The sequence below is a fragment of the Paenibacillus sp. 1SOY10 genome (assembly GCF_056836745.1).
On sequence record NZ_JBXENK010000017.1, the window covers coordinates 1 to 57,671 of the forward strand.

58 protein-coding genes and 1 riboswitch (1 of these 59 running past the window's edge) are annotated in these 57,671 nt (G+C 50.2%); of the genes, 1 reads left to right on the top strand and 57 read right to left on the bottom strand.

From position 1 onward, the window contains the following. Positions 1–535 precede the first annotated feature (535 nt). The 48 genes from lysS to AC1VOR_RS22630 all read right to left on the bottom strand — a co-directional run bounded on the left by lysS (position 536) and on the right by AC1VOR_RS22630 (position 50,074). Entirely contained in the window at positions 536–2,041 is a 1,506-nt protein-coding gene (gene lysS / locus AC1VOR_RS22395) for a lysine--tRNA ligase (RefSeq protein WP_482621173.1), read from the bottom strand. 104 nt (positions 2,042–2,145) lie between these two features. Continuing rightward, a complete protein-coding gene (gene greA / locus AC1VOR_RS22400; protein ID WP_018753565.1) occupies positions 2,146–2,622 on the bottom strand; it encodes a transcription elongation factor GreA in 477 nt (158 codons plus the stop codon). 367 nt (positions 2,623–2,989) lie between these two features. After that, positions 2,990–3,991: a tRNA dihydrouridine synthase DusB gene (gene dusB / locus AC1VOR_RS22405; RefSeq protein WP_482621175.1), complete on the bottom strand. Its 1,002-nt coding sequence runs from the start codon at positions 3,989–3,991 to the stop codon at positions 2,990–2,992. 54 nt (positions 3,992–4,045) lie between these two features. After that, positions 4,046–4,249 (bottom strand): helix-turn-helix domain-containing protein, encoded by a 204-nt coding sequence (locus tag AC1VOR_RS22410; protein ID WP_482621177.1) that lies wholly within the window; start codon positions 4,247–4,249, stop codon positions 4,046–4,048. Then, positions 4,201–4,749 (bottom strand): 2-amino-4-hydroxy-6-hydroxymethyldihydropteridine diphosphokinase, encoded by a 549-nt coding sequence (gene folK, locus AC1VOR_RS22415; RefSeq protein WP_482621179.1) that lies wholly within the window; start codon positions 4,747–4,749, stop codon positions 4,201–4,203. Before folK ends, AC1VOR_RS22410 begins: the two co-directional genes overlap by 49 nt. A gap of 9 nt (positions 4,750–4,758) precedes the next feature. Further along, positions 4,759–5,121 carry a dihydroneopterin aldolase gene (gene folB / locus AC1VOR_RS22420; protein ID WP_482621181.1) on the bottom strand — a complete coding sequence of 121 codons (363 nt, stop codon included), beginning with the start codon at positions 5,119–5,121 and terminating at the stop codon, positions 4,759–4,761. A gap of 30 nt (positions 5,122–5,151) precedes the next feature. Then, positions 5,152–5,991: a dihydropteroate synthase gene (gene folP / locus AC1VOR_RS22425; RefSeq protein ID WP_482621183.1), complete on the bottom strand. Its 840-nt coding sequence runs from the start codon at positions 5,989–5,991 to the stop codon at positions 5,152–5,154. Beyond that, positions 5,978–6,937, bottom strand: coding sequence for an aminotransferase class IV (locus AC1VOR_RS22430; RefSeq protein ID WP_482621185.1), 960 nt, complete (start codon positions 6,935–6,937; stop codon positions 5,978–5,980). The genes folP and AC1VOR_RS22430 overlap by 14 nt, the downstream gene beginning before the upstream one ends. After that, positions 6,934–7,515, bottom strand: a complete 582-nt coding sequence (gene pabA / locus AC1VOR_RS22435; protein WP_482621187.1) for an aminodeoxychorismate/anthranilate synthase component II — start codon at positions 7,513–7,515, stop codon at positions 6,934–6,936. Before pabA ends, AC1VOR_RS22430 begins: the two co-directional genes overlap by 4 nt. A 6-nt stretch (positions 7,516–7,521) precedes the next feature. Then, on the bottom strand, positions 7,522–9,093 hold the full coding sequence (locus AC1VOR_RS22440; protein WP_482621188.1) for an anthranilate synthase component I family protein: 1,572 nt from the start codon (positions 9,091–9,093) through the stop codon (positions 7,522–7,524). A 187-nt stretch (positions 9,094–9,280) separates the two neighbouring features. Further along, complete coding sequence (gene cysK / locus AC1VOR_RS22445; protein ID WP_482621190.1) at positions 9,281–10,219, bottom strand: cysteine synthase A; 939 nt, start codon at positions 10,217–10,219, stop codon at positions 9,281–9,283. Positions 10,220–10,388: 169 nt separating this feature from the next. After that, positions 10,389–11,288, bottom strand: coding sequence for an Hsp33 family molecular chaperone HslO (gene hslO, locus AC1VOR_RS22450; protein WP_482621245.1), 900 nt, complete (start codon positions 11,286–11,288; stop codon positions 10,389–10,391). 42 nt (positions 11,289–11,330) lie between these two features. Further along, positions 11,331–12,095, bottom strand: a complete 765-nt coding sequence (locus tag AC1VOR_RS22455) for a type III pantothenate kinase (RefSeq protein ID WP_482621191.1) — start codon at positions 12,093–12,095, stop codon at positions 11,331–11,333. A gap of 7 nt (positions 12,096–12,102) precedes the next feature. After that, positions 12,103–12,969: a carboxylating nicotinate-nucleotide diphosphorylase gene (nadC, locus tag AC1VOR_RS22460; RefSeq protein ID WP_482621193.1), complete on the bottom strand. Its 867-nt coding sequence runs from the start codon at positions 12,967–12,969 to the stop codon at positions 12,103–12,105. Next, positions 12,959–14,575, bottom strand: a complete 1,617-nt coding sequence (nadB, locus tag AC1VOR_RS22465) for an L-aspartate oxidase (RefSeq protein WP_482621196.1) — start codon at positions 14,573–14,575, stop codon at positions 12,959–12,961. The genes nadC and nadB overlap by 11 nt, the downstream gene beginning before the upstream one ends. Before the next feature lie 36 nt (positions 14,576–14,611). After that, entirely contained in the window at positions 14,612–15,550 is a 939-nt protein-coding gene (gene nadA, locus AC1VOR_RS22470; RefSeq protein WP_482621198.1) for a quinolinate synthase NadA, read from the bottom strand. Positions 15,551–16,012: 462 nt separating this feature from the next. Further along, positions 16,013–18,094, bottom strand: a complete 2,082-nt coding sequence (ftsH, locus tag AC1VOR_RS22475) for an ATP-dependent zinc metalloprotease FtsH (protein WP_482621200.1) — start codon at positions 18,092–18,094, stop codon at positions 16,013–16,015. Between the two features lie 100 nt (positions 18,095–18,194). Beyond that, positions 18,195–18,734 (bottom strand): hypoxanthine phosphoribosyltransferase, encoded by a 540-nt coding sequence (gene hpt / locus AC1VOR_RS22480; protein WP_059048728.1) that lies wholly within the window; start codon positions 18,732–18,734, stop codon positions 18,195–18,197. 75 nt (positions 18,735–18,809) lie between these two features. Further along, positions 18,810–20,243 (bottom strand): tRNA lysidine(34) synthetase TilS, encoded by a 1,434-nt coding sequence (gene tilS, locus AC1VOR_RS22485; RefSeq protein WP_482621201.1) that lies wholly within the window; start codon positions 20,241–20,243, stop codon positions 18,810–18,812. A gap of 21 nt (positions 20,244–20,264) precedes the next feature. Continuing rightward, a complete protein-coding gene (locus tag AC1VOR_RS22490) occupies positions 20,265–21,221 on the bottom strand; it encodes a protein kinase domain-containing protein (RefSeq protein WP_482621247.1) in 957 nt (318 codons plus the stop codon). Then, complete coding sequence (locus tag AC1VOR_RS22495; protein ID WP_482621203.1) at positions 21,193–21,936, bottom strand: hypothetical protein; 744 nt, start codon at positions 21,934–21,936, stop codon at positions 21,193–21,195. Before AC1VOR_RS22495 ends, AC1VOR_RS22490 begins: the two co-directional genes overlap by 29 nt. A gap of 154 nt (positions 21,937–22,090) precedes the next feature. Continuing rightward, the gene (gene spoIIE, locus AC1VOR_RS22500) at positions 22,091–24,592 is read right to left on the bottom strand and encodes a stage II sporulation protein E (RefSeq protein WP_482621204.1); all 2,502 of its coding nucleotides are present in this window, start codon (positions 24,590–24,592) and stop codon (positions 22,091–22,093) included. Positions 24,593–24,991: 399 nt separating this feature from the next. After that, positions 24,992–25,471, bottom strand: coding sequence for a S1 domain-containing RNA-binding protein (locus tag AC1VOR_RS22505; protein WP_059048738.1), 480 nt, complete (start codon positions 25,469–25,471; stop codon positions 24,992–24,994). Between the two features lie 116 nt (positions 25,472–25,587). After that, a complete protein-coding gene (locus AC1VOR_RS22510) occupies positions 25,588–25,950 on the bottom strand; it encodes an FtsB family cell division protein (protein WP_482621205.1) in 363 nt (120 codons plus the stop codon). Positions 25,951–25,969: 19 nt separating this feature from the next. Beyond that, positions 25,970–26,557, bottom strand: coding sequence for a spore cortex biosynthesis protein YabQ (gene yabQ, locus AC1VOR_RS22515; protein WP_482621207.1), 588 nt, complete (start codon positions 26,555–26,557; stop codon positions 25,970–25,972). Beyond that, positions 26,554–26,835 carry a sporulation protein YabP gene (yabP, locus tag AC1VOR_RS22520; RefSeq protein WP_059048741.1) on the bottom strand — a complete coding sequence of 94 codons (282 nt, stop codon included), beginning with the start codon at positions 26,833–26,835 and terminating at the stop codon, positions 26,554–26,556. The genes yabQ and yabP overlap by 4 nt, the downstream gene beginning before the upstream one ends. 138 nt (positions 26,836–26,973) lie before the next feature. Further along, complete coding sequence (locus tag AC1VOR_RS22525) at positions 26,974–27,255, bottom strand: RNA-binding S4 domain-containing protein (RefSeq protein ID WP_018753533.1); 282 nt, start codon at positions 27,253–27,255, stop codon at positions 26,974–26,976. After that, positions 27,255–27,527, bottom strand: a complete 273-nt coding sequence (locus tag AC1VOR_RS22530; RefSeq protein ID WP_018753532.1) for an HU family DNA-binding protein — start codon at positions 27,525–27,527, stop codon at positions 27,255–27,257. The genes AC1VOR_RS22525 and AC1VOR_RS22530 overlap by 1 nt, the downstream gene beginning before the upstream one ends. 183 nt (positions 27,528–27,710) lie before the next feature. Then, positions 27,711–29,210 carry a bifunctional methyltransferase/pyrophosphohydrolase YabN gene (gene yabN / locus AC1VOR_RS22535; RefSeq protein WP_482621210.1) on the bottom strand — a complete coding sequence of 500 codons (1,500 nt, stop codon included), beginning with the start codon at positions 29,208–29,210 and terminating at the stop codon, positions 27,711–27,713. A 118-nt stretch (positions 29,211–29,328) separates the two neighbouring features. Then, the gene (locus AC1VOR_RS22540; protein ID WP_482621211.1) at positions 29,329–31,026 is read right to left on the bottom strand and encodes a putative polysaccharide biosynthesis protein; all 1,698 of its coding nucleotides are present in this window, start codon (positions 31,024–31,026) and stop codon (positions 29,329–29,331) included. Positions 31,027–31,186: 160 nt separating this feature from the next. Next, on the bottom strand, positions 31,187–31,729 hold the full coding sequence (gene spoVT, locus AC1VOR_RS22545; RefSeq protein WP_059048743.1) for a stage V sporulation protein T: 543 nt from the start codon (positions 31,727–31,729) through the stop codon (positions 31,187–31,189). 314 nt (positions 31,730–32,043) lie between these two features. Next, on the bottom strand, positions 32,044–33,141 hold the full coding sequence (locus tag AC1VOR_RS22550; protein WP_482621213.1) for a peptidylprolyl isomerase: 1,098 nt from the start codon (positions 33,139–33,141) through the stop codon (positions 32,044–32,046). After that, entirely contained in the window at positions 33,128–36,652 is a 3,525-nt protein-coding gene (gene mfd / locus AC1VOR_RS22555; protein WP_482621214.1) for a transcription-repair coupling factor, read from the bottom strand. The genes AC1VOR_RS22550 and mfd overlap by 14 nt, the downstream gene beginning before the upstream one ends. Positions 36,653–36,811: 159 nt before the next feature. Next, on the bottom strand, positions 36,812–37,042 hold the full coding sequence (gene fin / locus AC1VOR_RS22560; RefSeq protein ID WP_482621216.1) for an anti-sigma-F factor Fin: 231 nt from the start codon (positions 37,040–37,042) through the stop codon (positions 36,812–36,814). A 47-nt stretch (positions 37,043–37,089) separates the two neighbouring features. Further along, on the bottom strand, positions 37,090–37,650 hold the full coding sequence (pth, locus tag AC1VOR_RS22565) for an aminoacyl-tRNA hydrolase (RefSeq protein WP_482621218.1): 561 nt from the start codon (positions 37,648–37,650) through the stop codon (positions 37,090–37,092). 111 nt (positions 37,651–37,761) lie between these two features. Next, positions 37,762–38,715: a ribose-phosphate diphosphokinase gene (locus AC1VOR_RS22570; protein ID WP_059048748.1), complete on the bottom strand. Its 954-nt coding sequence runs from the start codon at positions 38,713–38,715 to the stop codon at positions 37,762–37,764. Between the two features lie 98 nt (positions 38,716–38,813). Next, positions 38,814–40,217: a bifunctional UDP-N-acetylglucosamine diphosphorylase/glucosamine-1-phosphate N-acetyltransferase GlmU gene (gene glmU, locus AC1VOR_RS22575; protein WP_482621219.1), complete on the bottom strand. Its 1,404-nt coding sequence runs from the start codon at positions 40,215–40,217 to the stop codon at positions 38,814–38,816. A 137-nt stretch (positions 40,218–40,354) separates the two neighbouring features. Then, positions 40,355–40,639 carry a septation regulator SpoVG gene (gene spoVG, locus AC1VOR_RS22580; RefSeq protein ID WP_009226349.1) on the bottom strand — a complete coding sequence of 95 codons (285 nt, stop codon included), beginning with the start codon at positions 40,637–40,639 and terminating at the stop codon, positions 40,355–40,357. A gap of 176 nt (positions 40,640–40,815) precedes the next feature. Then, positions 40,816–41,652 carry a pur operon repressor gene (gene purR, locus AC1VOR_RS22585; protein ID WP_059048750.1) on the bottom strand — a complete coding sequence of 279 codons (837 nt, stop codon included), beginning with the start codon at positions 41,650–41,652 and terminating at the stop codon, positions 40,816–40,818. Between the two features lie 127 nt (positions 41,653–41,779). After that, on the bottom strand, positions 41,780–42,634 hold the full coding sequence (gene ispE / locus AC1VOR_RS22590; RefSeq protein ID WP_482621220.1) for a 4-(cytidine 5'-diphospho)-2-C-methyl-D-erythritol kinase: 855 nt from the start codon (positions 42,632–42,634) through the stop codon (positions 41,780–41,782). Between the two features lie 157 nt (positions 42,635–42,791). Continuing rightward, entirely contained in the window at positions 42,792–42,968 is a 177-nt protein-coding gene (locus tag AC1VOR_RS22595; protein WP_059048752.1) for a small, acid-soluble spore protein, alpha/beta type, read from the bottom strand. A 176-nt stretch (positions 42,969–43,144) separates the two neighbouring features. After that, positions 43,145–43,420: a biofilm formation stimulator Veg gene (gene veg, locus AC1VOR_RS22600; protein ID WP_059048753.1), complete on the bottom strand. Its 276-nt coding sequence runs from the start codon at positions 43,418–43,420 to the stop codon at positions 43,145–43,147. Positions 43,421–43,633: 213 nt separating this feature from the next. Continuing rightward, positions 43,634–44,536: a sporulation peptidase YabG gene (yabG, locus tag AC1VOR_RS22605; RefSeq protein ID WP_482621222.1), complete on the bottom strand. Its 903-nt coding sequence runs from the start codon at positions 44,534–44,536 to the stop codon at positions 43,634–43,636. A 38-nt stretch (positions 44,537–44,574) separates the two neighbouring features. Then, the gene (rsmA, locus tag AC1VOR_RS22610) at positions 44,575–45,471 is read right to left on the bottom strand and encodes a 16S rRNA (adenine(1518)-N(6)/adenine(1519)-N(6))-dimethyltransferase RsmA (RefSeq protein WP_482621224.1); all 897 of its coding nucleotides are present in this window, start codon (positions 45,469–45,471) and stop codon (positions 44,575–44,577) included. After that, complete coding sequence (rnmV, locus tag AC1VOR_RS22615) at positions 45,462–46,022, bottom strand: ribonuclease M5 (RefSeq protein ID WP_482621226.1); 561 nt, start codon at positions 46,020–46,022, stop codon at positions 45,462–45,464. The genes rsmA and rnmV overlap by 10 nt, the downstream gene beginning before the upstream one ends. Before the next feature lie 144 nt (positions 46,023–46,166). Then, positions 46,167–47,303: a ubiquitin-like domain-containing protein gene (locus AC1VOR_RS22620; RefSeq protein WP_482621228.1), complete on the bottom strand. Its 1,137-nt coding sequence runs from the start codon at positions 47,301–47,303 to the stop codon at positions 46,167–46,169. A gap of 263 nt (positions 47,304–47,566) precedes the next feature. Next, positions 47,567–47,780: riboswitch (cyclic di-AMP (ydaO/yuaA leader) on the bottom strand. A gap of 214 nt (positions 47,781–47,994) precedes the next feature. After that, a complete protein-coding gene (locus AC1VOR_RS22625; protein WP_482621249.1) occupies positions 47,995–48,771 on the bottom strand; it encodes a TatD family hydrolase in 777 nt (258 codons plus the stop codon). Between the two features lie 13 nt (positions 48,772–48,784). Continuing rightward, positions 48,785–50,074, bottom strand: a complete 1,290-nt coding sequence (locus AC1VOR_RS22630; RefSeq protein ID WP_482621229.1) for an HD domain-containing protein — start codon at positions 50,072–50,074, stop codon at positions 48,785–48,787. 311 nt (positions 50,075–50,385) lie between these two features. Here AC1VOR_RS22630 and AC1VOR_RS22635 point away from each other — a divergent pair, with 311 nt between their 5' ends. Continuing rightward, positions 50,386–50,640, top strand: coding sequence for an AbrB/MazE/SpoVT family DNA-binding domain-containing protein (locus AC1VOR_RS22635; RefSeq protein WP_018753512.1), 255 nt, complete (start codon positions 50,386–50,388; stop codon positions 50,638–50,640). A 145-nt stretch (positions 50,641–50,785) separates the two neighbouring features. On the opposite strand, the gene rsmI is transcribed toward AC1VOR_RS22635, so the two are convergent. From rsmI to AC1VOR_RS22680, 9 genes are all read right to left on the bottom strand, one after another. Further along, the gene (gene rsmI, locus AC1VOR_RS22640; protein WP_482621232.1) at positions 50,786–51,685 is read right to left on the bottom strand and encodes a 16S rRNA (cytidine(1402)-2'-O)-methyltransferase; all 900 of its coding nucleotides are present in this window, start codon (positions 51,683–51,685) and stop codon (positions 50,786–50,788) included. Continuing rightward, positions 51,682–52,437 carry a tRNA1(Val) (adenine(37)-N6)-methyltransferase gene (locus AC1VOR_RS22645; RefSeq protein ID WP_482621233.1) on the bottom strand — a complete coding sequence of 252 codons (756 nt, stop codon included), beginning with the start codon at positions 52,435–52,437 and terminating at the stop codon, positions 51,682–51,684. The genes rsmI and AC1VOR_RS22645 overlap by 4 nt, the downstream gene beginning before the upstream one ends. Before the next feature lie 62 nt (positions 52,438–52,499). Beyond that, a complete protein-coding gene (locus tag AC1VOR_RS22650) occupies positions 52,500–52,871 on the bottom strand; it encodes an initiation-control protein YabA (RefSeq protein ID WP_482621234.1) in 372 nt (123 codons plus the stop codon). 49 nt (positions 52,872–52,920) lie between these two features. Continuing rightward, positions 52,921–53,721, bottom strand: a complete 801-nt coding sequence (locus AC1VOR_RS22655) for a PSP1 domain-containing protein (protein WP_059048763.1) — start codon at positions 53,719–53,721, stop codon at positions 52,921–52,923. 154 nt (positions 53,722–53,875) lie between these two features. Continuing rightward, on the bottom strand, positions 53,876–54,859 hold the full coding sequence (gene holB / locus AC1VOR_RS22660; protein WP_482621236.1) for a DNA polymerase III subunit delta': 984 nt from the start codon (positions 54,857–54,859) through the stop codon (positions 53,876–53,878). Between the two features lie 55 nt (positions 54,860–54,914). Next, a complete protein-coding gene (locus AC1VOR_RS22665; protein WP_059048765.1) occupies positions 54,915–55,358 on the bottom strand; it encodes a YaaR family protein in 444 nt (147 codons plus the stop codon). A 111-nt stretch (positions 55,359–55,469) separates the two neighbouring features. Further along, positions 55,470–55,799 carry a cyclic-di-AMP receptor gene (locus AC1VOR_RS22670; RefSeq protein ID WP_059048766.1) on the bottom strand — a complete coding sequence of 110 codons (330 nt, stop codon included), beginning with the start codon at positions 55,797–55,799 and terminating at the stop codon, positions 55,470–55,472. A gap of 55 nt (positions 55,800–55,854) precedes the next feature. Next, complete coding sequence (gene tmk, locus AC1VOR_RS22675; RefSeq protein ID WP_482621238.1) at positions 55,855–56,505, bottom strand: dTMP kinase; 651 nt, start codon at positions 56,503–56,505, stop codon at positions 55,855–55,857. Between the two features lie 45 nt (positions 56,506–56,550). Continuing rightward, a protein-coding gene (locus tag AC1VOR_RS22680; protein ID WP_482621240.1) for an aminotransferase class I/II-fold pyridoxal phosphate-dependent enzyme crosses the window boundary here: on the bottom strand, positions 56,551–57,671 show its 3' portion. 436 nt of this gene lie beyond the right edge of the window; 1,121 of the gene's 1,557 nt are visible here — the last part of the coding sequence; the start codon falls outside the window, past its right edge — the gene reads right to left on this strand; it ends in the stop codon at positions 56,551–56,553.

The window sequence follows — 57,671 nt, forward strand, 5'->3', positions numbered from 1 at the left end:
CTTGCTTTTTCTTCATCACCGCGTTTCAGCGGCAACTTTTATAATATATCATGTCCGACGTTATTTGGCAAGCATTATTTTTCATCGTAATTCTTAGCTGACTGCCATAATGCTGTCCGGTTAACGACCGGATTTATAATATACCATCTTTTATTAATGGGCGCAACCTATTTATTTAGCTTTTGAGTAAGCAGTATAAATTAGGCTTATGATGTATTAATCCCTTCATAGAATCTTTCCTATTGCGATTGAGTCTTGTGTTCCTCATCAAACATAAAAGCAGTGCAAGGATATCGCCTTGCACTGCCGTAAATTATATTCGTCCTCTTAGAGGATGTTCAAAAAGTCGTTTTCTCCGAAAACGTGTAGCTCCGCTACTGGCGTCCCTGATTTCATCGGGGCTCAAGCATTTTAAAAAGAGACGCACATTGAAAGCATAAGCTTTGATCCTGCTAACCCGACTTTAACAGGAGTTTTGAACTCGCACTTTTAGGACGGTGATATCCTTTAACTCTCTATAATATAGGAGGTTGTCCTATTGGCGCATATGCGGGAATAGTAAAACGTCGCGAATGGAAGCTGCATCTGTCAGAAGCATCACCAAACGGTCTACTCCGATACCTAACCCTCCGGTTGGCGGCATACCGTACTCCAGGGACCGGACAAAGTCCTCGTCCATCTCATGCGCTTCGTCATTGCCGTGTTCCCGTTCCAGCAATTGCGCTTCAAAGCGCTGGCGTTGATCGATAGGATCATTCAGTTCGGTAAAGGCATTAGCATGCTCCCGGGCCACAATAAACAGCTCAAAACGGTCCGTAAAGCGCGGATCAACTTCGTTTTTCTTAGCCAGCGGTGAGATTTCCACCGGATGCCCATATACAAATGTAGGCTGAATCAACGTCTCTTCTACAAATTGCTCGAAGAAAGCATTCAGGATATGGCCAAAGGTCATGTGCGAATCTACTGGAACCTTATGCTCTTTCGCCAAGCGATGCGCTTCCTCATTAGTCATTTGCACAGCAAAATCAACGCCTGTCACTTCTTTCACCGCATCTACCATTGAGACCCGGCGCCATTCAGGCTTCAATTTAACCTCATGACCTTGGTAATGGACGACTTGCGTACCCAGCACTTCTTGAGCAATGTGAGCAATCATATTTTCCGTCAAAGCCATGATATCCTTATAGTCCGCATAGGCCTCATAAAGTTCAATCATCGTAAATTCCGGATTATGGCGTGTGGAAATTCCCTCGTTACGGTAGACACGTCCAATCTCATAAACCTTCTCCAACCCACCGACAATCAGGCGCTTCAAATGAAGCTCGATCGCAATCCGCATGTACAACTGCATGTCCAGTGCATTGTGGTGCGTAATGAACGGACGGGCTGCCGCTCCTCCAGCGATATTATGAAGAGTAGGCGTTTCAACCTCCAAATAACCGAGCGAGTCCAGATAACGACGCATCGACTGGATAATGCGGGAGCGTTTGATGAAGGTCTGCTGTACTTCCGGATTTACAATCAAATCCACGTAACGCTGACGGTAACGCAATTCAACATCCTTCAGGCCATGATACTTGTCCGGCAACGGGTAGAGAGATTTCGACAACACTTCCAGATCCAGCACCTTGATGGTCGTTTCTCCGGTCTTGGTCTTGAATACTTCCCCCGTCACTCCAACGATATCCCCTAAATCTAAAATACCGAATGCTTCATATTTCACTTCAGGGATACTGTCTTTGCGGACATAGATTTGAATTTTACCCGACAAGTCCTGTACATGTGCGAAGCTCGCTTTACCCATGGTGCGCTTCGCCATAAGGCGTCCTGCGATGGATACCTTCACAGCCTTCTCTTCCAATTCCTCTTTGGTCAAGCTGTCGTACTTGGCAAGAATATCTCCCGCCATATCGGTACGCTCATACTTTTTACCAAAAGGATCAATACCCAGTCCACGCAACTCGTCCAATTTGGCACGGCGAATTTGCAGCAGCTCACTAATCTCGACGACTTCTTCGTTGTTGTTCATTTCCTCGCTCATAGCCTTACTCCACTCCTTATTACTACTTTATTGGGTCCCACAAACAAAAGAAACAGTGAAAGAAGCTTCCGCGGTGGAAGCTTCTTTCAGGCGCTAATTCCGGCTTACTTCTTAATGTCTACGATTTTATATTGAATCACGCCAGCGGGAACCGTTACATCCACTACAGCGCCTTTTTTCTTACCAAGAATCGCTTTGCCCACCGGGCTTTCATTGGAAATCTTATTTTGCATCGGATCGGATTCCGCTGTTCCGACAATTGCATATTCCATAGTGTCGCCGAACTCCAAATCCTCCACCGTCACAATAGAACCGATGCTTACCGTATCTGTGTCGATTTCGTCGTTGTTGATAATACGGGCATTACGCAGCATTTTTTCAAGTGTGATGATCCGTCCTTCTATGAAGGCCTGCTCGTTCTTGGCATCCTCGTATTCCGAGTTTTCACTGATATCCCCGTAGCCGATAGCTACTTTGATCCGTTCGGCAACCTCGCGGCGCTTCACAGATTTCAGATTTTCCAATTCTTCTTCCAGTCTCTTCAGACCGTCCTGGGTAAGGATAACTTCTTTATCACTCATCTCAACCGATTCTCCTGTCATGGAAAAAATTTTCGCACGGTGCGTGCGGCACCCGAAAACCTTCCTGGAAAATGAACTCTCCCTCAGGAATGTTCTTTTGTCTTCCACTGCCGCTTAGGTGCTTGGAAGCGCTCGCCTCCGGCAGCAATGGCCTTCTTGCAGATGGTTCATTGTATATATCATATGCGCTATGTTGTAACGGTCAGACCATCCCGAATAGGAAAGCCGACCACTGAGGCGAATTTATATTGTGAAATTATAGGTGAACGGGTCTCAAATGTCAATGACACCGAAAATTGCATATGTAAACGTTTTATGAAAAAGGGAGGACTCTTGGAAATACAAGAGCCCTCCTATTCAGTTCATGTCAGGCTGATACTTCGTCACGCGTCGTCTCCAGCACCAGATCATCGATAAAAGTCTCAAGAATCCGCACCATTTCATCACGCCGGGTCTCTTCCATGATTAAGTCCTTAATGCGCGCAGCGCCCTTCAGACCTTTCAAATACCAGGCAAGATGCTTGCGCATCTCCCGAACGGCGACATGCTCGCCCTTCAAGGCAGCCAATCGATCCATATGAAGGATGGCAATACGCATCTTCTCATCCGCAGATGGCTCAGGGAGCAGTTCCCCTGTCTTCAGATACTCTACAGTGCGGTACAGCATCCACGGGTTCCCCAGAGCCCCCCGCCCAATCATCACACCATCGCAGCCAGTCTCTTCCAGCATACGCTTGGCATCTTCGGGAGTAGACACATCGCCATTACCGATGACTGGAATCGATACGGCTTCCTTCGCTTGACGAATGTAGCTCCAATCCGCCTTGCCTGTGTAAAGCTGCTCACGCGTACGGCCATGCACGCTAACCGCCTTCCCGCCCGCCTGCTCTACCGCCTTGGCGTTGTCGACGACGTAGATATGCTCAGCATCCCAGCCAATCCGCATCTTGACGGTAACTGGCTTACTGACCGCATCCACGACAGCCGATACCATTTCGTAAATCTTACTCGGTTCCAACAACCAGCGTGCACCTGCATCGCATTTTGTCACTTTCGGCACCGGGCAACCCATATTAATGTCGATAATATCTGCGTTGGTCTCCTGGTCGACGACCTTGGCCGCCTCCACCAGCGATTTGCGGTCTCCACCAAAGATTTGCAAGCTTAGCGGCTTCTCACGTTCATCAACGAACAACATTTCCTGCGTACGTTTGTTGCCGTGAATAATCGCTTTGTCACTTACCATCTCGGCGCAGACCAGTCCTGTCCCGAACTCCTTGGCAATCAGGCGGAAAGCAGGGTTACAGACCCCCGCCATAGGAGCAAGTACGACCTGATTCTTCATTTCAATATCGCCAATCTTCAGCAAAATGGTTCCCTCCTCTGACTTTATAGTCAAGTTGTGCCTGTAGTGCAGGCGTTGCTATTTCGGCTTCAACTCCGTTAGGGGAACCCCCAAACAATCTGAAATTTTATTTAAAATTTGATCATCTGGGCGGCGGTTTCCCCGCTCAATGGCTCCCAAAACCGCAAGCGATATACCGGATGCCTCAGCCAACTGCTGCTGGGTGAAGCCTTTTAACTTTCGGAAAGCGCGGATGCGCTGTGCCAGTTGTATGTTTTCCAAAACCGGACGCCTTCCTTTCCGTCAATGGTGCCTAGCGCACGGCGTATATTCTCATAAAGCCCAGAAGGCTCTCCTTCCGGAACGATATCCGATAAGGGAATCAGCACGAAGGCCCGCTCCATCATGCGGGGATGCGGTAAGGTTAGCAAGGTGGTGTCCATTTCCCGTCCGGCAACCCATAGCAAATCCAGATCCACCGTTCGTGGCCCGAAACGAATCTTGCGCTCCCGGCCAAGTTGCTGTTCCACATCAAGCATGACCGATAGCAGTTCCTCGGGGGCAAGTGTCGTGCGAAGAGCAACCGCCATATTGACAAAGCAAGGCTGGTCCAGATAACCTACGGGATCAGTCTCGTATAGATGGGAGCCCCGCAGAACCTCAATTCCGGGATGCTCCTGCAAAGCTGAAATGGCCTTCATCAGGGTAGCCTCACGGTCTCCCAAATTGGCGCCCAAAGCAATATAAGCCTCTGAAAACTCAGAGGTAGAAGATGTGCTCATACAGAGTTCTCACTTTCTTGAACGGTGCAGCTTCACGGTCACACCCTCAAAGTAAATATCAAATGGAGGATGCGGCTTGGTCACCTGAACCGTTAAAGCATCTACCCTAGTATAAGTGTCCAAAACAGCAGATGCAATATGCTCAGCTAGCGCTTCGATCAATTTGAAGCTTTTTTTCTCGACGATTCCTTGAACCAATTCATGCACTTCGGCATAATTTACCGTCTGCGACAAATCATCGTTCACCCCTGCCGCGTGCAAATCCAGCTCTAGCTCCAGATCTACGTAGAACCGCTGTCCCAGCTTCCGCTCCTCTTCAAATACGCCGTGGTATCCGTAATATTCCATACGGCGCAGCATCATTTTATCCATAAATTCAACCCCTTTTCCAGCAATTCATAGCTAAGCATAAAGTATAGTATCGCACATACGTGCAGTTTCTTTCATTTCCTTCACGTCATGGACGCGTACAATCTGGCAGCCTTGGGCAATGCCCAGCGCTACGGTCGCCGCCGTTCCCATAACGACCTCATCTACTGGCAAATCCAGTGCGGTGCGAATAAATCTCTTGCGAGATGTGCCGAGCAGCAATGGAAAGCCAAGCGCGGCCAATTGGTCCAGGTTAGCCATTACCTTCAGATTCTCTTCATAGTCCTTAGCAAACCCGATACCTGGGTCCAAAATAATTCGTTCGTCGCTTACGCCCGCCTTCCTGGCTAATTCCACACTCTCGAGTAAATCCGCAGCAACATCACTCATCAAATCCTCATAAGCCCGATCTTGCCGATTATGCATGAGAATGACCGGGCATCCGAACTCCGCAGCCACCTGCGCTATGCGCGGCTCCGCCTTGAATCCCCACACATCATTAATGATATGGGCTCCAGCGCGCAGCGCTTCCTCAGCTACCTGTGCCTTATACGTATCCACAGATAAAGGGACCTGCGGCATCTCATGATGAAGCCTCTCCACGATAGGAATGACTCGCGCCAATTCTTCCTGCTCAGTCACGGGCTCATGTCCAGGACGCGTTGACTCGCCCCCGATATCTATGATATCCACTCCGGCCAGAAGCATTTCCCGGGCATGCTGTAGCGCATGTTCCACCTGGTTGTACCGTCCACCATCCGAGAAGGAGTCCGGGGTAACGTTGAGAATTCCCATGATTAAGGTACGCTCTCCCAGCTTGAGAGATGCTTCCCCCATCGAGAAGCTACGCTTATACCACTTAGGTTGCATCATGATCCCTCGCCTTCTCTCTATAATCTCCCAACAAGTGGCTTGTTATCGCACCAACCCGACCTTCGCCTACGGTACACGATTGGGACAATAATTCATTGGCCTGCGGTTCTGCATCACTTACCATCCAACGTAACTCGGTAATGGGCACCAGTTCCTGAATCGAGTTCGTCATAAATACTTCATCCGCAGTCAACAAGCGACTCCAGGCATAGCGACCTTCCTCTATAACCAGGCCTTGACGAGCGCCCAATTCCATGACCATTGCCCGGGTAATTCCGGGCAGGATGCCTGTTCCGACTTCCGGGGTATACAGTGTCTGGCCTTCTACAAAAAACAAGTTGCTAACGACGCCCTCGGCCAAAGAGCCATCGGTCGTCAATTGCAGACCCTCCGCCGGGACGAGTGAAGATCGTGCAACAGGAGCCGCCGATGACTGCCGGGTCGCTTCTAATTGGACTAACTCCCGCTTGGCAAGCATGCTGTTCATATAATGCAGCGATTTGAGGCGAATGTCGCCCTCCGGCGTATTCCGCCGGGTCGCTAGCCTCCATAAAGGCTTGCCCTTGGTATACAGCGCCGCTCCCGTCTCCGGGAGCGGCTTCACATAAATAATAATCCGCGGCTTGCCGTAATCTCCTGCCGGCAAACCTAGCGGCCCATCTCCTGCGGTTACGGTATACCTGATATACCCCTCGGCCAATCCGTTCAGCTTCAGCAGTCCGGCGATCTGGTCGGCGATCTCTTCCGGCTTGGCAGCATATTCTATGCCAAGCATGCGGCATCCCGCCTGAAGCCGCTGGATATGCCGCTCCAACAAGAATGGGCGGCCGCCATAAGTGCGGAACGTCTCGAACAAGCCGATCCCGTACATCAATCCGTGATCCATCACAGAGATCATGGCTTGATCTGCTGGGGTCGGAACTCCGTCCACCCCGATATAATTCATGCTCTCGCTTCCGCCTTCCGGCTTAGGAAATTACGCAGAATCTGATGCCCATGATCCGTAATAATGGATTCGGGATGGAACTGAACGCCCTCCACCGCATAGGTTTTATGGCGCAATCCCATAATTTCACCCTCGGCTGTTTCTGCGGTAATCTCCAAACAATCAGGTAAGCTCTCCCGCTCCACGATCAAGGAATGATACCGGGTCGCCGTAAAAGGAGATGGCAAACCAGCGAATACCGATTCGCCCTGATGAAGAATCGGAGAGGTCTTGCCATGCATCAGCCGTTCGGCGCGAATCACCCGACCTCCGAAGGCTTGGCCAATGGCCTGATGACCCAGGCATACACCAAAGATCGGGATAACTCCCTTGAATTGCTCAATCAGGTCCAGGGAAATTCCCGCCTCGCTTGGCGTACATGGACCCGGTGATATCAAAATATGATCAGGCCGCAAAGCCTCAATACCCGCAAGATCAATCTCATCATTGCGGTGGACAGTCACTTCCTCGCCTAGCTCGCCTAAATACTGTACCAGGTTATACGTAAAAGAATCATAATTGTCGATAACCAAAATCATCTCGTCTCATCTCCTGTCCTGGGCTTTGTCCGGCACGCCTTCGCTATGTCGAACCGCCAGAGCAATGGCTCTGGCCTTGTTATGGCATTCTCTGAATTCACGATAAGGCACAGAATCTATAACGATGCCGGCCCCTGCTTGTACGTATCCGGTGCCGTCCTTCGCCACCAGCGTACGTATAATAATATTTAATTCCATATTGCCGCTATAGTCAATCCATCCCATAGCACCCGTATAGGGTCCCCGAGTGACCGGCTCCAATTCCTCGATAATTTCCATTGTTCGCACCTTGGGAGCTCCTGTAATGGTACCCCCCGGAAATACGGCAGCAATGGCATCGTAGATGGTTTGGCCCTCCCGCAAGCGTCCTTCAACCTCGGAGACCAGATGCATGACATGGGAATAACGCTCAATCACATACAACTCGCTTGCCCGTACAGTGCCATAGGCGGCCACACGGCCGATATCATTGCGGAGCAAGTCAACCAGCATAATATGCTCGGCCAGTTCCTTCTCATTGTTCTTAAGTTCTTCCTCCATACGCTGGTCTTCCTCCCGGGTATGACCACGGCGGCGCGTACCGGCAATCGGCCGGGTACTGATTACCCCTTGCTCCACCTTCACCAGTAGTTCAGGCGAGGCCGATACCAACTGGAAGTCAGGGAAGCGAAGCAATCCCATGTAAGGGGACGGATTCATCCGGCGAAGCTGCTCATATACCTGTTCTGGAGTCGCAAGCAACGGGAAGGCTTGTCTGAGCGACAAGTTAACCTGAAACACATCGCCAGCACGGATATAGTCCTGTACTCGGCTTACAGCAGCTTCGAACGCCTGTTGGGACATGGACACCCCCAGACGATATTGTTCCAAAGCTTCATCGCTCATTAAGGAATCTAGCGAGGAGGAATCGTTAGATCGCTGAGGGGCCCCCAGCTCTTCACCACCACTCCCCTCGCTGATCCTCTGCCAGCGTTCCAGCATCTTGAGAGCGCGCTGCTCTGCTTGTATAAATGCTTTCCTCCAGCCCTCTATAGATGGTGAGACATCCACAGAACGGGCATAGACGATGCAATACAACGTGTTTAATTGTTGGTCAATCACCCAAAGCTCATCCATTCGCATCCATACGTAATCATCCAGACCGAGATCATCCTGAGCCCGAGTTGGCAAGCGTTCCAGGGAACGGGCAACATCATAACCCAGATAGCCTACCGCCCCACCGCTGAATTTAGGCAGTGCAGGAATCGCGGGCGATTGATAGGGCTTCATCCACTCTCGCAGCAGCTTCAGGGGTTCACCTTGCACATCCTCTTGCTTCCCTGACAACGGTTCATGGATGGTTGCTGCATTCCCCTTACCCCGAAGTACAGAGACCGGGTCCAAACCCAAGAACGTGTAGCGCCCCCCCTTGCCACTCTCTAATACAAAGGAATAAGGGCTAGCGTCCTGCCAGGCCACGCTCCAATTCACAGGCAACTCCGCTGAAGGCAAAGAGATGCTTACCGCGTACGGCAGCAGTGTCCATGTTCCTTCTTCTATCCATCTATTCCACTGCTCCCATGTCGTTATCTGTTCCATCAGCGGCTTAAACCCTCCAAGTCTGTAATTCTGATCGCTAGCTTCTATTGCTAGCTAGTATACTAGATGCCATCCCCGTTTGAAAACGAAAATAATTTAAAAATAAAACACCCCGTATCTATCTCCGGAATGTCTGGAGATAGATACGGGGCTTACCGGGTGTAACTCCCGGGGGTTCCTGACTAGTTTATGCCTCGAAATTATAAAGCGGCGTACTGAGGTAACGTTCGCCATTACTTGGAATGATGGCTACGACACGCTTGCCCTTACCCAGTTCCTTGGCTATCTTCAACGCAGCAAATACGGCAGCGCCGGACGAAATACCGGACAGAATGCCCTCTTCCTTCGCTACAGTCCGAGCTTGTTCAAAAGCCTGATCGTTCTCAACATGAACAATCTCATCGTAAATTTCCCGGTTCAAAATCTCCGGCACAAAGTTAGCTCCGAGTCCTTGAATTTTGTGAGGACCTGGTTTGCCGCCCGCCAAAATAGGCGAAGCCGCAGGCTCTACAGCATAAATCTTCACTTCAGGGAAGCGTTTCTTCAACACTTCACCGGCACCACTAATGGTACCGCCTGTACCGATTCCTGCCACAAACGCATCCAAACGTCCATCCAGCGATTCAATGGCCTCTACGATTTCAGGTCCTGTCGTCTCACGGTGAATCTTCACGTTGGCTTGTGTTCTGAACTGATCGGCCAAGAAATAATCCGGATTAGCAGCCAGCAATTCCTCCGCCTTCTTAACCGCCCCGTTCATCCCTTCCGATCCTGGTGTCAATACCAGTTCTGCCCCATAGGCGCGCAACAGGTTACGACGCTCCAAGCTCATCGTCTCAGGCATAACAATAACAGCCTTGTAGCCCTTGGCCGCTGCGACCATCGCCAGGCCAATCCCCGTGTTACCGCTGGTAGCCTCGATAATGGTGCCGCCTTCCTTCAGCTTACCCGCCTTCTCGGCCTCTTCAATAATGCTGATAGCAATCCGGTCCTTAACGCTGGAGCCTGGGTTTTGATATTCCAATTTGACGTAAATTTCCGCACTGTCCTCTGGAACGATCCGGTTCAAGCGAACCAACGGCGTGCTGCCGATCAAGTCCGTTACACTGTTTACGACTTTGGCCATATTAAATATCCTCCCTTATATATGGTGCTGTTGTTTATATCCGATCAATTAAGTTGGTATTCTGCTTATTATCTTAACAACACCTATCGGAGTTGTCAAGAAAAGTCATAAAAAAATACTTTGCAGCCAAGGGTTTCCTCACCCGCAAAGCCTATTTTTTGTCCTCATTTCACGCTTCCCTTTTTGGCTTTCCTACCTGCTCAATCAAGCTATCAATTTCCTCGGGACTAAATACGTAAGCCTCATTACAGAAGTCACATATCACTTCCGCTTCTTTGCCTTCTTCCCGCAATTCCGTTAATTCCTGCTTGCCCAAGCTAATTAGCGTGCTCTCCACTCTCTCCCGCGAACAGCTACAAGAGAAGATGATGTCCATTTCCTCCAATACCTGTACGTCCGGTAACATCCAGCTCAGCATTTCCTCAAGCTCCAAGCCTTGGTCCAGCAACGATGTTACTGGAGGAAGCCCGCCTACGGCACGCTCGATTTCACCAATCTCTTCATCCTTCAATCCTGGCAGCAACTGAATAATGAAGCCACCTGCCACAATAACGGAGTTGTCGACATCCACCAACACACCCAGACCTACCGCTGACGGGGTTTGCTCAGATACGGCAAAATAATAAGTGAAGTCTTCGCCCAGTTCGCCGGAAATTAAAGGAACGCTGCCGCGGTAAGGCTCCTTCAGGCCCAAATCCTTGGTAACATTGATAAAGCCCTCGGTGCCTACGGCTCCGCGCACATCCAGTTTCCCTTGGCTATTGCTCGGCAATTGAACATGGGGGTTCTTAACATAGCCGCGAACCTCCCCACGCGCATTAGCATCCACGATAATTTGCCCAACAGGTCCATCGCCTTTGACTTGTACCGTCAACTTCTCATCGCCTTTAAGCATGGCACCCATCATAGCACCGGCCGATAAAGTTCGGCCAAACGCTGCAGTTGTCGTGGGGTAAGTGTCATGACGGCGGCGTAATTCTTCCACCAATTCCGTAGTCCGTACAGCAAAAGCGCGAACTTTCCCTCCCATCGCAATTGCCCGGATCAACCGATCTTTCTTCTTATTTATGTTAGAGTCCATCGCTTGAGGACCTCCTTCCTGACTTCCTGTTTATTGATTACGTTCATAAATGAGACGAAGTCCCTCCAGCGTAAGCTGAGAATTGACCTCCTCAATCGTGCGAGTTTCGCTGGCAATCAGCTCAGCGAGGCCACCCGTAGCTACTACCTTCGGCTTGGCATTCATCTCGCGGGCAATCCGTTCCACGATCCCATCCACCTGACCAGCATAGCCGAAAATAATACCCGCTTGCATCGCGTGCACCGTGTTGCGGCCAATGACCTTCTTCGGCTTCTCCAATTCAATACGCGGCAACTTGGAGGCCCGCTGATAAAGCGCCTCGGTCGAAATTCCGATACCCGGTACAATAGCACCTCCCAAATAATTACCCTGGGCGTCGATGCAATCGAAGGTTGTAGCCGTTCCGAAATCGACAACCACCAGCGGTCCGCCATATTGCTCAATGGCAGCCACAGCGTTAACAATCCGGTCAGCGCCCACCTCCCGGGGATTCTCGTAACGTAGATTTAGCCCCGTTTTAATGCCAGGTCCTACAATTAGCGGCTTGCGGCGCAAGTATTTAACGCATAACTCCTCCAGCGCATGCATCAGTGGGGGAACTACGGAGGATATGATGACTCCCTCCATCTCACTTTCGCGGATTCGAGCCATATCAAATAAATTGTGAATCAGGACGCCGTATTCATCCACCGTCGCCTGGCGATTGGTGCTGATACGGAAATGATGGAGCAGCTCCTTGCCCCGATACACCCCTAATACGATATTGGTATTGCCTACATCGACCACAAGGAACATCGGCTGGTTAACCCTCCTTCTTGGCGTTCAAGTCCAGACTGATATCCAGACTTTCGAACGAATACGTTAGCCGTCCGACGGAAATGACATCCACGCCACTCTCGGCAATGCCCCGAATCGTCTCCAAAGATACGTTGCCGGAGGCTTCAACGATCACATGCGGTGCCGCTTGCTTGATTTGCTGAACCGCTTCCTTCATAAGCGCAGGTGCCATATTATCCAGCATAATAATGTCGGCCCCGGCCTGCAAGGCTTCATTCACCTGCTCCAGGTTCTCCGTCTCCACTTCGATCGTCATCGTATGTGGTATGGCAGCGCGGGCGCGGCTGACAGCCTGGGTAATGCCGCCAGCTCCTTTAATATGATTATCCTTGATCATGACCGCATCATAGAGCCCAAAACGGTGATTCGCCCCACCTCCGGTACGTACCGCATATTTCTCCAGCATCCGGTGTCCCGGAGTTGTCTTGCGCGTATCCACCAGCCGGGTTGGCAATCCACCCAACGCTTCTACAAAAGTACGGGTACGTGTAGCAATGCCCGACATCCGTTGCAGCAAGTTGAGGGCCAGCCGTTCTCCCGTCAAAATTCGATGCGTACTGCCCTCCACTTCGGCAATCACAGTACCTTTCTCCACCCGCTGGCCGTCCTGCACAAGCGGCGTGAAGCGAAGGCTTGGGTCCACAATTTCAAACACCATCCGGGCCACTGGCATCCCAGCAATCACCCCACCTTGCTTGGCATGAATGATTGCCTTCGATTCATGGCCTTGCGGAATCGTGACGGCCGTTGTAACGTCGCCTGAACCTACATCCTCCTGTAGCCAGCCCCGAATATAGCGGGTTATCTCTTCATTATATCCGTTAAACATCATCGCTAACTTCCTCCATCATTCCTTTTTCCCGTTGCCATAGAAGATGCTTGTGCCACTTCTCATCGCTACGCCCCGGGAAGTCCTCGCGATAATGGCCACCACGGCTCTCTTCTCGTACCAACGCCGACTGGGTTAATAGCAGCGCACATGTCAGCATGTTTGCATACTCCCAGTGCTCCCGTGTGTAAAGAGCTTGGCTGAAAATCGGGATCTGCCGTTCCAGTTCATGGATAGCCTTGGCAAGTTCTTCTCCCTTACGGCGCAATCCGACGCGGCGGACCATGACCTTTTGCAATTCAAGCCGCTTGGCAGTCAAGGAAGTGGGCGCTGTCTCCGCTCGCCCTCCCTGATAGGAGATCATTTCCCCTGTTTGAGTGAGCGGCGGTAGCTCACGAATTCGTTCAATGATGCGTCTGCCAAACACTATCGCCTCGGATAATGAGTTACTTGCCAGGCGGTTGGCGCCGTGAACGCCAGTAGACGAGACTTCTCCGCAGGCAAACAAGCGCTCCACACTTGTCTCCCCGTAATGGCCTGTCCGAACCCCACCCATCATATAATGCGCGGCTGGGGCAACTGGAATCCAATCATTGGTCATATCCAATCCATAGCTCATACAAGTTTCGTAAATGGTCGGGAAGCGGCGTCTTACCAAATCAGGATCTTCATGGGTAATATCCAGATAGGCCATGCTCGCACCCGTAGCCTCCATCTCGCTTACGATGGCCCTAGCCACAATGTCCCGTGGAGCAAGCTCCATCAGCTCATGGTATTTACTCATAAATCGCTCACCTTTAATATTGCGCAGCACTGCACCTTCGCCACGTACAGCCTCGGAGATCAAGAATCTCGGTGCGCCCGGATAGCAAAGGGCCGTTGGATGAAATTGAATAAATTCCATGTCGCGTACTACCGCACCTGCACGATAAGCTATCGCCACTCCATCCCCGGTCGCCACCTCCGGATTAGTTGTATACCGGTACAACTGTCCGGCGCCCCCGGAACATAGAACGGTCGCCTTGGCACGCAGGAACAGTTGCCCTCCGTCAGGTCGTTCTACCAATGCACCCAGGCATTCGTTATCCTCCGTGATTAAATCGATCACGTAATGATTATCCCACACCTCAATATGAGGATGCGAGGCAACCTGAGCAGATAAGGCTCGTACGATTTCATAGCCTGTTGCGTCGCCATTGGCATGCAGTATCCGGCGGTGGCTGTGCGCTCCCTCCCGCGTCAGCGCCAGTTCCCCATTCTCCAGATCAAATAAGGTGCCCATCGCCATTAATTCTCTGACACCCTCAGGCCCTTCATTTGCCAGAATATCAACCGCAGCAGAGGAACAAAGGCCCGCCCCCGCCAGCAGAGTATCTTGACGATGATAAGCGGGCGAGTCATCTTCAGAAATAACAGCAGCAATACCGCCTTGGGCATACCGGGTATTGCTATCCAGCAGCGATTTTTTGGTGATCATAATGACACGTTGATGTTCACTGGCCTTAATGGCCGTGAACAGGCCGGCAATACCTGAACCAATGACAATAACATCCGTATCAACTGTGGGCAGCTTACCAAGCTCAAAATCAGTTAAATATTGTGGAATCACGATCGTCACCTATCTTAGACAAGAGAGTAGCGCATGCTATTGAACTTGCAGCATGCGCTCTAAGGATAATCTGGCTTTATCGGCAACGACCGGCGGTACGTAAATCTGCGGTTGCATTGTCTCCAGACATTTGACCAGCTTCTTCAAATTGTTGACTTTCATATTAGGACACACCAAGAATTTAGTGGCAAAATGAAATTCTTTATCTGGGCTATCCAAACGGAGCTGATATCCGGTTCCATCCTCGGTGCCCACAATAAACTGCTTGGCAGACGAATTTTTACAATAGTTCAAAATGGCCGTGGTACTCCCTACGAAATCACCCATCTCCACCACTTCGGGGCGGCACTCTGGATGTACTACGAACTCGGCGTTTGGATATTTGGCCTTCATTTCAACCACATCTTTAACCGTTAGCATATCATGCGTGTTGCAGTAACCTTCCCAAATAATCAGCTTCTTGTCTGTATGCTGCTGTACATAGTGGCCCAGGTTCTTGTCCGGTACCCAGATAATTTCATCTGCGTCCACGGAATTTATCACTTGAACGGCGTTGGATGACGTACAGCAGATATCGGTCTCCGCCTTAACATCGGCCGAAGAGTTAATATAAGTCACGACCTTGGCATTGGGATGCTGGGCTTTCAGCTTGCGCAAGCCATCCACGTTGACCATATCCGCCATGGGACAACCCGCTCGTTCATCCGGGATGAGCACGGTCTTGCCCGGTGCCAGAATCTTGGCACTTTCTCCCATAAAATGCACACCACAGAAAACAATGGTCTCCGCATCTGTAGAAGCGGCCTTCTGAGCGAGTAAAAAAGAGTCGCCACGAAAGTCAGCTACCTCTTGAATTTCATCGCGCTGATAATAGTGCGCCAATATAATTGCATTACGTTCCTTCTTAAGCTGAACCAGCCTTTCACGCAGTTCACGGTTCATTTCCGCTTTCCGCTCTAGTGCTAAAGCCTCCACCTGAATTCCTCCCCCATAAGGTGCTTGACTTGTAGCAACGGTACGTCCGCTGCTTCCCGTCCCTCTTGCATCGGCTGGCTTCTATTCTCTATACGCCACTCTTCCGCATCATTTCACAAGAACGTATCAAATTTCACACGGTGTTTAAGAACTAATTTACACAAGGTCCAAGGCACTGTCAATGTACCAGAGAAGAGCGGATACAGCCGCTTTCCTTGATTTTTGGCAGGAAATCCGGCATTACCACGCAGATACGGGGATTGAGCATTTATCTAAAATTTTTAGGGTTCAACACCGAAACCAGTGCTTAACATATGTAAAATGAGGCCCTATCCCTACGGACCTCCGCTCTATTGATGTCTTTTGTCAAACACTGATTTAAATTGAGCCTAAAAAAACGCAAGATATTGGAATTTTCACCCTAATATCTTGCGCTTCTTAATGTTATATGGTTATAACCATTTATACCGTAGGCGTATTGCCCCCGTTATTTGAGCCTTTGTCGTCATCGCCCTCAGGCTTCGGTCCCTCAGAAGCTCCGCCGGCTGCACCTTCTGGTGCATCGTTTGGAATATCTCCCGCTGGAGCAGAAGGTGTCGCATCATCAGGTTTACCCTGAATACGAACGCGCACATCTCCCAGACTATCAACAGTTGGTTCACCCGATTCCGAAGAGTCGCTATCCCCATGCGGTACACTTTCGAAGCCTTCCAGTGAGCCGTTCTCAATCAGATACTTGATCTGATCCAGTTCCAACGTCTCCACTTCAAGCAACGTCTCCGCAATGAGATGAACTTCCCGAGCATGCTCGGTCAGCAGCGTTCTGCAGCGTTCGTACGATTCATTAATAAAGCGCTGCATCTCTTGATCAATATCATAGGCGATTTGATCGCTATAGTTCTGCTCATGCCCGATATCACGGCCCAAGAATACCTGGCCTTGGGATGTGCCGAACTGCATCGGTCCAAGCTTCTCACTCATCCCGTATTCAACGATCATGCTACGCACAATGCTGGTTGCTTGCTGGAAGTCGCTATATGCACCGGTACCAATTTCACCGATGTAGATTTCCTCGGATACGCGTCCGCCAAGCAGGCCGGTCACTCTATCCAGCAATTCGTTCTTCGTAGCAAGCATACGATCTTCCTTCGGCAGCATAATAACATACCCGCCAGCGCGTCCCCGCGGAATAATCGTAACCTTGTGTACCATATCGGCATGCTCCAGATAGTAACCAACAATAGTATGACCTGCTTCATGATAAGCGACAATACGTTTCTCGCGGTCACTGATCACCCGGCTACGCTTCTCTGTACCCACGATTACTCGGTCAATTGCTTCATCGACTTCCCGCATGGAGATATCTTTACGGTTCCGCCGCGCTGCAAGCAACGCCGCCTCATTCAACAGATTCTCCAGATCGGCACCGGTAAAACCGGTGGTCCGCTTCGCAATGACGTCCAGACGTACATCCTTGGTCAACGGCTTGTTGCGTGCATGAACCTTCAACACCGCTTCGCGTCCCTTGACATCCGGACGGTCTACTGTAATTTGACGGTCAAAACGTCCCGGACGCAGCAAGGCAGGGTCCAAAATATCTGCACGGTTTGTAGCGGCTATCATGATAATGCCTTCATTGCCACCGAAACCATCCATCTCTACAAGCAATTGGTTCAGCGTTTGTTCACGTTCATCGTGACCGCCGCCAAGACCAGCACCACGCTGACGACCAACCGCATCAATTTCATCGATGAAGATAATACATGGTGCATTCTTCTTCGCATTCTCGAACAAGTCACGAACACGCGATGCCCCGACCCCAACGAACATTTCGACGAAGTCAGAACCGGAAATACTGAAGAACGGAACCCCGGCTTCACCGGCTACGGCGCGAGCCAAGAGGGTTTTACCTGTCCCCGGAGGACCTACGAGCAGAACGCCTTTTGGAATTCTGGCGCCTACTGCGGAGAACTTCCGTGGATCTTTCAGAAACTCAACAACTTCCACCAATTCCTGCTTCTCTTCGTCAGCCCCGGCTACATCTTCAAAAGTTACCTTCTTCTTCTCTTCATTGTACAGACGTGCCCGGCTCTTGCCAAAGTTCATCACTTTGCCGCCGCCACCTTGCGCCTGGTTGAACAGGAAGAAGAACAAGATGAACATAATTGCAAGCGGTATGATCGATGTCAGGAAGGTCAACCAAATGCTTTCGCCCCGCATCTTTTCCCACGTGACCTGAAAATTGTTTTGTTCACTCAGGTCAGTGATTTCCTTCAACACATTCTCGTCAAAAGGAACATGTAGCGAGAACTTTTTCGTTTTCTCGTCCCCAACCTCTTGTTTATATTCACCGGTTACCAGATAGGCATAACCGTCGAATTTACCGGTTAGTTCACTCACATTGTCATCCTTCAACTGCTGACGCAGCTCCGTATAACTAGGGGTGACGGCCGCTTCTTGTCCGCCGTTGAGGAATTGGACGATGCCCACCACGACTAAGAAAAGTATCAAATAAAAACCAGAATTCCGGATGAACCGATTCATCCCCTACCTCCTCTCAAGACCTTAAGTTATTTTAACATAGCCACTCTCGCGATTTCAAAAATCCGGCGAGGGGGTTATTTGCCCTCACAGAGCACTGAGATTAATGGGTGTAAATTTCAGGTTTCAACACGCCAATAAAAGGAAGGTTGCGGTATTTCTCAGCATAGTCGAGACCGTATCCGACCACAAAAGCATCTGGCAGTACAAACCCCGACAGATCCGCTTCCAGCTTCACAGTGCGGCGAGCAGGCTTGTCGAACAGCGTTACGATTTTGACGGACTTCACCTTGCGCCGCTCCAGAACATCAACCAGATAGCTCAGCGTTAGCCCACTGTCGATGATATCCTCCACAATCAGCACATCGCGCCCTTCTACCGAGCTGTCCAGATCCTTAATGATCTTCACTTCTCCCGAGGAACGGGTCGAAGCGCCATAGCTGGAAACAGCCATGAAATCAAGCTCGATGGGTACGGTAATCTCTTTAACCAAATCAGCCATAAAAATAAAAGCGCCCTTCAGAATACAGATGACCAGCGGGTTCCGGCCCGCATATTCCGCGCTCAGTTGTTTGCCAAGCAACGCAACCTTCTCCTGTATCTGTTCCTTTGTGATCAGCACTTCTTGAATATCGTTTTGCAAAATAAGTAAACCCCCTACGTTATACTATGAATGCCGGTCTTTCGCTAATCCTGAACTGACTATGACTAGCTCTTACTACCCGAAAACCATGTGCACGACGGAAGTCGTGCCCCGATTGACCGCGGCAATCGCGGAACGCCGAACGCCAGGTATCCATAATATCCGGCCCGCAGCATCTGTCACGACGGGAATGCGGGAGCGAAGGGAAGGAGGTATTTTCGCATCGATGAAAATATCTTTTACCTTTTTGCTGCCGTTTAATCCCATGACTTTCATGACATCTCCCGGAAGGCGGGAACGTACTGTAAGCGGATAGACCAGCTCATCCGCATCAAATTTCGCCTCGTCATTACCATCTGCCGCCACTCTTGCCTCATCCCTGTCAACCATAAGCTGCGTTATACGCAAGCTTTGGTCCATGCCAGCAATCGGCACTTCTGCCGGAAGTTGCTCCACCAAATATGTATAGTGAGGAATCTGACTCTCCACAGCAGCGGAGACAAAACGGATTGTGCCATACTCACGTAAGCACTTTATGCCGCCGCCTAGATCAAGACTCCACGTCGAGGGTCGATGTTGAATCGTCCCTTGACGGATGGCTTCGATCTTGACAAAATCGCTTTCATCCGTCCTTAAAGGCAGATAATTTAATATTAGTTTAATCAACCGCCGTTGTAAAGCAACATGTAACTCGTTAAAAACAGGGATCTCAAACGTAGGGTACCCATTTTCTTGTCGAACGATTTCCTTATAAAGCCGGAGCGACTCCTGCTGTAAATAATCATCTTCGGCAGAAGCCAGTTCTGCCAGCCGGTTCAGCGATTCCGGCAACTGACCATTATATTGCCCCAAAAATGGGAGCACATCCAACCGAATTGCATTCCGTGTAAAGTCTGTTTGTTGATTGCTGCTATCCTCCACAAAGGAAATGCCACATTCATGACACGCCCGGAGCAAATCCGTCTTGTATATACGAAGCAGGGGCCGGATTAGTTCCACATTTTTTTCCTGCCTTTTAAACCTCATTCCAGCTAGTCCAGATAGCCCGCTACCACGCAACAAACGCATCATCACAGTTTCGGCCTGATCATCCGCATGATGGGCGAGAGCGACGGAAGTCGCCTTATATTTCCGGGCCACCTCCCGCAAGAAAGCATATCGCACCTCCCGCGCCGCAAGCTCCAAGCTCTTCCCTGATTCCTTCATATAAGCATATACATCGACATGCCCCAACTCAAAGGGAACATCCAGCTCACCCGCCAAGGCTTGAACAAACGCAGCATCCCGGTCCGCCTCTGTAGCGCGCAAGCCATGATGCAGATGCGCACAGACTAATTCAAGCCCAAGCTTCGGGTCCGCAGCCAATTCTTTCATTATATATAGCAACAGCGTCGAATCCACTCCACCGGACACAGCAACCACAATACGGTCTCCGGGATTCCACAGCCGCTCCTGTCTGGCCGTTCGACGAACGATCTCTACCAGACGATGCATCATTTGTTCCTTCATCCCGAGATTTCCTCCGTTCGTTCAGAAGCGCAAGGTCAAATATATGGCGCAAGCAAGCAGACCTAAGGAGACAACAAAAGCGCCCACCATCCAGTTCGGCGTAGCCCCCCGCTTGCGCCGCGGCCTAGTGGCGAACCGGTCCGCCACCTGCTCCCTCCATAAACGGCAAGCCTCCGCGGTATCGCGGAACTCCCCGCGCAGCGCCAGTTCCAGCCAAGCCTTATAGGGCCGAAGCGCCTCGTGATTATCAACAATCGTAAGCAGGTCCTGCCTGCTGCGCATCTGCGGCAGCTGCGTCGCCGCCTTCTTCAGCGGCTGCTCGGCGAGCATATGCAAGCAAACCACGGCAAACGAGAACAAGTCATAGGACGGATCTGCCGTCCGATTCCCTGCGTCCCAGAAACCACGGTCATACCATTCCGTGAATTGCTTGACGCTTCTCCCTATACTGGTGGCGCCGCCGTAATCGATCAGTTCCACTTCGCCATAGGGACCCACGAGCATATTCTCCGGCTTGAGGTCCCCGAACACCCAGCCCGATTCATGCAGACGCTTCAACTGCTGCAGCAATTGCAGTCCGGCCGCATCCAGCCAACGTGGTCCACGCCGGGCCAGGAACACTCGCAGCGGTTCACCCTGTACGTAGCGCATAACATAAAACGGAACCTCCCTGCCCTGGTAAGTATAATCGTCTACCTCCACCAGATAAGCGAGATCCCGTTCCGTCGGTCCGCGCCGCCGCCTTTGACGTTGCAGCGCCTTCAGCACATTGATCTCCGATTGGATATCCAGCGTATCAAAGCCTAGCTTCAGCGCATATAATTTGTTGTTCTTTTCCCGTTTTACCAGATATACAACGCCGTTTGCACCTTGTCCCAGCAAACGCTGGATGATGTACTTCCCGCCATGCCAGCGGCCGCGAATTCGCGTCCCCTGCGGCAGGCTGATTTTAAACGACGTAGCCACCGAGGATTCCATCTTGTCCATCCGTCTCCTCACGCCAAGACTTTCCATGTCCATTCAGTGTACCATATTGGATAAATTCCATCACCTTCAAGATGGCCGGGCCTGTAGGAGTAGCGCCCCTCATGGCAATGCGCTGGAATATAGAGCGTGCCGCTCCCAGATCATCTGTCCAGTCTACATCGAGCACCGCATCCTCACCGCTGTGGGAGCCCGGGAAATGAAATACGGCCAACTTGCTCTCTCCCGCTCTAGAGCTGAGACTCAGCATCATATCGCGAATGGCTTCCTCTACCGCCCGTAGCTTGGGCTTCATGCTGGCACTGGCATCAATCAGGAGTGCCACCTGCAACGGGCTACTCTCACTCAATTCATCGATGACCTCGACAACCTGCGACCGGGTCTCCGGAGGCAAATCACCCACCGATTGGTCACCCAGAATATGCCTGATCTCCTTATTAACCGCATGTTGTATTGTCTGTACCACCGTTTTGCGTGTAAGCATCTGCATCGTTTGAGCCAAGTTCTCCGTACCGGCAATTCGGCTCATGCCACCCCCCGCTTTGGCGATTTCACTGATCTCCAAGCTGCCCAGTTCCCCAATGGTACCGTAATCGACAATGCCAATCACGTTGACTGTAATCCCTTCCTGCCTAGCCAACGCCGCTGCCATAACCGGACTATCGCCCACGTTGGAACAACCATCCGTAATCAACATAATTTGTTTCATTCTACTTCCCGCCCTTCTCTGAATAAAAAATACCTACTCTCGTATCTAGCATTTCCAGAGTAGGTAGATTTCAAACGAGTCAGGTATCGTATATGTCAAATACGATCACAGGAGGCAAAAAAAGCTTGAGGTTTTTTCCACCCCAAGCTCTTGACTAACTGACCGTGCGCGGTCGCTCCAAACGGCTGATGCCCGGAATATGCAGCGTAGACCACTGTGGCCTGAAATGATCTACGGTCGCCACCACAACCGTCATATCATCATGAACTACATTCTTCTGATAGCGAATGACCGACTCAAGCAGACGATCGGCAATCTCCTGCGGTTCCTCGGCCCCGATCTCCTGAATCAGCCGTTTGATCCACAGCTCCTTGTTCACGGCCGGCCCCGGTGCATCATAGATGCCATCGGTCATCATAATCAGCGTATCACCCGGATACAACTGTACTGATACCAAATCCACCTCGATATCCTGAATAATCCCAATTGGCAGATTGCTTGCAGATATAGGAATGACCTCCTGGCCCCGCTTGATAAAACTCGGCGATGAGCCAATCTTCATAAATGTCGTCCGTGCGGTGTATTGGTCAATCAGCGCCATGTCCACCGTAGCGTAAAATTCATCTGGCGAGCGCAGCAGCAGCACAGAATTGACCGATTTGATTGCCAGCGTCTCCTCCATACCCGATTGTAGCAATTGCTCCAATATATTCAGCGCCGTGCTGCTCTCCAGTCTGGCCCGCTCGCCATTGCCCATCCCGTCACTTATCGCTACCGCAAAAGTACCGTTGCCCAGCTCCTTGGCACTAAAGCTGTCCCCGGAGAGAATGTCGCCCCCCTTGGCGGTGCCTGCTACGCCGGTCATAATCTCGAAGGTCTTGGCCGAGCCAAAAGTCACGGTGGCCAGTCCGTCCTTGCCCTTATGAAGCGTCTCGTTCATAACGGCAATATGCTCGCCCAGAATATCGGACAACAGCGGACCAATAATTTTCCGGCATTCATCATATCCGCGGGTATAGGCATGTACGATTTCAATTTCTACATTGCCATGATCCAGGTTGATAATATCAATACCATGTATGGATAGGCCCATCTGCTCCAGCGCCTCGCGAATCTGCGCCTCCTGACGGTACATGGCTTGTCCTTCGCGTTGAATCTCACGGGCCAGATCCTCCATCACTTGCGAGACGCCGGATAGCTGCTCGGCAACAAGTTGACGGCTATCGTATATTTGCCGTTTCCAGTGCATATCATGTTGGTAAAGGTTGTACTCATGCTTCATAATCTCCAGCACCTGGTCTGGTTTGACGCACAACTTGGTCCACCTTGCAGGAACCTCTGCAGCCGTGATATCCGGCTTTTCTTCGATTGCCGTCATCATGTCCGTCATCAGCTTGTAGGTTTGGTAGAACTTCCCGTCCCAGCAAGTATTCCGTCGGTAGCAGGTAGCGCAGGCCCCTTCTGTTACCGCATTCATAAAATGGTCCATCTCCTCGCCCCGCTTGGCGATTTCCCCTGAGCTGGACACTTGCCCGAAGCTCCGCGCCAACTGCTTGAACACTTGGGAGAATTGGGCCACACGTTCTGCCGTGATATCTCGTACCCGCTTGGCATACTCATGTTGCGTCTTGGCATGCTCCTGCGTACCGGGAACATACCCGGCAATGATTTGAATGGTTCTCTTTGGCGTTAGCAAGAAGAACAGCACGGCGGCACAGCTCTCCCAAGTGGAGGACATCACGTCAGTGGGACCAGCAATGTAGATGGACAGAATGGACGAACCGAGTAGCATCCCAAACCCAACCGCCCATTTGCGTCCTTCCTTCAGCATCCCGGCCAGCAGCCCTGAGAAGGCCAGCAGGCTCATCTGATACAATGCTCCCGTATCGGCCAAACTCAGGATAAGTCCGGTGATCACTCCGACCGAAGCCCCCAAAGGTGCTCCCCCCACAAAAGCAAACAATAGAATCAAATATCGCGACAGCACATGCTCTGCGGACAATCCGCTAATCTCCCAGCCTACCGTTCCGGTCATAACCGAGGCCAGCAGAATAACCAGGCATAAGATTTCTTCGCCGCGTAATTGATAGTGCTTCTTCCTATGCGTAAATACCGGGATTGCTTGAATGAACACCAGCGTCAGCACAAAGCTTAACAGCGCATCCATAACGGTCATCGTCAAGGCATACCACGTCAATGAAGGGCCAATGACGGCACTGAACAATCCAACGAAGAAGGTACTGGTGAATACCATAACCGGAGCATAAGAGATATCCGCCCGTTCAAACGACTCAAGCCCGCGGTGAATTAGATAAAAGATGAGTAGCTCAACGGAAATTTGCAGCATATGAGTAGGACCCCCGGGCGCGAACGCTGCTCCAGCCAGCATGGCCACTCCTGTGATCCAAGCGATATCCCGCCGCATAAATAGCATAACCGCGAAGAAAGCGACGGCAAAGGGAGCGAGCTCGTCCAAAATTGTGGCTTTCCCTAACAGGAAACTCATCATGATTAGCAACCCGTTCCATTTGTTAGCAGCCAGCATATGCTCAGCCCTCTGTACGGCAGGTAGTTCCGCAACGGCTTTTCGCCACGCGCCTTGGTCCCACATTTTTCTCATCCCCATAAACAGGGTGATATTCCACTTGTTCAACATCCCGGCACCACCTTTTCCTGAGTTAGTAAGGTATGTCCCATTATAGGAGCCCGCAAGTGGAAAGTTTGTCAGATACCGGAACCTGTACCAAAGAAATTTCCGACAAATTGAGAGCGAAGGGCGACAACAGCGCGAATGCACGCGCCCCTAAAGGTTGAATGAGCTGAGGGGTGCTTATGTTCGTATAAAAACAGGCCATGTCTGTAGGGAAACCTCGTTTCTCTGCGCGCAGTCCTCGTAAAAACCCGTAACAACCTGTCGGCAAAAGTGGAGAGGCGACAAAAGCTGCTTCGTTTATAAATAAAAAAATAAAGCGACTCTTCAAAAAAAGTCGCCAAGCATACAAAAAACCGCAGGCTAATCACGCTGCCTGCGGTGGGTCTAATATTGGATTAGGGATTACATTCGTTTGGCTCCGCGTCCTCCACGCTTCCCTTCCGTATTCTTCTTTAACGAAGAAATACGCTCCTCACTGTCCTTGAGGAACCTGGAAACCTTATCCTCAAAGGTAGCTTTGCCAGCCGGAGGCTTGAAAGAACGTCCTCCACGATCCCGGTTAAATCCGCCGCCTGGACGGTCTCCGTCTCTTCCGCTAGGCCGATCTGTTCTCGGTGCACGAGGCGGTCTGGCAGCCTCTACCGGTTTGTCAACAGCCTGCTTGATGGAAAGTCCGATCTTGCCGTCCTTATCGACATTGATTACCTTCACGGTAACTGTGTCGCCGATCTTCAGATGATCGTTGACGTCCTTGACATAGTTGTCGGCGATCTCCGAGATGTGAACGAGACCCGTGACACCTCCTGACAGATCCACAAATGCTCCGAAGTGTGTAATGCCTGTCACTTTTCCTTCTAACTTGGTGCCCACTTCAATTGCCATAAAATAAAATGATCCTCCCTTAAAAATATACAGCCAGGCCTCGAAATCATGACTGCGGTGATTTGATTATACCGAATGACTGAAACAAGGTCAACAGACGTCTACCCCGCACGGGGTCAGTCATTTTCGGCTTCAGACTCGGATACCCGAACCGGAATTTCGCCGGGCTTGTACAGACCGTATTTCTTCATGGCAATTTGTCCAATATATTCGGGGTCATTCAGACGGTTAATTTCATATTTGAGTTGGTTCAAACTCTGCTCATTGGCATCCCTGGAAGCCTGCCGCTGTGCAAGTTGTTCAGATTTGGCGTTGATCTCCCCGGATTGGGAGACATAGGTGTAGCCGGCCCAGCCGAGAAATAGCACCATTAACGTCATCCAGAGCCGTAGACGCCGCCTGGCTGACACCGATCCATTCTTGGTAGAAGACTTGGAGTTGTTTGAAATTTTCGAATTTGTCGGCACAGCACGCCGCATCAGGGCACCCCCAAACATGTTATTCTTTATTAAACCAACGTAACAAACGCAAACAACGATCCCGCCACATGGCCGCCCAATGCTGAACCTTGGTCCACCCTTCCGGAATTCTCAGCTTCCTCCAAATAGGCCTAAACGCCCAGCGGATTAATTTCCACACCGGCAACAATGTTATCCGAAGCAGGAATAATAACCCAATCCATAGGAAACCAAGCATAAGCCGGATCAAATTGACCAGCCATTTCAGCGGAGCGATCAATAAAATCTCAATCGTTCGTACAATCATGCGATAAATTTTGTTAGATATCCTCATTAACATTAACACAAAACGCTCTGTTATAACACTTAGGAACAAAAAATAAATCCAAATGCCTATAAACAATCCCAAGAAAACATAAAATCGCAATTCTCCCTGGTTGCTATGATACAACACCCGAAATACGAACAAAGCTGCCGCTACCCAATACAATAAATCGAGGACATGAATGCTCCACCGGGGAAAATGAAGTTGTCCAGATACAACCCGGTAGCTGTCGAAGGCTACCCCCAAGATGCCTCCCGATGCGAGCATCCAGAGCAAAGTCATCCATTGTGTCTCCAGATTCATCGGAACAGCTTGCCGAGCAAGCCTTTCCCGGATGACTGGGAACCCGGCTCCAGATAGGACAGCGTATGGACCAAACCTTCAATGCTGACCAATCCTTGCTCCAAATTGAGATTTTTGATATGTAAATTCTGCCCTCGAATCGTCAAATGCCCAAGCTCGGTCTGAAGCAGGAACTCCTCACTGTCAAAGCTCTCCACATTGAGTACCCCGGAAATCTCCAGCAGCTTGCGATTCATCAAGTGCAGCTCCTGATGCTTCCCCTTGTTAAGCTCGACCATAGCATGTACCCCTCCTTCTTATCCCTAGCTTATGGGGGTGGGAGAGGGTTTAGAACTCCAGAAGAACACTATGCTCGCGTGGTTAAAAAATAGAAAGCCCCGCACATGATGTGCGGGGCTTTCTATTAGCTTCTCGCCTTACATCCAGTCAAGACCGGATTCCTTGGCGATTGGCTCTTCCTTGACCAAGGTATACATGGTGGCAGCTTCGTCCTTACGAGTAGTCTCAACCAAGCGTTCGACACGAACGGTCACCAGCTTTTGGCCGAATTGAACCGTGATTTCATCGCCAATCTTGACGTTACTGCTCGGTTTGGACTCGCGTCCGTTGATCAGGACTCTGCCTTGCTCGGAGACATCCTTGGCCACCGTACGCCGCTTAATCAACCGCGACACCTTCAGGAATTTATCAAGACGCATTATTTTACAGCTTCTTTAAGCTTGTTGCCCGCTTTGAATGCCGGAACATTGGAAGCCGGGATCTCAATAGTTTTGCCGGTTTGCGGGTTGCGGCCCGTACGACCGGAGCGTTTACGAGTTTCGAACGTACCGAAGCCGATCAATTGTACTTTGTCTCCGCCAGCGAGCGCTTCGGTAATTTCACCGAGGAAGCCGTTCAATACGGATTCAACGTCTTTTTTAGTCAAACCGCTTTTGCTGGAAATGTTGTTGATCAGATCTGTTTTGTTCATTAATAATGCCTCCCAATAATAAAAGAAATAGGTGATACCTTGGTACTACAGGCATAAATGCCTGATCTAGGCCCGTCGATATCTTTGTATGAGTATTCTTGCTTGAGATGAAAAATCCTGCACCATTTGGAACTTTTTTTTGTTTTTTTCGCAAAAAAACCGATATTTAGGCCTTTTATCCCATTATTCCCGTTCTTTCGACTTAGCTTCATCCCACAGCTTATCCATCTCCGCTAAAATGCTGTCGCTCATGGATTTTCCCTGTTCGCTCAATCGCTGCTCCACATAGTGAAACCGCCGGGTGAATTTGCGGATTGTTTGCGTAAGCGCCTGCTCCGGATCGGCCTTGATATGACGAGCGGCATTGACGACGGAGAATAATACATCGCCAAGCTCCAGCTCCTGTAATTCCGGCTCCAACCCTTCGGCTACCGCTGCTCTTAATTCAGCAACTTCCTCCTCCAGCTTGGCCCAGACACCATCCATTTCATCCCAGTCAAATCCGACCTTCGCTGCCTTCTTCTGCAACTTGTAGGCCTTCATGAGCGCTGGTAGATCGCGAGGTACTCCGTTCAGCGCAGATGGCTGCTCGTCGATGACGCCCTTGCGCTTCTTCTCCTCTGCCTTCATCGCTTCCCAGTTGTTCAATGCTGCCTCGGCATCCTCGGCACTTAATTGCCCGAATACATGCGGGTGCCGATAAATCAGCTTCTCGTTCAACTCCTGAATGACGTCATATACCGTAAAGACGCCTTCTTCCTCTTCCATCTGCGAATGGAGCATCACCTGGAGCAGCAAGTCCCCCAATTCTTCCCGCATATGATCGGGATCATCATCGTCAATGGTCTCCAGCACCTCGTAGGTTTCCTCAATGAGATTTTTGCGGATGGATGCATGGGTTTGCTCCCGGTCCCAAGGACAGCCGCCTGGACTCCGGAGGATTGATACGATCTCATGAAGCCGCTGAAAGCTGCGCATACGCAGCGCGTCGTCGTTACTGGCAGGGACATATACCAAGGATAAATTGCCGTAGCCCTGGATTCGGTCCAGTTCATACAACGGAATTCGTTCAATCTGCTCCTGCCCGTCTACGCCCAGCGCGTGTCCGACCACAATGGGATAATCATCCGGCAACAGCTCCATCAGTCCAAGCTTCACCTCAGAGGCGGTAAGCGCGTCGTACACCTGGCCAATCAACGTATGCTGACGCGGGTCAATCGCCCACCCACTGCCAAGTGCCGATGCATCCAGCAATTGAAAACCTTCAATAGGGTCAAATCCCAGCCGGAGAAACGCTTCGTCCAAGAAGCTCTCTCCCCCAATAATAGAAAGGGTGATGCCTCTCTCTTCGCAGCGCTCCCTCAACAGCTTCACCGTAGCCTCTGCCACCATGGGATGCCCGGGAACCGCATAAACAATCTCGGAGCCTGGAGAGCCAGCCTCAGCATAGCTCAGCAAACGGGTAGCAATCTCCTCATATACTTCGGAGAATTGATCCTTGGCTTCATATACCTCATCAAACGAAGTAAACTGGACCCCCGTCTCCTCCAGCCAGGAGACGACCGGATGATCCTTCGTTCTTATGTAACGCTCGCTGGCGCCCTGCAATCGCTTCAGGCTACCTAACGTGAGCCGGTCGGGATCACCGGAACCGAGACCAATGACCGTAATGGTTGCGCTCATGCTCTTCTCTTCACTCCCTGTCCGTTCATCATGTTTTTAACTATACCATTGCCGGAGCCGAATATAAAATCGGCGCAGGTCATGGACTCCGCAGGAGCAGGCGCTTAGGCTAGCCGCATCAGGATGGCGGCAGCAAGCGCAGCTTCCGAAGCAGCGCCAGCAGCTTCGGCCCCACCCGCGGCAGGGCGCCCAGCTCTGCCGCCGTGAGCAGCCGTGTGCGTAGTACGGCTGCGACAAACACGGCTGCGCCCAGCAGCACGCCGAGCAGGCTCTCAGCCGCAGCCAGGCTGCGGCCTGGAGGCAGCTCGGCGGCGGCGAGGCGCAGCAGCCCAAGGGCGGCGGCCATCGCCAGGGCGGCCGCCAGCGGGCGTAGCAGCGCGTCCCGCAGGCGCGGACGCTGCCCGGTGTAGCGTAGCAGCAGCGCAAGGTTCAGCGCAGCCGCTACGCCATAGGCGGCGATACCCGCGATCGCCGCCCCGGTAATGCCAAGCTGCGGCACCAGCAGCGCGTTCAGCGCGGTCTTCAGGATCGCCGCAGCAAGCAAGTGCCAAGCCGGGGCTCGTACATGCCCGAGCCCCTGCAGCAAAGCGCTCGTCACGGCGACCATAGCGCCCGGTGCCGCCGTCCAGGCAATCCAGGCCAACGTGCCAGTGCCTGTGGCATCCTCGTATAGCATCACATTGATCGGCTCCGCCAGCATGGATAAGCCCAGCGAAGCCGCAAGGCCGATCAGCCAGAACCAGCGCAGGGCTAATTGCACCTGCTTACGTATGGCCGAGTCGTTCCTTTTGATTTGCAATTCGGCCATAGCCGGAATAAATAACACCGACAAGGAACTGGCCAACATCGTTACTAGCTGCACCAGCGGAATTCCCCGATTATAGACCCCTACCTGAGCCATGATCTGCAATTCCCCGCCATGCCCAGGTAAGAGACGTGGCAAGGTAAATGTATCTACCAGACTCATCAGTGGTACAGCAAGCGCTGCAAGGCTGATAGGCAAGGCATACTTCCATAACGCCCCTAAGAGGGCCATTCTGGTCACAGAAGATGCGTCAAGAGACTTTTCTGCCCCATCTTTAATCTTCGCAACTGGCTCCGACACAGGGCGATCACCTGGAGCTACGGAGAGCTTTCCACCGAATTTGGACAACGCTGAACGTCTCCCATAGTTTTGCCAATAGATCAGCATCACCATCAGGCCTACCGCTGCTCCCGCAGCCGAGCCTACCAAAGCCCCTCCAGCGAGCACATGCTCCGGCATATGTAATCCACTGAGATAAAGCAATAACAGGATCATAACCGCCACGCGGGCAGCTTGCTCTGTTACTTGTGACAGAGCGGTAGGCACCATGTTCTGCAAGCCCTGAAAATAACCTCGCAGAGCCGCCGTCAGCGGGGCAAATAACAGCGCTGGAGCAGCGCCCTGCAAAGCCGGGATCAGCAAGCTGCTGCCAATGAGCCGAGATAGGAATGGCGCTCCAAAATAAAGCAGCGCAGCACAAACAGCTCCCAGCAAGGACATGCCAACAGCGGCCGTCCTCAACACTTCTCTCTGTTCGCTCTCCCGACCGCTAGCTTGCCGCTCTGCCACAAATTTGGCAACCGCCGCCTGGAATCCCGCGGTCGTTAACGTCAGAAATAGCAGATAAAAAGGATACACCGTATTATAAATGCCAAAAACACCGTCTCCCCCAATATTTTGCAGCGGAATCTTCTGTAACATCCCGAGCAATTTGGTCAGCAGAGCCGCCGCGCTAAGCACGGCTGCCCCCTTTAACAGCTTGGAGGACAGGTTGTCCTTCGTCGTCATCATAAGTTACCTACTTTGCCAATTAAGATTAGCTTGTTTTACTCGCAGGTTTCATTATAAGACGAAACGCAAAAAACTTACACCTCCGTCCCATGGCAAACCAGCCGCCTTAGTACCCGGATGTGTAAGTTTATAGATGCGCCCTGCGTGGATAGCAATCGTCCTACTGCTCCATTTGTTTAGCCAGAAAACCAGCTGCAGTTTCAGCCATTTTAGACTCCAGATCAGACATCTTCACGGAGTCATCTTTGTTGAGCAATATCACTGTGCCAATAGGATCGCCACCAGCGATAATTGGAGCAATGACAAAGGAGGAGATATTTTCAGGTCTATCCTTGGTAATCTCATAAGACCCCGAATCGGTGTCCACAATGATTTTCCGACTTTCCATACTACTCTCCAGAAGCATGCTGACTTGCTTGTCCAGATATTCTTTCTTGGAAGCCCCTGCTACCGCAATGATGGCATCACGGTCGGAGATCAGCGTAATATGTCCTGTACTCTCATACAAAGATTCTGCATACTCCTTAGCAAAATCGCCCAATTCACCAATCGGTGAATATTTCTTCAGAATCACTTCTCCATCCCGATCCACGAAAATTTCTAACGGATCTCCTTCACGAATACGTAAGGTCCGGCGAATTTCCTTAGGGATAACGACACGGCCCAAATCATCAATACGGCGTACAATACCAGTAGCTTTCATTTTACTTGTTGCCCCACTTTCTTAAGAAGTTTTGAACTACGGTTTTATAGACGGTCTCTATGCAAATCGGATGAACGCAGCTTTATGCGTCTTACACTTTTGCCAAAGTGCTGACCGAGGTTCGCGAATAGGGAGAGATGCCTCTGTGATTCTGACCATAGTATTCATCCTCGGGGAACACCTTATTCATCATAATGCACCATGATTTTTTATTATTGACTATGCATAAGGATTTGCCTTTAGGGCAAAAGAAAACAGCGCAAACACATGTTTGCGCTGTTTCAACTTTCTTGCTTATGATCGTATGTCTGAGTTTACTTCCCTGTGTTCGTGCTGTTGCCTTCGCCTTCAGCACCGTTATTAGCTTCACCCGTATCAGTGCCTGCATTCCCAGAACCTTCGGTTCCGGCATTGGTGCCTGCATCTGTACCTTCATCGGTCTTTACTGGAGGTAGCTCAATCTTTTTAATGATAGTCTTCTCCAGGTCACCCGCCATGAACTCGTCCAATTTATTAGCGGCCAAGTTCGTTTTAATCATTTCCTTCTCTTCATCGGTCAAAGCCTCGAAAGTCTTCTCCGTACGTGCTTCAACGCGAATCACATGATAACCAAATTGAGATTCCACAGGCTCGCCGATTTCGTTCAAGGGTTGTGTTAAAGCAGCCTCTTTAAACTCGGGTACCCACTGGTCTACGGATACATTTTCATACAGTCCGCCATTTTCTTTGGACCCTGGATCTTCGGAGTATTCCTTCGCCAGTGCAGCGAAATCATCACCTTTATCCAATTTAGCCTTAACGTCTTGAGCTAACTTAAGTGTATCTTCTGGAGTCCGCTCTTTGCCTTCAGGATCGGTAAAGTTAATCAGTATATGACGCACTGATGCTGTAGTGTAGCTATTTTTCGTAGCATCAAATTCTTTCTTCACATCATCTTCAGTAATTTTCTGCTGCTCACCTTCCATGACGGTGAAGATGCGAGTCATGTAGGCCGCGAACTGAGCTTCGGTCAGTTGCTGAGAATCGAGCATTGTCTTAAAGGTTTCATCACCATAAGCAGCCTTCATTTCCTTAAGCTGATCTTCGGCTTTTTTCTTGCCTGCATCCTTTGTCTTCTTATCAGCCTTGCCTTCCAAGTATTCATAAGCAATTTCCTGCTTGATCAGGAATTCCCGGAAATCCTCCATTTGGATCAATTGCTCCATTTGTGGTTGAAGAGCCAGGACCATGCGTTGCTCGAGGTCAAACTCATTCTCGGTAATCTCGCCGCCCTCATAGGTAGCAATTACCTTGCTGCTATCCTTGCCTTCTCCAGCTTCTTTTTTCCCGCATCCCGCCATCACGGTGAAGGCTAGTACCGCCACGAGGGCAATCATTAGCGTTTTCCAAGAACGCTTTTTACTTTGAAACATTTTGTAGTTCCCCTTTCGCTTTGAACGCATCTTTTAGAGCATCCAGAAATTGTTCCAATAAACTCATCAACTCTTGATCGTTCATCCCTTTGACTTTCATGCGGATGAGCATCACGGACCCTTGACTAAATTGTACACGTCTTCCGAACAGATTTCCAATTTCCGCAAGTTTATTCGGAATGACCACTTTCTCGCGTCCCTCGTGGAACTTCAGGACAACCTCATCAGCACGGAGCGCGATGGATTCAATACCGAACTGCTTGCCGTACAGCTTGACCCGAGCCACAGACAGGAGGTTGCGTACCGCTTCAGGAAGGTCTCCGAACCGATCCAGCATCTCGTCCTCAAGCTCTGCCACATCCTCGAAGGATGTAACAGAAGCTGTCTTCTTATAAATCTCAATCTTCTGAATACTATCATAAATGTAATCAGACGGTAAATACGCATCGATACCAAGGTCAATCGAAGTGTTCCAACTTGTATCAGTTACATCGGTCTCGCCCAGCATGGTTACCTTGCGCTTCTGAATTTCCTCAGCGAGCATTTGTGAATACAAATCAAAGCCGACTGACGCAATAAATCCATGCTGCTCAGCACCTAGTAGATTACCCGCCCCCCGAATGGAGAGGTCACGCATCGCTATTTTGAAGCCTGAACCCAGTTCGGTAAACTCTTTAATCGATTGTAGCCGCTTCTCGGCTACCTCCGTCAGCGATTTGTCCCGTTGATATGTGAAATAGGCATACGCAATCCGGTTGGACCGCCCTACCCGTCCACGTAATTGGTACAACTGGGACAAGCCCATTTTATCAGCATCATGAACAATCAATGTGTTCACATTCGGAATGTCGACCCCGGTCTCAATGATACTTGTACTGACCAGCACGTCGTATTCCCCGTCCAGGAAGTCAAGGATGGTCTTCTCTAGCTCCTGCTCCGACATCTGACCATGTCCAATCCCTACACGGGCCTCAGGTACAAGCATCGATATTTGCGCAGCCATCTCCTGAATGCCTTGTACACGGTTATACAAGTAATAAATCTGGCCGCCCCTTGCCATCTCGCGTTCAATCGACTCTCGCACCAGCGCCTGGCTATGCTCCACCACATAGGTCTGCACAGGGAAACGGTTCTCCGGCGGTGTCTCGATAACGGACAGGTCACGCACACCTAGCATCGACATATGCAGCGTCCGCGGAATAGGCGTTGCCGTCAATGTCAACACATCGACATTGGTCTTCAGCTTCTTGAGCTTCTCCTTATGAGTTACGCCAAAGCGCTGCTCTTCGTCAACAATTAGCAAGCCGAGATCCTTAAATACCAAGTCCTGCGAGAGAATCCGGTGGGTTCCGATCACAATATCCACTGTACCCTGACGTACCCCTTTAATGGTCTCATTCTGCTCCTTGCGGCTACGGAAGCGGCTTAACGTTTGGATATTGATGGGATAACCTGCAAAGCGTTCACGGAACGTCTCATAATGTTGCTGAGCCAGAATCGTCGTAGGTACCAGTACCGCCACCTGCTTGCCCTCGATGGCTGACTTGAAGGCAGCCCGAATGGCCACCTCGGTCTTACCATAACCGACGTCGCCGCAGAGCAGCCGGTCCATAGGACGGCTCTTCTCCATATCCTTCTTAATCTCTTCAATGGCCCGAAGCTGATCAGGGGTCTCATCGTAAGGGAACATTCCTTCAAATTCATGCTGCTCCGGCGAATCTTTCTCGAAGCCATAACCCGGTGCCGCCTGACGTTCAGCGTACAATTTAATCAGGTCATCAGCAATATCCTGTACCGAGGAACGAACTTTGTTCTTCACCCGTGTCCATTCATTACCGCCCAGCTTGTAAACCTTCGGTTCCTTCTCTTCCGAGCCCACATATTTCTGAATCATGTCGATCTGTTCAATCGGGACGGAGAGCTTATCGCCACCAGCATATAAAATATGCATATAGTCTTTATGAATGCCCGCGACTTCCAGCGTACCGATGCCTAAATATTTCCCGATACCGTGGTTTTGATGGACGACGTAATCGCCCACTTTAAGCTCCGTGTAGCTCTTGATCCGCTCGGCATTGTCCATGCTCTTGGCGACGCGTCGCGCCTTGCGCTGCTTCTGGGAGAACATTTCTCCCTCAGTGATGACGACCAGATGTACGGATGGCAACTCAAAGCCTGATTGCAGGTTACCCTTAAGTAGCGTGGGCTCCTCGATTCCATAGTCCTGGAGCACCCGCCGCATACGCTCCATGCGTTCTTCGCCGCTTGCCAGCATCATGACGTTAGCGCCGCTCTTCTTCCAACGCTCCATCTCGGCCTTAAGCACATTCATCTGACCGTGAAAATCCTGCATCCCCCGGCTGACAAAATTAATAATGTTCTGTGGCTGGGAGTGTGGCACTTGCCGTAAGAATAAGGACAGGAACAAGGTTTGGAATGGTCGATGGTACAGGGCACTATCTCCATCCACACCCAGTGGCAACTCAGGCAAGCTCTTCCCGTTCTGGAACAAATGCAAATTCCACTCGGCTTCGTCACGTTCAAGTTGCTTGGCCGTCTCCAGTAGACGAGCCGGCTCATCCAGAATGAGCAGGGTATCCTCGGGCATATAGTCATACAAGAGACTTCTCTCCGGATAGATCTGTGAGATGTATTTGTACATCTCCGGGAAATGAACATGCTCTCGCAGCATCTCCATTTCCTTGAACAGTTCCTCACGCAGTCGGTTCTTCGCCTGACGGTCAGTCATTTTATCTAATTGAATTTCCAGCTTCTCCGCCACCGCTTGGGCTGCCCGCTCCAACCGTTCTGTCGAAGCGATCAATTCCTTGCACGGAGGGATGAAGACCTCCTTCACCTGGTCTACCGACCGTTGGTCTGCCGGATCAAAGGTGCGGATGGAATCCACCTCATCATCAAACAGCTCAATCCGATAGGCCATGGAGGAGGTCAACGGGTAAATATCAATAATACCGCCCCGCAAACTCATTTCCCCACGGGACTCGACGCGTTCAACGCGTTCATAGCCAAGTTCAACCATACTCTTTAGAAAAGCTTCCAACTCCACCGTTCCGCCCAAGGTGATGTGTATGCCAGCCTCAGCCATTGCTTTCGGGGTTGGAATATACCGCCGGATACCGGAATAAGGCACCACTACAATACCCCGATAACCTCGGGAGCATTGTAGAAGTACCTCAATTCGCTGCGCCAACGTTTCCGGACTGGATACAGCCGACTCCGCAGCCACCAACTCATTGGCCGGATACAGCAACACCCCGTCCGGTGTTAGCGCTTCCTGTAAATCTTCAAATATTTTCTGGGCAGCAAACATATTGTGGGTCACGACAAGAAGGGGACGATTTGTTTCCTGCTGCAAAGCGGCCAGCATGACCTGTCTTGATGATCCTGACAAGCCGGAAATCAACTGCTCCTTCATGCCTGAATGAACACCCGCGACTGTAGTAGCAAAGTCGTCATCCTGGGAAAAAGCTTGAATAAGTGCTTGTAGCAAAATGAGGCACCTCTCTTACTGCTTATTAAATCTATATCATTTCCATACTCGAACCAAAAAGGAGCCTCAGCAAACGTGCCAAGGCTCTATAACCGTAATTTCCCCCTGAAATCCGGTAGATTGCTGCGGAACAGAAATGCGCTACTTCATCCGCTGTAATCATTGCAGCGGGTTTGTTAGCAGCAGCAACTCCGGGTTATGGTCAATGGCTTCCCTGCAATAATCGCAGGTCACACGGACCGTCATTTCACCATTCGAATCATACGCTATTATATCTCTCCGCTCATCGGGGGTCAAGGAATGAAAGCCTAATTGGGCTTCTGTGACCCCGGTTGCCTCTATTCTGCCTATCAGAGTACGACAATGCCGGCAAACGTAATTTATAGCCATCTTATGCCTCCTGGAGAAGGGTTATGTCTCCAGTATGCCCTGTACAACTATCCGTTAAACTTGGCCATGGTCTGTTCAAAGGTATGATCCAGACTGAATTCGAGCGCATCACATGCGGCCGAAATCGACTGCTCCAATAAAGGCTTGTCCTTCTTGGCAAAGCCGGACAGAACATAGTCCACCACAGCATATCCCGGTTCAGGGCGTGATATCCCCATGCGGATTCGATTAAATGTTTGTGTACCTGTATGCTGAATAATCGATTTAATTCCATTATGCCCGCCCGCACTGCCTTGATAACGGAGTCGGTTGCGACCGATTTCCGTATCCAGGTCGTCATACACGACGATCATGTCTTCCAAGGGGGCCTTATAATAATCCATATAAGCCCGCACCGCTTCACCCGACAAGTTCATATAGGTCATCGGTTTAATCAATACGACCTTGCCACCAGGCAGTGTACCCTCACCAATTAGCGCCTTGCATTTGCTCTGCTTAATTTCAATGCCATGGCGGCGAGCCAGTTCATCCACGGCCATAAATCCGATATTATGCCTTGTCTTGGCATATTGGGCCCCAGGGTTACCGAGTCCGACGATCCACTTCATACCACAATTACCTCCACCATGATCTTCAATCCAGCATACGCCGATAGGGGTTGCATCCCGGGGAAAGGAATGCAACCCCTATACAAGTCCAAGAGAATTGCCGAGATTCTGCTATTCGATCTCAAACAGCTTGCTGATAGACAGTTCCTCGTGGACGCGAATAATCGCTTCGCCCATCAATGGGGCCACGGATAGCACTTTCAGCTTGCTGGTCGGATTCGGATGCGTAATCGGAATCGTATCTGTAACAATGACTTCTTTCAACGGAGAGTTCTCCAGCCGGTCCATAGCCGGACCAGACAGCACCGCATGTGTACAGCAGGCATAGACTTCTTCCACGCCACCTTCCTTCAGTGCATTAGCACCAAGAACGATTGTACCGGCGGTATCGATGATATCATCGACCAAAATGGCTGTCTTGCCTTCAATATTCCCGATAATGTTCATGACTTCACTGACATTCGGCTCCGGACGGCGCTTATCAATGATCGCCAGCGGTGCATTCAGGAAGTCAGCCAACTTACGTGCACGCACAACCCCGCCGTGGTCAGGAGACACGACAACCGGATTAACAATATGCTTCGAGCGGAAATATTGAGCCAGAATAGGCACGCCCAGCATATGATCCACCGGAATATCGAAGAAGCCTTGAATCTGCATCGCATGCAGATCCATCGTAATGACCCGGTGAGCACCGGCCTTCTCGATGAGATTGGCTACCAGTTTGGCCGTAATCGGATCGCGCGAACGAGCCTTCCGGTCCTGACGGGCATAGCCGTAATACGGGATAACCACGTTGATACTCTTGGCCGAAGCTCTCTTCAAAGCATCCACCATAACGAGCAGTTCCATCAGATTGTCATTCACAGGCGCGCATGTAGACTGAACTATATAGACATGGCAACCCCGAACACTTTCCGACAGCTTGACTTGAATCTCGCCGTCGCTAAAGCTCGTCGTATCTGAATCTCCCATAGGAATACCGATGTAGTCGGCAATTTGATGGGCCAGTTTGGGATTGGAGTTACAGGTGAATATCTTTAATTTAGAATCGCAATAAGTCATAAATTCAAAACCCTCCGTGCTGTGTAGATAGCGAAAGGGAGCATCTATTAACCCGCCTTCAAGCTACCCCGTCATTGAAATGGTCACTGCTAAAATTATTACTCCGACTCTTGCTGTCTTTGTTTCTTAGCTTTCGCACGGGCACGAATCTTCTCTGCGTATCCCGCCTTGTTCTCTTGTCTTGCTCTGGCAATGGCCAAGTCATTTTCGGGAACTGCTTGGGTAATGGTTGAGCCGGCTACCACATAGGCGCCCTTGCCCACCTTAACGGGTGCAATCAAGTTGACATTGCTGCCGACGAATGCATCGTCCTCAATCTCCGTAATAGACTTATTATAACCATCGTAATTGACTGTAATCGCGCCACAACCGATATTGACGTTCTTCCCGACCTTGGCATCCCCTACATAGCTAAGATGCGATACCTTGGCCCCGTCGTCCAGCGAAGCGTTCTTAATCTCGACAAAGTCACCAACCTTGACCTTGGAGCCGAGCTTAGTCCCGGGACGCAAATAAGCGAACGGTCCCACCGTCGATTCCCGGCCGACTTCCGCCTGACTGAGAACGGACTGCTTCACCTTCGCACCGTCAAGAATTATGCTGTCCTCGATTTGAGCCGAGGGTCCGATGATGCAATCTTCACCGATCACCGTTCTGCCGGACAAGAATGTCCCTGGATATAACACCGTGTCAGAGCCAATCGTAACTTCCGCGCCGATATAGGTTGAGCTTGGATCAATTATCGTTACCCCGCCAAGCATGTGCTCCCGCACAATACGTTCCCGCATCATCTGCTCAGCCTCGGACAACGCGATCCGGTCATTAACCCCAATCGATTCGCGAACATCGGGCACTGCGTACCCTTCGACCACTTCGTTCTCTTGCACCAAGATGCCGATCACGTCGGTCAAGTAATACTCCTGCTGGGAATTATGATTTGTGACCTTCTCCAGTGCAGCAAATAATTTTGCATTATCAAAGCAATAAGTGCCAGTATTGATGTCCTGCACGGCCGCTTCCGCCGGCGAGCAATCCTTCTGCTCAACGATTCGTAAGACAGTACCGTTCTCCCCTCGAACAACGCGTCCATAACCGTAGGGTTGGTCCATATGGGCAGTCAGTACCGTAGCCGCTGCACTCTTGCGGGTATGATGATTAATCAGCGCTTCAATCGTTTCAGCAGTTACCAGGGGCGTATCTCCACAGATGACAACGGTCGTCCCTTGTTCTTCAGCAAGTAATGGCCCGGCCTGCTTCACCGCATGTCCAGTACCAAGTTGCTGCTCCTGAAGCACATATTCCGCCGATGAACCCAAATAGGATTTTACCGCCTCTGCGCCGTGGCCAACCACCACGATGCTGCGCTCGCATCCAGCCTGGTTCACCGCATCAAGCACATGCCCAACCATCGGCTTACCACATACAGGATGAAGAACCTTATAAAGCTTGGACTTCATGCGCTTCCCTTGCCCTGCGGCAAGAACAATCGCTAACCTTTTCAAAGCCCCGGCCTCCTTACCTCTCACTTAAACTCATTACTGAATATATCTCATTTAGGGGAAAAAGAAAAGGGAGCCATGCACAGGCATGACTCCCTTTTCCTCGAACCCCAATCGAGCATCAAAAAAATGACTAAGACTTACGCCCCTTCTTCAATGGCTTCCTCTTGCTCGGCAGCGCGTTCATATTCAGCCAGAACTGCAGCTTGAATCTTCTCGCGAGTGCCCGAGGAAATCGGATGCGCGATGTCCCGGAACTCCCCGTCCGGTGTGCGCTTGCTAGGCATAGCTACAAACATTCCATTGTTGCCGTCGATGACGCGAATGTCATGAACAACAAATTCGTTGTCGATGGTAATGGATGCGATCGCTTTCATTCTGCCTTCAGAGCTGACGCGGCGGAGCCTTACATCCGTAATTTGCATGTGTGTTCACCACCTTTTTCCATCAGAGACTTGGTGTAATATTCCACAAAGCAAACGGAAATCCTTTTTTTTGGATGAACAAAATAGGCTAAATTCACGATTTTTTTTGAATTTATGGGCTTTTCGACAGGTTTCGTCGGAATTTCCACTTTTTTGAGGTACAATCGACACGGTTCTTATTGTCCTATTTTTGAGAAATAGTTACCTGGCTCAACTGAAATTTCTTTGCCTTTGGCATCCACTGCCCGAAGTGTAGCGAGGGAAATATAATCATGCAGCAGACGCTGCTCCGTAGCGATCTCCCCAGACTCTACCAATACGCCGACGCCAGCCACCTTGGCATTGAACTCAGCCAGCAGATCTACCATCCCTTGAATAGTGCCGCCCGCCTTCATAAAATCATCGACAATGAGCACTCGGGAGTTCTCCTTCAAGGCCCGCCGTGACAAAGTCATCGTATGCAGGCTCTTATGGGAGCCGGACACATAATTAATGCTTACGGCCGAGCCTTCGGTCACCTGATGGTCTCTACGCACCAGAACGACCGGCAGGTTCAACTCAGCACCGGTTGCATAAGCCAGTGGAATCCCTTTGGTCTCAACGGTCATAATGCAGTCGATGTCCAAATCGCCAAAGGCGGTAGCAAACAATTTGCCCGCTTCATTCATTAAGGCCGGTTGACCTAGCAAATCAGACATGTATAAATAACCGCCGGGCAAGATACGGTCCGGCTGCGCCAACTTGTCACACACTTGTTGAATAAAGGTCAGTGCTTGCTCCCGGGCAACCCGGGGGATATATTTCACGCCACCAGCAGCGCCAGCGAGCGTTAACAGCTCTCCCATGCCCTCTTCCTCAAATACTTCCTTGATGATTCCAAGATCTTCACTGATGGACGATTTGGCAGCCCCATAGCGCTGAGCAAAGGTTGTCAATGGAATCAAGTGGTGTGGGCGGGATAATAAGTAGTGGGTCATCTCCACCAAACGAGCGCTTCTCTTTAATTTTTTCACGAAGTACCCCTCGCTAAATCCGAATATTTTAAAGAAACTATAACATTTTTGTACGGATTTGTCCAAGCCTTGAACCTTATCCGGTCAGCTACTTTATTTGACCTTTGGATGGTTTGGCGAGGAGCACTCAGGTCAACAGCCGTACAGCGTACACCTCTTTGCAGAAGCCACGCAACCCGTTATATATGCGAGATACCTTTGATTCCTTGGATACCAGACCAAATACGGTTGGCCCACTGCCCGACATCAAGACGCCGTCCGCTCCGAGACGCAGCATCGTCTCCTTGAGATGAGCCACATCCGGGTGAATTTGCAGCGTGACCCGCTCTAGCACATTACCAAGCTCCTGACAAACGTCCTGGAAAGAGTGCCTCTCCAGTGCCGCCTGCATGCGTGCTGCGGATGGATGGTCTGTAATACCCTCGCTGCGTAAGCGGCCGTATACCTCTGCTGTTGACACGTTGATCGGCAGCTTCGCTAGTACCACCCAACACTGGGGCGGATTGGGCAGCGGCGTAAGCAACTCGCCCCGGCCTGTCGCCAGGGCCGTCCCTCCGGTGACGCAGAAGGGGACGTCCGAGCCAAGCTCTGCGCCAAGCTCCTTGAGCCCCTCCTCAGAAATACCCAGCTCCCACAGCCGGTTCAGACCTCTCAAGGTAGCTGCAGCGTCACTGCTGCCACCGGCCAGACCAGCGGCTACCGGGATTTTTTTATCCAGATGGATATATACACCGCTACGCACATTGTAACGCTCCTTGATCAGCTTTGCTGCCTGGAAGGCCAGGTTCTTCTCGTCGAGCGGAATATACCCCGCCTGGCTCGATATAATGATCGTATCCCGGGGGAGAGCGCTCATTTCCAATCGATCCGCCAGATCCACCATCGTCATGATCATCTCGACCTCGTGGTATCCATCCGGACGCTTATGTAGAACATCAAGCATCAGGTTGATTTTGGCCGGTGCTTTCTCGTAAATTTTCATGGCGCTTCCCCACCTTCAACAAGTCCGTCGTTTCTCTATCTTAAAAAAATGTTGTCTCTACGTCTATGTATGAAAGATAAAAATTCCTGATTCTATCTTACTTCATAAAGCGCAAAAAACGAAGCTCCTCCTGCGAGGAACTTCGTTCTGGCTTACGCTACTGCTGCTTCGCGGCTTGCTCGGCAAGCTGGATCGCCCGTTTTACCATGTTTCCGGCGTCCTTTGCTTTAATGCCTCCCCAGCCCTCCTGCTGAACAGTATCATAAAATCCCAAATCCTTGGCAAGTTCGACCTTGAAGTTCTCCGACATAACGCTGCGTCTTCTGCGCGACATCGTCAGCCTCCTCCTTTGATCTTGGATAAAGGAACAAGGTTAGTATACGTCCCGCCGTTCCCTTCATACGAGGGAAAGCTGTCCACTTGGGTGCACCAAACTTCAGACGGCGCGTAAGGCAAGAAAAAAACGGCCTTCGCTTAAGGCGAAAGCCGTTTGCTGGCTCTTCATGATGTTCACGGTTTAATATACGAAATCCGCATCTCATCGTTGTCATTGCAAATCATGACCTCAACAGATTCGGTCAGTATATCGGCATAACTGTAAGACACACGCTTAAAGGTTTGCTGCTCTTCATCCAGCTTCACAATGAAGACCGAAGGATAGGTCTCTTCCAAGACTCCGGTACGTTCGACGGTCTTGCGACGACCTCCGTTGGCCCGAAGCATAATTTTCTGTCCTACGTGGGCGTCGAGACTATGCTTAATTTCCGACAGCGCATTTTTAGCCATTGCCTGTGACCACCTTCTTTCTTTGTCCATTATACAGAAAAGTCACAGGTTTGTCAATTCAAAACAAATAATTATAGCAGTAGGTAAAAAGCGATGTCAACGTTTTTTTTTCGACAATATTAGTTTGATGTAGGATAAGCCTAAAGACAAATAACCGGAAGGTCTCAGGCTAACGCCGAGAGTCCTTCCGGAATGGACAAAAAGATGATTGGTCTACACTGAAGGAACGACATGAAGGGTCGATAAATCCTGTAGCTTGGGCAGTCCGATCCGGTAGCTGCCTCGAGTTTCAATTCCACCAACACCTTGAGCCCCGCTGATCGTATGATTGAGGACATCGGTGATTTGAATCGTCTCCCGTATGGAGGTTAATGCGGCCTTTGCCGCGATATACACCGGGTCCAGAGCATGAATCAGCACGCGTCCCGGCGAGCTGGCGAAGTTAGCGCCAGCTTGCAGAAGCGCCTCAAAATGCGACTGACAAGCTCCCGCGACAATCGTCAGCGTATCGAAGTTCCGTTCGTACTCGCGAGCACGCCCGATCGCCTCAACGAAATGCCGGGAATTTTTGTAGCTGGCAAGCTGATACAAATCACCCGAAGGACGGGACTTCAACACGCCATCATGCCCTGTAAGCACTACAATATCGGGCTTGACGACGGGCAACAGCCGATACAACGTCTGGGCCATCTGGGCCTCTGTAACATAATAGCCCTGAGCCGGAACACGCAGTTTCTCGTACAAGCTCAAGCTCTTTTGCAGATAACGTTCGTCCCCATCCAGATGCAGCACCTTACCGGGAACCTCGAAATAAGCCGGCTCCCCTTGCGTATAATACGCCCGGCCAATGGTCGTACGGTTTCTTTCCGTTAGTTCCTCGCGGTCTTGCGTGAGCCGCTTAAGCGATTCTGTCGCTTTGATACGAACCCGCTGCGTCTTCTCACCCGGGGAAGCCGGATCGACCTTGACCAGATCGTTCAAGGGCGCATCCGCCAGCAGTCGGAACTCTGTGCCTTTGATGATAGCTTCGCTCCGCTCAATTCGTTCAATTCGGAACGTCACGTCTCCACCATAAGATTTGCGGACGACCAAGTCTCCCAAATTCGTCAAATCCATCACCTCTACCCCATCGTATGGGCGTATAGAGTGAATGGTTACAAGTGGAGTTCCTTTACGCCTGCCTCCAGCAAGACATCAGATAGCTTGGCGAATTCCTCTATGCTTAGCGTCTCGGCCCGCCGTGACGGCATGATTCCTGTCTCCGTCAGTAACTGGTCCAGGCGTTCCCGCCCTTCTTTAGGGAAGTAGCGACTCTTCAAATTATTCGAAATCGTCTTGCGCCGTTGAGCGAAGGAAGCCTGAACAACATCGAAAAAGAAGTTCTCGTCCTGTACAGCAACAGCCGGCTGCTTGCGAACCGTTAGACGTATGACAGCAGACTCCACATTCGGCTGAGGAATGAAGACGCTGTGAGGCACCGTGCAGATCAGCTCCGGTACACTGTAATACTGCACGGCGATACTCAGGCTTCCATACTCCTTGCCACCTGGAGAAGCCGACATCCGCTGCGCTACTTCCTTCTGGATCATGACTACAATATGCTCCAGAGGCAGCTTCTCCTCTAGCAGCCGCATCAGAATCGGCGTTGTCACGTAATATGGCAAGTTCGCCACCACGCTAACACCACTCACTCCGCCAAATTCTGCTGCGAACAACGCTTGCAGATCCAGCTTAAGTACATCCCCGTGCACGACACGAACATGCGGGTAGGGCTCCAATACCTCTTCCAGAATGGGCAGTAGCCGCTGATCGATCTCTACCGCTGTTACCTTGCCAGCTTCACGAGCAAGCTTCTCCGTCAAGGCACCAATGCCCGGTCCAATCTCCAGGGCTCCCTTGTCTGCGTCCAAGCCTGCCGCTGCCACAATCTTGCCAAGGATATTCTGATCGATCAGAAAGTTCTGTCCCAGGCTTTTTTTGAATGAGAAGCCATGCCGCTGGATAATTTCCTTCGTTCGGCGAGGCGTTGATATATCCTCCCTCATGCCCATGTTCCGTTAACCCCTTTATCTTCTAGCTTCACAAGTGCTGCTACGAATTCTTCCTGACTAATACGAAATACCGTTAGCCGCTTATATAACTGCTTCCCGTTGCAATATCCGATACCGAGTAGCTCTCCCAGCGCCTTTCTTCGCGCGGCTGCCTGCGGATGAACGATGAGTCCCGCCGTAATCAGGTCTTCCCAGGCGATGATAGGCTCCACCCCTGGCACTTCGTTATGCAGGCGCGCCAGCGCCGTACGAATCGCCTCTGGCGTGGCATTCTCCACACCGATATCCCCTCGCTTCGTGGCCTCCGCTTCAGGTAAGAAGGCATGCTTGCACCCGGGCACCCGAGTTGCCACGATCTTGCGAATCCGTTCTCCAGCGTGATCGGGATCGGTAAATATAATAACGCCCCGGCGTTCTTGCGCCAGAGCAATCTTCTTAAGCGTAGTCTCGTTGATGGCTGACCCGCCCGTTTCAATCGTATCCGCTTCAACGGCCCGCTTGACGGCTACGGTATCATCCCGGCCCTCCACCACGATGACTTCCTTGATCATCCGGGTTACCTTCTTTCCATTTGCCTCTACTACAACAAAAAGAAGAGGATTCTCATCCTCTTCTAATCCACTGTCTTTATCATCATCCTGAATACTTTGTGTACATATTGTATCCCACTTCCTCCGCATTGTAAAACGGAGAAGCTAGTTTAATTCCGGCTTCGTCGGGCCGATGACATATACGGTACGACCTTTCTTACGGCCAAAGTTTTTAGCCGTCTTCAAGCTGTCGTAGTAAACGTCCATTTTATTTCCCTTGATGGCTCCGCCGGTATCTTCAGCCTTGCGGAACCCGATTCCTTCAATGTAGACCCACCAGCCAAGCGGAACGACGGATTTGTCAACGGCAATCGTTCTGCCCTCCGTCACGCGAGTGCCGGAAGCTGTACGAGTGCCAATTCCTTCTTGCTCCGAAGAGTAGGCGGTCAGCGTAACATTCTTAAGCATCTTTTTATATTTAAAAGAGACACCGTTCTTGGTGGCATTGCCGCCAATGTTCACAGTATTTGCGCTGCGGCTGATGCTAGCCGACAGAACGGCTGTCGGTTCTTTCGTGCCTACGGCCACGACTTTAGGCTGGGCCTCCTTCGAGACCTCCTTGCCAAGCCAGCGCTTGGTCACGAATACTCCGTCCTCATAGGTTTTCTCGATGTTGTGAATGACCATGCCCTCACTGCCAGGCTGAACGACCTTTGTCGTTCCCTTCAGCAATTCCTTATCGGATGTCTTTACGACGTTAAAAGGCACAGCTTCTTCGGTTTGTACCAAATGCTTGCTCACCCGAACAATGGTGATTCCTGCGTCCGAGTCCAACTTGCGATCCAGGGCAGGTGTTACCTTATCATCTTGATTCAAAGTGACGCCTAGCTCATCTAGCACATCTTTGACCTTCTCCTTGGTAGTGAAAGTCGTTTTTGTCTCTCCGTCCACACTCACCTTTACCGGAACCGCCCGCACAATGACGACACGGTCGCCATCTTCCAGCATGCTATCTAGCGGACGCGATAATGTATCTTTGGGATGCAGATTGATGGCCTGTTCATCCAGCAGGTCAGCAACGCTGTCTTCCCGGGTTTCCACTGATTGGACATTACCGTCGACAACCAGGGAGATTTGTTTATTTTGCTGGCCATACAGCCATATGAGGATGATGATGATTACCGCGATGGTCAGAACGCCGACGAGCGCAACCTGACGAATATTTAACTGCTTCCATCGCAATGCGTAAGACATGCTGGATGAGCGTGATTCATGGGTCTCCTCTTTGCGGAAAATGCCCATATCTTCCGTCCTCCTTACATAGCCTCGCCGTCAAGATCGATGCACAATTACATTTGACGCGACTACATTCTTGATTTACGAAATGCGGCTCTTGCTCACGTGCATTTCGTATCCTTTCCCAGTCTGCCCTGCGGGTGTCACCTCCTGTTTATCAACAGTATGATGACCCTACTACTTTTATTCAAAACAAAAGAAGCCTAAAGAAAGAGTTAGAGGAACTCCTTCGTGGCTTCCTGATGGTCTTGGTGTAGTAGGCTGCACGAGTTACCTCTCTTGATACGCTTACGAGGTTAGCTGTCGGGTTAGGACGAAAGAGAGCCGCCCCTTCTCAGTACATTCGCTCATGGCGCAATGACCTCGAATTCACCCCATAGACCCTGATAAAGAAATCAAATACGAGCGCAGTTGGCAAATTCGCCGCTAGTCGCTTGCATTGGTTCCCCCGTTCTCCATTCGGAGATTCAGCGAGACTGGTTCATGGAATCAAGCATCGAAGTGATCCAAATTTCAAGTGTTCGAAACGGATCAAAACGATCACTGAAAAAATTCTATCCTGTTTCGATGCATGTTGTAAAGGACGAATCAACCACGTTTTTTTAAATAAATGGTTAAAAAAATGTAATTATATCCGTTTTAATGGTTAAAATGTATTAATCTTTCCGAAATCCTCGCTTTTTCATCCGTTTATCTCTCAAATACTCGGAATACCAAATCGTTCCAGTGCATTTCGAGTGGTAATTTGGGCAATTTCCTCAAAGGTTAACCCTTTTAGCTCGGCAGCCATTTCGGCAACCAGGCGTACATGAGCAGACTCGTTTCGTTTACCTCTAAATGGATGAGGAGTTAAATAAGGGGAATCCGTTTCGATCAATAATCGGTCAATAGGTGTCTTTGCCAATACTTCTTTCGGCTGCTTTGCATTTTTAAACGTAATGGGTCCGCCAAACGACAAATGAAATCCCAAATCCAGACACATTTTGGCAATTTCCCAACTGCCAGAATAAGAATGCATAACACCTCCCACTTTATGAGCTTTTTCTTCGCGCAAAATTTTGACGACGTCCTCATGAGCATCACGATTATGAATGCAAATCGGCATGCCGAGACTGCGAGCCAGCCCGATTTGCTTGCGGAACACCTTATGCTGCACCTCTTTAGGGGAGGTATCCCAATAATAATCCAGTCCGATCTCACCGATAGCGACTACCTTCTCATGCTTGCATAATTCAGCAATCCAGTCCAAATCTCCCTCTTGCATCGTAATGGCATCCTGAGGGTGCCACCCTACCGCAGCATAAATGAAGTCATAAGACTCGGCCAACTTCATCGTTGTCGGGATCGTCTCCCGGTTAAACCCGATGTTAATCATTCGCGTAACCCCTTGTTCTACGGCACGCGCAATCACTTCCTCACGATCTTCGTCAAATTGGGTTGCATCCAAATGCGTATGTGTATCAAATAACATGATGTCCTCTGACCTCCTAAATGCGTTGTTTAAAAATTTGCGCAACTTCACGGGGTAACTGATCCATGACAGCGCATAACTTATTGTCGGGATAATACAAATGATATTTCCCCCGATGCAGTCCGCTAATCGACCTGACAATATCGGACACCTCAGAGATTTCCCGCAACTGCTCTTGGCGGTCCAGTAACAGGATTTGCTTCTCCCCAATTCCCTCGTCCGGACGGAACACATCATAAGGTAGATCCGTTGGAAAATCAATTTCCATATCGTAATCGGGATTTAATCCTACCTGTTCGAAAGCGGTACGAATTTGTCCCAACATTTCCAGATCAATCGTCTCAACCTCTACATATTTATACAATTTCCGATTTAAAAACCGGATACACAAATCACTAAGCCGCTCATCCGCTTCCCGAGTCCATTGCATGAAGGCCGTTTGCATCAATGCCTCGTCCAACTGCAGGTAATCACGGACGTTTATATTTCCATCGAAGAGGCTGGGGAGCGGATAGGGCAGGAATGCAAATTTATAATGATCCCGATATAGTTCTTTCGCCCGGCGCAGAATTTGGCGGAGTATAATTTCTGAGCTGCGTGTTACCGGATGGAAGTAAATCTGCCAATACATTTGATAACGGGACATCAGATAATCTTCCACCGCATGCATTCCTGACTCCTTCACTACCACCCTTCCTTGGAAAGGCCGCAGCATTCGCAAAATTCGGTCCATATCAATCGTACCGTAGTTCACCCCTGTGAAATAAGCATCACGCAGCAGATAGTCCATTCGATCCGCATCAAGAGGACTGGATACCAGATTAACCACAATCGGATTATCATAATCCTTGCGAATGACGGATGCGACCTTCTCTGGAAAATCAGGAGATATTCGGCGCAGTACACTACCTACCTCGGTATCCCCCAGCAAAATTTTGCAAGTCCAATCCTCATGGTCCATCTCGAAGGCCTGCTCAATGGAATGAGAGAATGGCCCATGGCCCAGATCGTGCAGTAGTGCCGCACATAAAGCAACCAGCTTCTCCTCCCCAGGCCAGTCTGCATATCCGCCGCGCTCAAACTGAGAAATAATTCGGCGCGTGATTTCATAAACCCCAAGCGAATGTGAGAAACGGCTGTGCTCTGCACCATGGAATGTCAGATACGAGGTACCCAACTGGCGAATCCGACGAAGTCGTTGGAACTCGGACGTATTAATCAGCGACCAGATCACTTCATCCTGTACATGAATATAATTGTGTACGGGGTCCTTAAATACCTTTTCTTCACGAAGTTGACGATACATGGTTCACACACTCCTCTTCCTTCTTAATTGAAATGACAAAAAATTGACTAATGTCGAAGGTTTTTGTCGAATATTGTCGTAAAAAGTCATATATAGTCTTTGTCGAATGTCGAATTATAGAATATCACTAACTTCCTAGGTATAATCATGCTTCTCAGAGATATTTATCAAAAAAATTTAGAAATAACAAAGAACTCTACCATAAATAGGTTGACTATTCTGGCAATCGTTGGTATTATGAATATCATAAAAGATAGAACAATGTCGAAAAATGACGATTAAAAAATGAACTGAAAGGGGCTATCATCAGTATGTTGAAATCAACAGGTATCGTAAGAAAAGTCGACGAGTTGGGCCGTGTTGTTATTCCTATCGAATTGCGTCGCACCCTGGGTATTGGCGAGAAAGATGCGCTTGAAATTTATGTAGATGGCGAACGGATCATGCTCAAGAAATATGAGCCAGCCTGCATCTTCTGCGGCAATGCCGAAAACGTAACATACTTCAAAGGCAAAATTGTTTGCCATGAATGTATTACTGAGCTTCCTACCCCTGTGACAAATTAAGAATTATAGTATATAATAGATTTACTGAAACTGTTAATTCTAACCTTTTTCATATCTCCTTGGTGCCTTCCTTGGCTTGAACCCGGCCTAGCGAGGGCACCCTTTTTTTGTCCAAAATTTACTATCGGCTTAAAATGCTTCTATATTATAAAAGTTGATTATAAATATCCCGTTTCGACACTCCACGATCAAGCGCTGTTTTCTTCATCGCCTCCTTCCGCGTCAAGTCTTCCTGCTCCTCATAATGCCGTACATGCTCTTCCAACGACAACGTTTGCCACCAGGCTGCCTGTCTTTCCTTAACCTCTTCAGATCCCGCTCCCTCAATAACCAGACAATACTCTCCAAGTGGAGGATGCTCCAGCAGCCAGTCCAGACAATCTTGAATCGATCCCCGGGTTAGCTCTTCATATCGCTTCGTTAGCTCCCGAGCTAATACAATACGTCGGTTCCCCCAAACATCAAGCAGGGCCTCCAGCGTCTTTATTACACGATGTGGGGATTCGTACATCAACAATGTCCCCATCTCATCTTCCAGCGATCTTAACAATTGTCCGCGTTCTTTGGAATCGCGAGGTAAAAAGCCTAAAAACATGAAGCGTTCCGTGGGCAAGCCCGAAACAATTAAAGCTGATAAAGCTGCATTAGCACCAGGTATAGGAATGACAGAAATATTGGCTTCCAATGCCAATTTCACCAAATCGCTGCCAGGGTCGGAAATCGCCGGTAGACCGGCATCACTGACCAATGCCAAATTTTTTCCTTCTATTATAAGGCGTATTAATTCAGGCCCACTGGCAGCTTTATTATGCTCATGATAACTGACCAGTTTGGCAGGAGAAATATCAAAATGCGTTAGCAGCTTTCTCGTCTGTCTTGTATCCTCCGCCGCTATAATATCGGCCTCCTGCAACGTACGTACCGCTCGGAAGGTCATATCCTCCAAGTTGCCAATTGGCGTACCCACCAGAAACAACTTTCCCTTGTCCCCTAAGACCGAATCAGGAGAACTCGCGACAAAGCTTTTTTGTACATGTATGCTCATGATCTACCCTCTTTTGATCCGTAATAGATGTTCATAAGTTCTTCCGTATATCCCCCATCTTCTCCGTATACAATCAATGGAGGCAGGACACGCATATCCGCCTTGCCATCACGCAAAGCTTCTATTAATACCATATTGGCTTCTGCTCCGATTCTGGGATGAACAAAGCGAATCACCTTCGGCTCCAGACGATACTGACGCAACACAGTAATAATCTCTCCCAAGCGTTGTGCCTTATGGACCATCGAGACCTTGCCTCCCGGACGTACCAAGCGCATGGCGGCAGCCACTACTTCATCCAGCGTACAATAAATTTCATGGCGGGCGATGGCCTGATGCTCATTAAGCTTGGTCTCCCCCGTCGTCAAAGGCATGTAAGGGGGATTGACCGTGATGGCATCATAGGTTCCATGTCCGGTGATATGCACAAGTTCCCGAAGATCACCTTCACGGATATGAATACGATGCTCCAACTGGTTCATGGCCACACTACGACGCGCCATATCTGCTACCCTCGGCTGAATTTCAATTCCCTCGATCGTTGCCTGCGTCCGGGTGGACAATAACAGCGGTACTACCCCATTTCCCGTGCACAAATCAAGAACCTTCCCGTATTTGGGGACAGCCGCGTATCGTGCCAGTAGTACCGCATCCATTGAAAAGCTAAAGACCTCATCGCTCTGAATGATCGAGAGCTGATGGGTAAGCAAATCATCAACCCGTTCCTGATCATATATAGTTACCTTGTCCATAAATCTTGATTTCCGTCCTTCCCGAAACTTTAAAAAAACCGTAGGGAATCCCCTACGGTTCACTATTTATTCAAAAACGACAAACAAAACAGGCAATCGCCTTCCGTGCGAAGATGTCCATAATATACATTGCAAATATGAAAGCCTTCATGGTACAGGCGCGCTAAGTTATCATAGCCCTCACCTACCACGTCGATGGCCTCTTTGCCCGGTGGTATCGTACCCTCCGCGCCTTCGGCTATACCGGGAGGCAGACGCCCCTCCGTGCTTTCCAGCTTGAGTATTTTGCGCAGTTGTTCATTCTCGAGCAGGAGCCGTTGGTTTTCTTCCACCAGCTTCTTGACCTCCAGCTTCAGGCTGCCCAAATCGCCGTGTACCTTTCCCATTTGCGTTTCCAGCGTCTGCATATGTGTGAAAATATCCTTGTTCTCCAAGTTCCCACCCCAGAGTCATCTCTAAAGTCTTTCTATATGAGTAAGCTCCTTATTTGACAACAACCTCGTCCAAAGGGAGCTCCTTCACCTTGCCTACTTCAAACAATTGCACATGCACGGTACGCGACCCGGCGTTAATTCCCACTACCTTACCGTCGCCCAGCGAGGTAATGACCATTTTCCCTACCGATGGAAGCTCTTCTTTAACACTCTCATAGTTATCATGCTCATACTTCAGGCAGCACATCAAGCGCCCGCACAAACCGGAAATTTTCGTCGGATTCAGCGACAGGCTTTGATCCTTGGCCATCTTGATCGATACCGGCTCGAAGTCACCCAACCAGGAAGAACAACAGAGAATCCGACCGCAAGGTCCAATACCACCCAGCATCTTCGCTTCATCCCTGACCCCGATTTGCCTCAATTCAATCCGTGTTCGGAAGATACTGGCCAAATCCTTGACCAACTCGCGAAAATCGACGCGGCCCTCAGCCGTGAAGTAGAATATAATCTTGTTGCGGTCAAAGGTAAATTCCACATCGACCAGCTTCATCTTGAGTTCGTGATCCTTGATTTTATTTAAACATGTGGCAAAAGCATTCTTTGCCGCAAACTTGTTCTCTTCGACAACACGGGCGTCAGCTTCGTCAGCAATCCGAATGACTTTCTTCAGTGGAAGAACAACATCGGATTCTCCGACCTTCTTCTTGCCGATCACCACTTTACCATATTCAATCCCACGCGCGGTTTCAACAATCACGCTCTGGTCCTTCTCTACAGGAAGCTCCAGTGGATCGAAATAATAGATCTTGCCCGCTTTTTTAAAGCGAACGCCCACTACAGTATACAAAAACTAACCCCCTCGTCTAGCTCCAAACTGGTGAACCGCTTTCGTTAATCTATCCCTGCTCTCAGGGGAGGAAGTTTCCTGACGGTCTGCCTTGCTCTGTATCTGGTCTTTGTCTACGTCGTTTTTCTTTCCTCTGGTACTCCAAATCTGCGGGTTACCGCAATCCTTCCACCGCAATCACGAATTGCTCCACACAAAGCTGGGCATTCATATGCTGGCGAAGCTTCTTCTTGCCTTCCGCAGTCAGCGCCATCGCATCAATCCATTGTTCTGCGCTTAGCGAGGATGCGTGCCGGTTAATAAATTCAAGCTCATCTATGAAAACGATCTGATCATGTTTATGATAGAGCGCATGGATCATATCCTTAAACCACAAATGAAAAAGATTAAACAGCATGTCCAAATGATCGGATAACCCGGATTTGAACAATTCTTGTTGTGCAGTAATTAATGGAGAACCGCCACGGCCTGCGATTTCCTTCCCTAATTGTAACACTACGTTTCTAATTTCTGCAAACCAATTCTGTTTGATGAGATCACGGCATGATCCTAGTCCTGCCGCAACATGAACAGCACTTCGTGCTAAGGTTGGGGAAAATCCCTCATCCGCCAAAATCTGGAGCATACGTCCTGGATCAAGTGGTGAAAATGGGACCCACTGCGAACGGGATTGAATGGTCGGCAACAAGGCCCGTCCATTATCGGACAATAGAATAGCAACTGCTGGAGAAGGGGGCTCCTCCAGGAACTTCAGCAAGCTGTTAGCTGCCTGAACCGTCATCTTGTCCGCTTCGTCGATAATATATGCTTTCGGATTACCACTCTCCGAACGATATGAGAAAATCCGCTGCAATTGGCGGATTTGTTCTATTTTAATCGTAGCCCCGTCGGGCTTTACCGTAAATAAATCTGGGTGATTGCCATGCAGCACCTTGCGGCACTCCAGACATTCACCACATGCGTCGTCGTCCTCGCCCTGAGTGCAGAACAACGCCTGGACGAAAGCCATGGCCATTTCCATTTGCCCACTTCCAGGCGGTCCACTAAACAGATAGGCATGAGATATTTCCTGGCGCCGCAGGCTGCTCTGCAGCAGTTGTTTCGCCGTATCCTGCCCAATGATATTTTGGAATGACATTGTATTTATTTCGTCCTTTCAACAACCGCAATACTAAGGCGTTCTCAAACTCGCCCTAGAAGCAAAGATTAATCAACATGCCGCGTATTTCACCAATCTTCTGCAGCAGTTCAATTTTGCCCTGCTCCGTCTCCAATAGTTCTTCCGCCATGGCCAGCAGCGCCGAATCCACTTCATCCAGCAACTTGTAGCGTTTCCCCCGGCCACGGCGATCCCAGCCCTTCGATTCCTTGATAGTCACCCCTCTGCGGACAGTGTCCTCCAGGAACCGCTTAACCATCAGTCGATAGGCCTTCAGCTCACGCACCGTCATCGATTTGGCCAATCGATCACCCTGCATCTGAATTTCCTTGAACTTGCGGTTTAATTCCTCTTGCGTGGCCTGATGCCCATGCTGCTGCATCACATCCGAGAAGCTTTTGGATTGCACCGGTTTGGCAGGGCTTTCGCTTACCCCCAAACCGCTTTTGAGCGGCCTATATCCCGGATCAATTTTCAAAGCCCTCACCACCTATTCTGAAATATAAATAATAGTATATTCGTTCAAGATTCGACGCCGATTCCACTCCCTTGAATCCCTTCGTGATCGGAAGCTGTATTTTAGATAACCTTAAAAGTGTTCGAAACGGTCTACTGGAAGAACGAACACCGTCGCCCCCCCCACCTGTACCTCTACAGGTAGCGGTAGATACGAATCCGTAGTTCCGCTCATCGGCGTAACCGGAGTCACGAGTTGCTCCCGCACCTTGCAACTGGTACGAATCACATTTAGAACGGAATCAACCTGATGATCATCCACACCAATCATGAAAGTAGTGTTGCCTGCCCGGAGAAAACCACCGGTACTTGCCAATTTCGTGGCACGGTAATTTTCCTTCACTAATGCACTGGACAGCCGGTTGCTGTCTTTATCTTGAATAATCGCAACAATCAGTTTCATTTGCAGCGCCTCCTCGTTCTTATTAAAGAATGTACCACATTAAACTATTAGACGGCTAGATCATGAAATCCTTTAATGTTGCCGAAAGTTGCCTGCGAATCTCGGCAGCCACCTGTTCTTTACTGCGGGAAGCATCCACAATTCGAATCCGCTCCGGATACATCTCGGCGATAAGCAGATAACCTTCCCTCACCTTCTGATGGAACTGAAGGCTCTCCATGTCCAGCCGATTCACCTCTCGACTTTGACTGGAAGCAATCCTAGCTAACCCTGCCTCCGGTGTAATATCCAGATAAAAGGTCAGATCGGGGAAACGCCCCTTGGTCGCAAATAAATTAATCTCCAGAACCTCATCCATGCCAAGCCCACGGGCATAACCTTGATAAGCCAAGCTGCTGTCAAGAAAACGGTCACAGAGAACCGTTATCCCCTGATCTAGTGACGGCTCTACCTTTTCCGCCAAATGCTGTCTTCGGGAGGCGGCATACAAAAGCGCTTCTGTACGCGCATCCATCGCCGTATGCTGTGGATTTAAAATTATATCGCGAATTTTTTCGGCAATTTCGATGCCACCTGGCTCACGAGTAGTAACAAACTCCACTCCCTGCTCTCTGAGCACTTGTTCCATTTGCCGCATGACGGTGGTCTTGCCCGATCCATCACCTCCTTCAAGCGTAATGAACAGTCCCTTGGCTTGATGATTCATGTAGTTCTGTACCTGCTTTCTATATAGAAAATTCTGCTGCGAGCTTTATGCCTTCAACACTTGAATTGTGTGCAATTGTGAATCCGCGGCCCCTTGGCATTTAGCACCGCTGTTCCTAAGTTCAACCAACCGCTCTGCGAGAGCTTTCGTAATCTTCTCCCCCGGATACACCAAGGGAATCCCTGGGGGATACGGAATCACCATTTCTGCTGCCAGGCGGTCTGCACTCTGCTCCACAGGAACCATCTCAATCTTTTCAGGCGATAGGGGAGTCAGACCAAAAGCAACAGGCTCAGATATAGCAAACTGCAAATGCTCCTCTGTATTGTTCCACGTGGAAATTTGTCGAGAAAGAATATCTGAATCCTGCACACTCTTGGAGAAATTAGCAGATAATGCAGATTTAACAGCTTTACCGCCCGGCTTCACTTCAACTTCTGCAATTCGCTGCAAAGCTGTTAGCAAATGGTGAGCATCGTGTAACGTAGTTCCTGGTCCCAGAGCAAGCACAACATACCGATCATCGCTCATCTCTGGAACACAACCTTCTGCCTCCAGACGTTCCTCTAATTCATAACCACTCAACTCACCCGCAGCATCGTAAATAACAAGCTTCCACGGATCTTGTATAGTATATGCAGCAGACTCTCCGCTGGCGCCCGGTGGCTCCACAACAGCAAAGCGTGACAGTTGCTTCAAACCTTCCCGGACCTCCCCTGCGGCAGCCAGCCCACGTGCTAGCAAGGCGGGACCATATGCCTCCAGCAAGCTTCGACTCCTATCAAGTGAAGCCATAATCGGATAGGAAGGGCTGGAGCTCTGTAGCATGGCCAGCCGTTGCTTCAGTAGCGTGCGATCAAGCAGCCCACCTTGAACATGCAGCATCGCGCCCATCGTCAGCGCAGTAAGCATTTTATGCGTCGACTGCACAACACCATCGGCCCCTGCGGATAGCGCGCTCTCCGGCAGCGCCGGGTGCTGCCCGAAGTGAGCCCCATGCGCCTCATCTACAAGCAGCGGCACCCCATGCGCATGGCAGATATCAGCCAGCGGCCGAAGCGGTGCTCCCATCCCGTAATAGTTCGGGTGTGTGATCAGCACCCCTTTAGCGCCGGGATGGCGGCGTAGAGCCTCTCCCACTATCGCTGCGCTTGGGAGGGTGCTAA

Coding starts and splice junctions, on each gene's coding strand:
- lysS (WP_482621173.1), bottom strand. CDS start 2,041: ATGAGCGAGGAAATGAACAACAACGAAGAAGTCGTCGAGATTAGTGAG.
- greA (WP_018753565.1), bottom strand. CDS start 2,622: ATGAGTGATAAAGAAGTTATCCTTACCCAGGACGGTCTGAAGAGACTG.
- folK (WP_482621179.1), bottom strand. CDS start 4,749: ATGAGCACATCTTCTACCTCTGAGTTTTCAGAGGCTTATATTGCTTTG.
- folB (WP_482621181.1), bottom strand. CDS start 5,121: ATGGATAAAATGATGCTGCGCCGTATGGAATATTACGGATACCACGGC.
- folP (WP_482621183.1), bottom strand. CDS start 5,991: ATGATGCAACCTAAGTGGTATAAGCGTAGCTTCTCGATGGGGGAAGCA.
- AC1VOR_RS22430 (WP_482621185.1), bottom strand. CDS start 6,937: ATGAATTATATCGGGGTGGACGGAGTTCCGACCCCAGCAGATCAAGCC.
- pabA (WP_482621187.1), bottom strand. CDS start 7,515: ATGATTTTGGTTATCGACAATTATGATTCTTTTACGTATAACCTGGTA.
- AC1VOR_RS22440 (WP_482621188.1), bottom strand. CDS start 9,093: ATGGAACAGATAACGACATGGGAGCAGTGGAATAGATGGATAGAAGAA.
- cysK (WP_482621190.1), bottom strand. CDS start 10,219: ATGGCCAAAGTCGTAAACAGTGTAACGGACTTGATCGGCAGCACGCCG.
- AC1VOR_RS22455 (WP_482621191.1), bottom strand. CDS start 12,095: ATGTTCCTTGTGGTCGATGTAGGCAATACCAATATCGTATTAGGGGTG.
- nadC (WP_482621193.1), bottom strand. CDS start 12,969: ATGATGTTTAACGGATATAATGAAGAGATAACCCGCTATATTCGGGGC.
- ftsH (WP_482621200.1), bottom strand. CDS start 18,094: ATGAATCGGTTCATCCGGAATTCTGGTTTTTATTTGATACTTTTCTTA.
- tilS (WP_482621201.1), bottom strand. CDS start 20,243: ATGAAGGAACAAATGATGCATCGTCTGGTAGAGATCGTTCGTCGAACG.
- AC1VOR_RS22490 (WP_482621247.1), bottom strand. CDS start 21,221: ATGGAATCCTCGGTGGCTACGTCGTTTAAAATCAGCCTGCCGCAGGGG.
- AC1VOR_RS22495 (WP_482621203.1), bottom strand. CDS start 21,936: ATGAAACAAATTATGTTGATTACGGATGGTTGTTCCAACGTGGGCGAT.
- spoIIE (WP_482621204.1), bottom strand. CDS start 24,592: ATGTTGAACAAGTGGAATATCACCCTGTTTATGGGGATGAGAAAAATG.
- AC1VOR_RS22505 (WP_059048738.1), bottom strand. CDS start 25,471: ATGGCAATTGAAGTGGGCACCAAGTTAGAAGGAAAAGTGACAGGCATT.
- AC1VOR_RS22510 (WP_482621205.1), bottom strand. CDS start 25,950: ATGCGGCGTGCTGTGCCGACAAATTCGAAAATTTCAAACAACTCCAAG.
- yabQ (WP_482621207.1), bottom strand. CDS start 26,557: ATGAATCTGGAGACACAATGGATGACTTTGCTCTGGATGCTCGCATCG.
- yabP (WP_059048741.1), bottom strand. CDS start 26,835: ATGGTCGAGCTTAACAAGGGGAAGCATCAGGAGCTGCACTTGATGAAT.
- AC1VOR_RS22525 (WP_018753533.1), bottom strand. CDS start 27,255: ATGCGTCTTGATAAATTCCTGAAGGTGTCGCGGTTGATTAAGCGGCGT.
- AC1VOR_RS22530 (WP_018753532.1), bottom strand. CDS start 27,527: ATGAACAAAACAGATCTGATCAACAACATTTCCAGCAAAAGCGGTTTG.
- yabN (WP_482621210.1), bottom strand. CDS start 29,210: ATGAGCGCAACCATTACGGTCATTGGTCTCGGTTCCGGTGATCCCGAC.
- AC1VOR_RS22540 (WP_482621211.1), bottom strand. CDS start 31,026: ATGATGACGACGAAGGACAACCTGTCCTCCAAGCTGTTAAAGGGGGCA.
- spoVT (WP_059048743.1), bottom strand. CDS start 31,729: ATGAAAGCTACTGGTATTGTACGCCGTATTGATGATTTGGGCCGTGTC.
- AC1VOR_RS22550 (WP_482621213.1), bottom strand. CDS start 33,141: ATGTTTCAAAGTAAAAAGCGTTCTTGGAAAACGCTAATGATTGCCCTC.
- fin (WP_482621216.1), bottom strand. CDS start 37,042: ATGGCTATAAATTACGTTTGCCGGCATTGTCGTACTCTGATAGGCAGA.
- pth (WP_482621218.1), bottom strand. CDS start 37,650: ATGAAGTGGATCGTCGGACTCGGTAACCCTGGGGCCCAATATGCCAAG.
- AC1VOR_RS22570 (WP_059048748.1), bottom strand. CDS start 38,715: ATGACTTATTGCGATTCTAAATTAAAGATATTCACCTGTAACTCCAAT.
- spoVG (WP_009226349.1), bottom strand. CDS start 40,639: ATGCAAATTACGGATGTAAGGCTCCGCCGCGTCAGCTCTGAAGGCAGA.
- ispE (WP_482621220.1), bottom strand. CDS start 42,634: ATGAAAATTTACGAGAAAGCACCGGCCAAAATCAACCTGATGCTTGAT.
- AC1VOR_RS22595 (WP_059048752.1), bottom strand. CDS start 42,968: ATGTCGCGCAGAAGACGCAGCGTTATGTCGGAGAACTTCAAGGTCGAA.
- veg (WP_059048753.1), bottom strand. CDS start 43,420: ATGGCTAAAAATGCGCTGTCGGAAATTAAGCATAGTCTCGACGCCCAC.
- yabG (WP_482621222.1), bottom strand. CDS start 44,536: ATGGATTTGACGAATTTGGGAGACTTGGTCGTCCGCAAATCTTATGGT.
- rsmA (WP_482621224.1), bottom strand. CDS start 45,471: ATGGGCATGAGGGAGGATATATCAACGCCTCGCCGAACGAAGGAAATT.
- rnmV (WP_482621226.1), bottom strand. CDS start 46,022: ATGATCAAGGAAGTCATCGTGGTGGAGGGCCGGGATGATACCGTAGCC.
- AC1VOR_RS22620 (WP_482621228.1), bottom strand. CDS start 47,303: ATGGGCATTTTCCGCAAAGAGGAGACCCATGAATCACGCTCATCCAGC.
- AC1VOR_RS22630 (WP_482621229.1), bottom strand. CDS start 50,074: ATGTATCGTCAACTTCGTGAAGAAAAGGTATTTAAGGACCCCGTACAC.
- AC1VOR_RS22635 (WP_018753512.1), top strand. CDS start 50,386: ATGTTGAAATCAACAGGTATCGTAAGAAAAGTCGACGAGTTGGGCCGT.
- rsmI (WP_482621232.1), bottom strand. CDS start 51,685: ATGAGCATACATGTACAAAAAAGCTTTGTCGCGAGTTCTCCTGATTCG.
- AC1VOR_RS22645 (WP_482621233.1), bottom strand. CDS start 52,437: ATGGACAAGGTAACTATATATGATCAGGAACGGGTTGATGATTTGCTT.
- holB (WP_482621236.1), bottom strand. CDS start 54,859: ATGTCATTCCAAAATATCATTGGGCAGGATACGGCGAAACAACTGCTG.
- AC1VOR_RS22670 (WP_059048766.1), bottom strand. CDS start 55,799: ATGAAACTGATTGTTGCGATTATTCAAGATAAAGACAGCAACCGGCTG.
- tmk (WP_482621238.1), bottom strand. CDS start 56,505: ATGAATCATCAAGCCAAGGGACTGTTCATTACGCTTGAAGGAGGTGAT.